This window comes from Clostridium sp. AF32-12BH, assembly GCF_003477935.1.
Taxonomy (GTDB): Bacteria; Bacillota; Clostridia; order Lachnospirales; family Lachnospiraceae; genus Brotaphodocola.
Map to the genome: position 1 here is coordinate 115,343 of NZ_QUEH01000004.1, position 57,671 is coordinate 173,013.

The window sequence follows — 57,671 nt, forward strand, 5'->3', positions numbered from 1 at the left end:
TAGCCATGGCAGGCGGTACCCCGATCGTATTCCCGGCCATTGCAGTCTGCGATGGTATTGCCATGGGACATGTCGGAATGAAATATTCCCTGGTAACCCGTGACCTGATCGCTGATTCCACCGAGTGTATGGCACTGGCACATCAGTTTGATGCACTGGTCATGGTACCGAACTGCGATAAGAACGTACCGGGACTTTTGATGGCAGCAGCCCGCTTAAACATCCCTACTGTGTTCGTCAGTGGCGGTCCGATGTTAGCCGGTCACGTAAAAGGCGAGAAACGCAGCCTCTCCAGCATGTTCGAGGCAGTCGGATCCTACGCAGCAGGTCTTATGACTGAGGACGATGTCAAAGAATTCGAGTGTAAGGTTTGTCCGACCTGTGGTTCCTGTTCCGGTATGTACACGGCAAACAGCATGAACTGCCTGACTGAGGTTCTTGGTATGGGCTTAAAGGGCAACGGCACCATTCCGGCTGTTTATTCCGAGCGTCTGGTCCTTGCAAAGCATGCAGGTATGGCTGTTATGGATATGTTAAAGAAGAATATCCGCCCGAGAGACATCATGACCGAGGCAGCTTTCCGCAATGCCCTGACCATGGATATGGCTCTGGGCTGCAGCACCAACAGCATGCTGCATCTGCCGGCGATTGCGCATGAGGCAGGCGTTGAATTAAACGTAGACATCGCAAATGAGATCAGCGCAAAGACCCCGAACCTGTGCCACCTGGCCCCGGCCGGACATACCTATATGGAAGACTTAAATGAGGCAGGCGGCATCTACGCCGTTATGAACGAGATCAGCAAGTTAGGACTCTTAAATCTGGACTGTATGACGGTAACCGGTAAGACGGTTGGCGAGAACATCAAAGACTGCGTCAACAAGAATCCGGAGATCATCCGTCCGGTAGACAACCCATATTCCAAGACCGGCGGTATCGCAGTGCTTCGCGGTAACCTGGCACCGGATTCCTGCGTGGTAAAACGTTCCGCAGTTGCACCGGAGATGCTGGTCCATGAGGGTCCTGCACGTGTATTTGACTGTGAGGACGATGCGATCGCAGCGATCAAAGGCGGCAAGATCGTGGCAGGCGATGTTGTTGTCATCCGTTATGAGGGACCGAAGGGCGGTCCGGGTATGAGAGAGATGTTAAACCCGACCTCCGCTATCGTTGGTATGGGCCTTGGCTCTACCGTAGCCCTGATCACGGACGGACGTTTCAGCGGTGCTTCCCGCGGCGCTTCTATCGGCCATGTAAGCCCGGAGGCAGCAGCAGGCGGCCCGATCGGTCTGGTAGAAGAGGGCGATATCATTTCCATCGATATCAATGCAAACACCATCAACATGAAGGTTTCCGATGAAGAACTGGCAAGACGCCGTGCAAACTGGACTCCGAAGACCAAAGAGGTGACCGGTTACTTAAAGCGTTATGCAGCACTGGTAACCAGCGCAGACAAGGGCGCTATCTTAAAAGGAAACTAATTCATGTAACCCGTACCAGAGACAGATAAGGAGTGTTTTCACATGGCGGAGACCAGAGTACTTAATGGATCAGAAATCCTGATCGAATGTTTAAAAGAACAGGGTGTAAAGACCGTGTTCGGTTATCCGGGAGGGGCCATTTTAAATATCTACGATGCGCTTTACAAGCATCAGGATGAGATTACCCACATCCTGACCTCCCACGAGCAGGGCGCATCCCATGCAGCAGACGGTTACGCGAGAGCCACCGGAAAAGTCGGCGTATGTCTGGCTACTTCCGGTCCAGGCGCGACCAACCTGGTAACCGGTATCGCGACCGCATTCATGGATTCCATCCCGATGGTTGCGATCACCTGTAACGTTGGCGTGAGCCTGCTTGGCCGCGACAGCTTCCAGGAGATCGACATCACCGGTGTGACCATGCCGATCACCAAATATAATTTCATTGTAAAAGATATCACGAAGCTGGCAGACACGGTCCGCCGTGCGTTTACCATTGCACAGAGCGGAAGACCAGGTCCGGTCCTCATCGATATCACAAAAGATGTGACTGCGGCAGAGTATGAGTATACGCCGCAGGAACCGGCACCGATCGAGCGTCAGACCGATACCATCCGTGAGGAAGACATCGAGACGGCGCTGGAGATGATCCGCAACAGCAAGAAGCCGTTTATCTTTGTAGGCGGCGGCGCCGTGCTTTCCGGTGCATCGGATGAGTTAAAGGTGCTGGCTCACAAGATCCAGGCACCGGTTGCTGATTCCCTGATGGGCAAGGGCGCATTTGACGGAACCGATGAGCTTTACACCGGCATGGTAGGTATGCATGGAACCAAGACTTCCAACTTCGGCATCAGCGAGTGCGATCTGCTGATCGTGGCAGGTGCCCGTTTCAGTGACCGTGTGACCGGAAATGCATCCAAGTTCGCGAAGAACGCGAAGATTCTCCAGATCGATATCGACCCGGCTGAGATCAACAAGAACATCCATACCAATGCCAGCATCATCGGCGATTTAAAGGTTGTCCTGCGTAAGCTGAATGCCCGTCTGGATCCGATGAACCATGAGGAGTGGATCCAGCACGTAGAGCGGATGAAAGACATGTATCCGCTGCGTTACGATAAGAACCAGCTTACCGGTCCGTTCATCATGGAGACCATTGATGAGCTGACCAAAGGCGATGCTATCATCTGTACCGAGGTTGGACAGCACCAGATGTGGGCTGCCCAGTACTACAAATACAGAAAGCCGAGAACCTTTCTCACATCCGGCGGTCTTGGCACCATGGGCTACGGCCTTGGCGCTTCCATCGGAGCGAAGATGGCGTGCGGCGACATGGGACATCCGGATACCCCGGTGTTCAACATTGCCGGAGACGGCTGCTTCCGCATGAACATGAATGAGATCGCAACAGCGACCCGCTACAACATCCCGGTTATCCAGGTTGTGGTAAACAACCATGTACTTGGAATGGTGCGTCAGTGGCAGAACCTGTTCTACGGAAAGCGCTATTCACATACCGTATTAAATGACGCAGTAGATTTTGTGAAGCTGGCTGAAGCCATGGGAGCAAAAGCATACCGTGTGACCAGACAGGAAGACTTAAAGCCGGTTCTGGAAGAGGCCATCGCATTCAATGCACCGGTTCTGATCGAGTGCCAGATCAACTGCGATGACAAGGTTTACCCGATGGTATCCCCGGGAGCCCCAATCCAGGATGCGTTCGATGATACCGACCTGAAAATCAAATAAGGGTCGTTATTATATAATTATGAAAAATCGAATTTATGAAGAAGGAGGAAGAAACAATGGGAAGAGTCTACAATTTCTCAGCAGGACCGGCCGTATTACCGGAGGAAGTTCTGAAGGAAGCCGCAGAAGAAATGCTTGATTACAGAGGCACCGGAATGTCAGTGATGGAGATGAGCCATCGATCTAAAGCCTTTGAGACCATCATCGAAGAAGCGGAACAGGACCTTCGGGATCTGATGAACATTCCGGATAACTACAAAGTACTGTTCTTGCAGGGAGGCGCCCATCTGCAGTTCTCCGCCATTCCGCAGAACCTGATGAAAAACGGCGTAGCCGATTATATCATCACCGGTCAGTGGGCGAAGAAGGCATTCAAGGAAGCGCAGAAATACGGAAAGGCAGTGGCTGTTGCATCAAGTGAAGACAAGACCTTCAGCTACATTCCGGACTGCTCTGACCTGCCGATCGACGACGATGCGGACTATGTTTATATCTGCGAGAACAACACGATCTATGGCACCAAATACAAAACCCTGCCGAACACAAAGGGAAAAACGCTGGTGGCTGATATCTCTTCCTGCTTCCTCTCTGAGCCGGTAGATGTGACAAAGTATGGCCTGCTTTACGGCGGTGCCCAGAAAAATGTCGGTCCGGCCGGCGTTGTGATCGTGATCATCCGCGAGGACCTGATCACGGAGGATGTCCTTCCGGGAACCCCGACCATCTGCCAGTACAAGGTGCAGGCAGACGCAAAATCCCTTTACAATACCCCGCCATGCTACGGCATCTACATCTGCGGAAAGGTATTTAAGTGGTTAAAGAAGCGCGGCGGCCTGGAAGCCATGAAAGAGTATAACGAGAAAAAGGCAAAGATCCTTTACGATTTCCTGGATCAGAGCAAGCTGTTCCATGGAACGGTTGCCAAAGAGGACCGTTCCTTAATGAACGTTCCGTTCGTGACCGGCGACAAGGACCTGGATGCAGAATTTGTAAAAGAAGCAACCGCAGCAGGGTTTGTAAATTTAAAGGGACACAGAACCGTAGGAGGCATGCGTGCCAGCATCTACAATGCCATGCCGATGGAAGGCGTGGAGAAGCTGGTAGAGTTCATGAAACAGTTTGAGGAGGCGCATCAGGCATGAGAAAGATCCATTGCATCAACGCCATTTCCAAATATGGCACAGACCAGTTCACTGAGGACTATCAGCTGACCGACGAGGTAAATGAGGCAGAGGGCATTCTGGTCCGCAGCGCATCCCTTCATGAAATGCAGTTTTCCAATTCCCTGCTTGCCATTGCACGTGCAGGCGCAGGCGTAAACAACATTCCGTTAGAGGCCTGTGCACAGGAGGGCATCGTGGTCTTTAATACCCCGGGTGCCAATGCAAACGGGGTAAAAGAACTGGTGCTGGCAGGACTGTTTTTAGCATCCCGTGATATCGTCGGCGGCATTGAGTGGTGCAAGGCCAACAAAGAAGATGCAAACATTGCCAAGTCTGCCGAGAAAGCAAAGAAGGCTTTTGCAGGCTGCGAGATCAAGGGCAAAAAGCTGGGTGTGGTCGGTCTTGGCGCGATTGGTGCCGAGGTTGCGAACACGGCGATCGCCCTGGGCATGGAAGTTTACGGCTATGATCCGTACATTTCCGTCAATGCGGCATGGCGCCTGTCCCGTGATGTAAAACACACCACCAGCCTCGATACCATCTGCCAGGAGTGTGATTACATCACCCTGCATGTTCCGGCTGTGGACTCCACAAAGGGCATGATCAATAAGGCAGCGTTTGAGCAGATGAAAGACGGCGTTGTGATCTTAAACTTCGCCCGCGACATCCTGGTCAATGAAGATGACATGGCTGAGGCATTAAAATCCGGCAAAGTGAAAAATTATGTGACGGATTTTGCAAATCCGAAGTCTGTAAACCTGGAGAATACCATTGTGATCCCGCATCTTGGCGCTTCCACTGAGGAGTCTGAGGATAACTGTGCGAAGATGGCCGTTCAGGAAATTATGGATTATCTGGAAAACGGCAACATTCGCAATTCCGTGAACTATCCGGCGTGTGATATGGGTGTGAAGAAGACGGCCTGCCGTCTGGCTGTGCTGCATTTAAACATTCCGAACATGATCGGCCAGATCACCGGGGTGCTGGCTGCCGGAAAGATCAACATTTCCGACATGACCAACAAGAGCCGAGATAAATTCGCTTATACGCTGATGGATCTGGAACATGTACCGGATGACATCATGGTCCAGAAGCTCAATGCCATTGAGGGTGTGTGCAGAGTCAGACTCATCTGATGAAGGAAAATACAAAAATTTCATAGAGACTGCCGGGACAGGGAGGACAGCGCATTTGCAATGCCTGCCTGTTTCCCGTCAGAAAATTAGCGAAGAAGGCTGGGGATATCAAGAAGTCCCCAGCCTTGCTGGTTTCTGGGAAGTCCCAGGTCGACTGCCCGGTCCCTGAGGAAAAGTTTTACGTCCCGGTTGGACATCTCCGGATGCTGCTCCAGGAGAAGGGCAATGGCACCGGAAACAAAAGGCGTAGCCATGCTGGTACCGCTTTTTATGGCATAACCGCCGCCGGGACTGCAGCTGGTGATGGCGGCACCTGGGGCGACAATATCCGGTTTGCAGATGCAGGCGCGGGTAGGTCCTCTCCCGGAATAGTCAGACATGCGGTTTCCCATAACGTTGACTTCCTGGTGATCGTCAGAACAGCCAACCGTGATGACCTTGCGGCTGATGCCGGGCGTGGTGATGGTGCCGCTTTTTGGTCCCATATTGCCGGCGGCGACCACCACGATAAAACCGGAGTCCCAGAGTTCCTCCACGCCGCGGACCAGGGCAGAGTTTTCGCTCATGCTCCTGCCGGAAAAGGAACCGACCGAAACGTTGACGATCCGGATGTTGTAGCGCTCCCGCTGCTGCATTACGGTATGAAGTCCGGCAAGCACGTCGGAAACATAGCCGCCGCCCCGTTTGTCCAGTACTTTCACCGGAATCAGGTGGCAGCCCGGGGCGATTCCGCAAAAACGCCCGGCGCTTTCTTTTCCGTTCCCGCCGATGATGCCGCAGACATGGGTGCCGTGCCCGTTATCGTCGTAAGGGAGTTTTCGCCGGCGTACGATATCGAAAAAGGCAGCAATGCGTGACTTAAGATCCTCGTGCGGGAAGCATCCGGTGTCCAGCACAGCCACGCCGATGCCGCGCCCGGTAAGGCCGTCCGGGATGTGTGCAGAGGAAAAAGGAGAGGCTGTACGCATGGAAAACCTCAGTGCTTTTTTACTGTTAGGATATTCTGGTGATAAGGCAGTGGTGCGGCTGTCGATTTAAGAATATCTTCATAATCTATTTAAACATTATACAAACATTTTCGTAAGGCATATGTTATACTAAAATCAGAAAAAAGATAAACATCTGAACTCCTTAAAACTTTTTTGAAACGGATATGTAAGAAAAACCTGTGCAACCATCACGGCACAGGCTTTTTTCTTCTCCTATCCGTTCCTTTTTATTTGACAAGGTTTTTCGGGCATGCTATAGTGAAAGTGCAGTCCAAATGGGCGGATTTGCCCGTATTTCTAAAACATGTAACTGCTCTGTATTCTGTATGTCTGCAGTTACCAGGATTCCATGATCCGGCTTTTGTCAGCAGTCCGGAAAAATCAGAATTTTTAGATTCCCAGATTTCAAAATTCCCAGATTTCAAAATTCCCCAATTCCTATCCCTGAACAGTTCCCACAATTGCCGATGCTTCGCATTCCAAATCGGCAAAATCTGCTGCCAGAACTGTATCATACGGGATTTTCAGTTCAGAAAATCCCTACCTGTGAATAGTAACCTAAATTCCCACATGAAAAGACAACAACTGGTTGACATTTGAGCCGGTTTATACTATGATTATAACATTGAAGAGAACATCTGTTCGCAACGGCAAAAAGCTTTGTGGATGCAGTGGTTCTATAGTTGGAGGATTATAACATGAATAAAGACGATAAATTAAAGGCACTGGATGCTGCCATTACCCAGATCGAGAAGTCTTACGGAAAAGGTTCTATCATGAAGCTGGGCGATTCCGGTGCCAACATGAACATTGAGACTGTCCCAACCGGTTCCATCAGTCTGGACATCGCACTGGGACTTGGCGGTGTACCGAAGGGCCGTGTCATCGAGATTTACGGACCAGAGTCCAGTGGTAAAACAACCGTAGCACTTCACATGGTGGCAGAAGTGCAGAAACGCGGCGGCATTGCCGGTTTCATCGATGCGGAGCATGCATTAGACCCGGTCTATGCAAAGAACATCGGCGTCGATATTGACAACCTTTACATTTCCCAGCCGGACAACGGCGAGCAGGCACTGGAGATCACCGAGACCATGGTGCGTTCCGGTGCAGTGGACATTGTCATTGTGGACTCTGTTGCAGCCCTGGTGCCGAAGGCCGAGATCGACGGCGAGATGGGTGACTCCCATGTGGGGCTGCAGGCACGTCTTATGTCCCAGGCCCTCAGAAAGCTGACCGGTATCATCAGCAAATCCAACTGCTGCGTTATTTTCATTAACCAGCTGCGTGAGAAGGTTGGTGTTATGTTCGGAAACCCGGAGACCACCACAGGCGGCCGTGCCCTGAAGTTCTATTCCTCTGTCCGCATGGATGTGCGCCGCGTAGAGTCCATCAAACAGGGCGGCGAGGTGATCGGCAACCATGTCCGTGTGAAGGTGGTTAAGAACAAGATCGCTCCGCCATTTAAAGAGGCAGAGTTTGATATCATGTTTGGTCAGGGCATCTCCAAGGAAGGCGACATTCTGGATCTTGCCGCGAAGGACGACATCATTGAAAAGAGCGGCGCATGGTATGCATATGACGGTGCCAAGATCGGTCAGGGACGTGAGAATGCCAAGACGTATCTGCGCAATCATCCGGCAGTCTGTGCTGAAGTAGAGAGCAAGGTCCGTGAGAAACACGGTCTTCCGGCAGATGAGACCGTAACTGCACTGGCTGCAAATGCGGCTGCAGAAGAAGCACAGGACGCACAGAATGCAGAAAATGATGGTGCTGGTCTAACCGACGCGGAGTAATTCCATGAAAGTCTGGAATTTACAGAATGGAATTGTGCAGGTGCAGGACCTGCATCCGGAAGAACTGCAGCATGGAAAAAAGGAGAAACCGGAGAAGAAAAGCAGAAACACAAACGGTTCCGGGAAAACAGTCCGGGAGTGCGCACTCGCACTCCTGGAATTTCGTGACCGCACAGAGAGGGAACTGCGCCAGAAGTTAAAAGAACGGGAATACAACCCGGAAGAAATCGAGGAGACGGTACTCTTTTTAAAAGAGTACCGTTATTTGGATGATGAGGCCTATGCCGGGCGTTACATCCGCTCCTGCGCATCCAGGAAAAGCCGCCGCCAGATCCGGGCTGATTTGGAGCGTAAGGGCGTATCCCGGGACATCATTGACCTCACCCTCCAGGAGGAAGAAGTAGACGAGGAAAGTCAGATCAGAAAGCTTCTTTTAAAGAAAGGTTATGAGCCAGGAAAGCGCATGGAGTTGGCGGATTACCGGAGACTTATGGGAGCTTTGGGACGCCGTGGATTCAGCAGCGAAGCCATCCGCAGGGTCACGGACCGTATGTCTGAAGAAGCAGAATAAGGAACAGGAACGACGCGAAGAACTTCCACAGAGTTATTGACATAATGCACAAAACAGTTTAAAATTGAAGTGTTGTATTGGTGTACAATGAAAACTAAATAAGGAGGTGCTCCTGTGTCAACAATAATAGCAGTTGTAATTACACTGTGTGTTGTGGCGCCTATTAGCTGGGCAGTTGCGACCGCGCACCGGAAAAGTGCTTACGAAAGCAAAATCGGAACCGCGGAAGAAAAAGCCAGGGAAATAATAGATGAAGCGTTAAAGACGGCAGAGACAAAGAAGCGAGAAGCTCTCCTGGAAGCGAAGGAAGAGTCCTTAAAGACTAAGAATGAGCTGGATAAAGAAACAAAGGAAAGAAGAGCTGAACTTCAGCGCTATGAACGACGTGTGCTGAGCAAAGAAGAGAACTTAGACAAAAAAGCAGAGAACATGGAACGGCGGGAAGCCGGACTTGCATCCCGTGAGGAAGCCTTAAACAAGCGTAACAGCGAAGTTGAGGCTCTGTACGAAAAAGGGATACAGGAACTGGAGCGAATTTCCGGTTTAACCTCCGAACAGGCAAAAGAGTATCTGCTCAGATCCGTTGAGGCAGAGGTCAAGCATGACACTGCCAAGATGATCAAAGATCTGGAGAACAAGGCAAAAGAAGAGGCTGACAAAAAGGCAAAGGAGTACGTGGTTACTGCAATTCAGAGATGTGCTGCAGACCATGTAGCGGAAACTACCGTGTCGGTAGTACAGCTTCCGAACGACGAAATGAAAGGCCGCATCATTGGCCGTGAGGGTCGCAATATCCGTACCCTTGAGACCATGACTGGTGTGGAACTTATCATCGACGATACCCCTGAGGCAGTCGTATTATCCGGATTTGATCCGGTACGGCGTGAAGTGGCAAGAATTGCCCTGGAACGTCTGATCGTGGATGGACGTATCCATCCGGCAAGAATCGAAGAGATGGTAGAAAAAGCGCAGCGTGAAGTAGAAGCGAACATGCGCGAGGATGGTGAGGCGGCAGCCCTTGAGGTTGGCATTCATGGAATCCATCCGGAACTGATCAAACTGCTTGGTAAGATGAAATTCAGAACCAGCTACGGTCAGAATGCATTGAAGCATTCCATCGAAGTTGCACAGCTGGCAGGTCTGCTTGCCGCAGAGGTTGGAGCAGATGTGCGTCTGGCAAAACGGGCTGGTTTATTACATGACATTGGAAAATCCATCGACCATGAGATGGAAGGCTCCCATGTACAGCTTGGTGCAGATCTTTGCAGAAAGTACAAAGAGTCTGCGACTGTCATCAATGCAGTAGAGTCCCATCATGGCGATGTTGAACCACAGGGTCTGATCCCTTGTCTGGTACAGGCTGCAGATACGATTTCCGCAGCAAGACCTGGCGCAAGAAGAGAGACTGTGGAGACATATACCAACAGATTAAAACAGCTTGAAGAAATTACCAACTCCTTCAAGGGAGTAGAAAAATCATTTGCAATCCAGGCTGGTCGTGAAGTTCGTATCATGGTTATCCCGGAGCAGGTAAGTGACGATGACATGGTTCTGATGGCACGTGAGATTTCCAAGCGCATCGAGGATGAGCTGGAATATCCGGGTCAGATCAAGGTTAATGTGATCCGCGAATCACGTGTAACAGATTACGCGAAGTAACAACAAACCAGCAATGGGCAGCAACACAAAGCTTTAGCAGAAAAGTAAGACCGGTATTGGAAAATGCCGGTCTTTTTTCTTACATTTTTATGAGAAAACTTACGAATCTGCCAGACAGCTTGACATTAGAAATAAGATGTAATAGAGTGAAACTGTAATAATCCATTTGTGTCTGGAAGAAAACAGTGACTCCCAAATACGATAGAAAACGCTCCAAAACAGTAAGGAAGCAAAGATGACGGACAGCAGGAAACAAGAGATAACTGTGAGTCTGCCAAAACAGTTGCAAACAAAGATAGAAAGAGAGTGGGGAATATGATGAATAAAAAGAAATGGCTCGGAATGCTTACGATGGCGGCATTGTTTACCGGTCTGATGGCTATGCCGGTTATGGCAGCCAGCAGAAAAAAAATCAAATCCGTAAGTTTGAAGGTGGAAGCATCCATTACACCGGAGACCCGGATCGGCTCGGAAGACATCGATGTTGATGTAAAAGACAGCAGTAAGTATTCCTATGATACGTACGAAGTCAATAACACCGGTTTTGAGTGGGTAGCAACCGATGTTCCGGAAATTACGATTTATCTGCGTGCAGAAGATGGATATTATTTTTCCGTTACCAAACTGAGTGATATCAAACTGGATGGTGCAACTCTGGTAAAAGCATCGAAAGCAGATTCATCGGAAACATTAAAGGTGGTTGTAAAGTTGCCTTCTCTGTCTGAGTATGTGGCAGATTTTTCAGAGGAAGAGACAGTAAATCTGACAAACAATGGTTTTGCAACCTGGAACCCGATTTCCGGTGCAGGCAGTTATGAAATTATGGTCTACCGTGATGGCAATGCAGTTGGCGTGACCGCGCGTACCAGCACAGAGCCGAACTACAATTTAAAGAACGAGATAACCAGACCGGCCAGCTACCAGGTAAAGGTTCGTCCGGTCAATGGAGAGAATGCTTCCAACAAAGGTAAGTGGGTAGAATCCAACGTGGTTTCCTACAATGCAGACCAGGTAAAGGCAATCCGCGCAGGTGAGGCTGGTGGACTTCCGGTTTCCGGTGAGTGGAAGAGTGACAACAATGGCTGGTGGTACCAGCACAGCGATGGAACCTACAGCAAAAATGCATGGGAAGAGATCGATGGCAAGTGGTATGTATTCGATGAAAACGGATACATGAGAACCGGCTGGATCGACTGGAATGGTGAGGCATATTATTGTGACAATTCCGGTGCCATGCTGACAAACACCACGACTCCGGATGGATATATTCTGGATTACGATGGACGGATCAAGAATCATTAAAAAATACGATAACAAAAACAGCCCAGACGTTAAGTCTACGGGCTGTTTTTGTTTGCCATTTTTTTACAGAACCCATTCCTCCAGAAAATGCGCTGCTCCATCTTCTTCATTATTTCCGGCTACAAATTTTGCTGCCTGTTTTACATCATCTTCCGCATTTTCCATTGCGGCAGAAATGCCTGCAGCCTGAAGCATGGAGATATCGTTTTCGTTATCCCCAATAGCCAGAACATTTTCCAATTGTATCCCCAGTTTTTTACAAAGTATATACAGTGCATTTCCTTTGGAAGCATTGGTGGAGTTTAGTTCTATAATGCCATCGCCGGTTCGCAGAAATATAATGCCTGGTATGGGGCTTCCTTTTTCCAGAAGTTTCTGTGCCAGTTCATCTGTTAAGATATAAGCCCCCATTTTCATCACGTTTACCCCGCTGGTCCTTAAAAACTCTCCCAGATTTTTCACAGTTCCTTCGCTGAATCTGATGTAAGGATATTTCTCCGAAAGCCCTGTTTTCTCCCAGCCTTCTGCCCGGAAAGTACCTTTGTCTGTATGGACATATACAGCCGCGGGAAATTGCTCCAGATAAGCAAGGGCTTGCAATGCTTTTTCTGTGGGAATACCTGTCTTGCTGATACTTTTTTCTTTTTGTACATCCATAAGCAAGGCACCATTGGAGCAGATGGCATATTTGATTCCTTCCACATTATTTAAGACAGCAGCTTTCATTCCATTTAAAGGTCTGCCAGATGCCGGCACCAGGAGTATGCCTTTTTCAACAATCTTTCTCAAAACATTTATTGTATAGTCTGATATGCTTTTGTCATTATGAAGAAGAGTTCCGTCCATGTCTACGGCCACCAGATAAATGGTTGGTTTCTTGTTGTGCATATTGATTTCCTCCGTTTGAATTTTTCTGTATGATTCATTAAGTATAGCATACTTAGCCTATATAACAGTGTCAATTCTAGTGTCGAAGCCATTCTCACCCATCAAACAATTCATCATTTTCCTCATCGATACTGACGAATCCCTTGTGAAACTGGCGAAATCGTTCAAAACATCTTCCTTTCAAAGCTATTTTTTGTATAATTGTATTTGCAGTCAGGTAGATATTAAAAACGCGTGAAAAGAATTCAAGTTAAATCAAGAAACAGGAGAATCATGTACATGCTCAGCACAAAAGAAGAACTTTATCTTTACCTGGAAAAAATAAGCAGGGGTTATGCTCTGAAGGATCTGAAATATTTTACGGCAAATCATATCAGCGAATCATTGAACATTTCCCGTAATCTGGCCAGTCAGTATCTGAACGAGTTAGTAAAAGAAGAGCGGGCCATTAAGGTCAACTCCCGCCCTGTTTATTTCTTTCATAAGAAAAATGTTGAACGCGAGGCCCAGGTCTCTCTGGAAACCTGCGTATTCTCCGGTATGGACGATTTTCAGCGGAAATGCCGAAGCGATGAAAAGAAAAGAGATTTTCAGAAAGCCATCGGTTATTACCTGAGTTTAAGTTCCTGCATCGAGCAGTGTAAAGCAGCTGTTAAATACCCGCCAAATGGTCTTCCGGCCTTGTTTAACGGAGCCGGCGGAACAGGAAAGGCTTTTCTTTCCAGTCTGATGTATGAATATGCTGTAAATGAACGGGTAATCGGAACTGCAGGCGCAGCTTCTCTCCCGCCTTACATCACAGTAGACTGCTCCGAATATGCCCAGAATGAAGAAAAATTTGCTCTTTCCCTTTGCGGCAGCGAAGATGGAAAAGGCTGGCTTGCAAAGGCAAACGGCGGCATCCTTTTCTTTGATGAAATTGACAGACTTCCATTTTCAGGACAGGAACTGATCTATTCCTACTTAATTTCGGGACAATATAAAGGATATCATGATGACGAACATGTTTTTGAGTCCAATGCAAGACTGGCATTTTCCACCACAAAAGCACCGGCGGAAGCACTTTATAAGCCACTTGCAAGGATGATTCCCATTGTGATCCCGGTCCCAACATTGCATGAACGCACAGCCGATGAAAAAGAGGAAATGTTAGTCTCCTTCTTAAAAGCAGAAGGGCGGCGCATGGGCGTAGATGTAAGCATCAGCCAGAACGCCTTCCACTGTATGCTGGAATTTTCCTACGAAAACAACATCGACGAATTAAAAACCTGCGTTACCAGCAGCTGTGCCGGAGCTTATCTGGAAAAAACCAGCGAAGGTATCGCTATCCACAGTTATCACCTTCCGGAATATATGCTCTCCTCCTTAAAACTGGAGGTTGAAGACAAAGACAAACGGATGATCCACTTAAACAGTTACAGCCGTGACACCTCTTTGGGGCAGACGGTACAGTATTTCCAGATCATGTTAGATGTCTTTGAAGATTACCGTCAGGATATGCTCAGTTTTGACGGCCTGATGATGGAATTCCGGAAACAATTAAATGATTATTACGACTATCTGATCTACGGACAGAAGCTTGTAAACATCAAGATCTCCACTTACGAACAGCTGATCAATCAGATTTTTGAAAATGTAGGTGAAATGTATGGCATCAGCCTTTCCAAAAAATACAGCCACTTACTTGCCCGCCGCTTATATATACAGCTTCAGGGCGACCATCTGATCGACAACTGGATGAAACAAAACCATGACGAGATTGAAGAAATGTTTCAGGCTGTAAGCGCTGTTCTTGAAAAAGAATCAGTCATCTGTTCCAGGATCGTAAACCTGATCAAACTGAATCTGGACATTGAAGCAGACAGTTTAAACCAGCTGTTTTTGCTTTTAGATATAAAAAACCAGAACCAGAAGATCCAGGGACTTTCCGCAGCCGGTATTATCTTAAGCCACGGCTATGCAACAGCTTCCAGTATTGCAGATGCCGCTAACCAGATCATCGGGCGAAAGGTATTCGATGCCATTGATATGCCTCTTGACATGCAGATGAGTAACATCACCGGGCTGCTGGAAAAACACATTGAACGATTTATCACCTGTCAGGACGTAGTACTTCTGGTGGATATGGGTTCTTTAGAGCAGATCCACAGCCAGATGGGCGGCCTGCGAAATTTAAACATCGGCATCATCAACAATATTTCCACTGCCTTAGCTGTTGACATCGGCCTTGGCATCTGTGGGAACCAGAAGCTGGAAGACATCCTGAAACGGGCCAGCGAAAGCAATGTCTGCACCTACCGTATCATTCACAATGTACAGAAGGAAGACGCCGTGATCTTCAGCGGAGAAAACGGCATTGACACAACGGAAAAGCTAAAAGAGCTGATCTTAAAAGCTTCCGCCACTTCCATTCCTGTAAAATTTGTGGCTTATGATTATTACCGGCTGATGAAAAACGGCAGCCATGATGAGATTTTCCAGCAATACCATGTAAAATGCATCATCGGGCTTTTTAATCCGGAAATCGAAGGAATTCCTTTTATTTCTTTAGAGGATATTATTTCCATGAATTCCGCAGAAAAACTGACAAACATTTTTTCAGAGTACCTGGATGAAGAACAAATGGAAGTATTTAACCAGAACCTGGTAAAGAATTTCTCTCTGCAGAATGTAGTTGAATCCATTACCATTTTAAATCCTGACAAGCTTTTAGATGAAGTGGAACAGGCAGTGGGACGGCTTCAGAAGATCACAGGAAGAAAGATCGCAGGACGTATCATGATCGGGCTTTATGTCCACCTTTGCTGTCTGGTGGAACGACTGGTCACAAAAACGACCATTGATAATTACCAGGATCTGGAAGAATTTGAACAAAAACACGCCGAATTTATCAGGCAGGTAAGGGACAGCTTTCAGGATATCTCCCGGCATTACCGGGTGGCTCTGCCTGTAAGTGAGATTGCTTACATTTATGATTACATGCATTTGAATTCAAAAAATAAGCTTTCCGGGCAGGCAGAAAGCCCGGCCGTCCGTGAGGACGAATAGGAGGTAAATATGGGTATTGTACTTGCAAGAATTGATAACCGTCTTCTTCATGGTATCGTGGCTACACAGTGGGCCGGACGTTCCGGTGCACAGCGTATCATGATCATTGATGACACGGTTGCCAATAATGAACTGACCAAAGCCAGCATGAAGCTTGCCAGACCTACCGGAATGGCTATTTCCATCATTACCGAGGAAACAGCTTTAAATAACTTCAAAGCCGGAAAATACAATGACCACACTGTATTTGTACTGGTTAAAAGGCCGGGAACATTGGTAAAGCTGTCTGAAATCGGTGTAAAGATCCCGGAACTGGTCATTGGCGGAACTGTAAAACCTGAGGAAGGCGAAGAAGCTGTGAAGTTTTCCAAGAGAGCTTACGCAAAGCCGGATGACCTTGAGGCTTATAAGAAATTAAAGGCTGCGGGGACCAAACTCTATGCACAGTATGTACCTGCAGACGCAGAAATTTCTGTTGATGAATTTCTGAAATAACAAAGGGGGAAAATGTTATGCAATTGAGCGTTTTACAAATTGTACTGCTTGTTCTGGTGGCTGCTGAGATCAACGTTGACCGCCGTGGATTATCACTGACCCATGCGAGACCTGTTATTGTAGGTTTTCTGTGCGGACTGATCTTAGGCGACATGAAAAGCGGTCTCTACATCGGTGGTACATTCACATTAATGGCTTTAGGTGTTGCTGCTGTTGGAGGTTCATCTATACCTGATTATGGTGTTGCAACCATTATTGCATGCGCATTTGCAAAGACAACCGGACAGGGTCCGGAAGTTGGTATGACGATCGGTCTTCCTGTTGGTATGCTGGGTGTACAGATGGATGTTTTATTCAAAATCTGCAACTCCTTCATTGCTCAGAAATCTCAGAAATATGCAAATGAAAAACAGTTCGGTAAAATGTATGCCATCCTTTACCTTTGCCCTGTTATGGTAGCTATATTTACCTCTCTTCCAACTGCTATAGCTTTAACAGCGGGAGCTCCTTTGGTTCAGGCTATCCTGGATGTGCTTCCTGCCTGGGTAACAGGTGGTCTGTCTGTGGCCGGAAAGCTGCTTCCAGGTCTTGGTATTGCCATGCTGCTCCATTTCATGCCGGCAAAGAAGTACTTCAACTACATTCTGATCGGTTTTGTGCTCAGCGCATACATGGGTGTACCGATCCTTGGTATCGCATTCCTTGGCGTAGCTTTAGCTTATAAGTTTTATATGGATGAAGAGGCAAGGGAAAATGTAGGATTTGCAGGAGGTCTTGAAGATGAATAATGAGAATGAAGTAATGGAAAAAGCTCCCGTTTTAACGAGAAAAGACTGTGTGAAAGGTGCCATCCGCTGGTCCTTAATAGCAACTACAACCTTTAACTACGATACGCAGCTTGCTCCGGCCGTTGTTTTCGGTATCGGACCTCTGCTGCGTAAAATCTACAAAGACGATGATGAATACGTTGAAGCATTAAACAACCATTACAAATACTTCAACACTATGCCATGGCTGGCAAATATCGTTCTTGGTGCTACTCTGGCGTTGGAAGACAAAGAGGGAATCTCTTCCCTGGATGCTGTACAGAATATCAAGGTCAGCTTAATGGGACCTTTAGCCGGTATCGGTGATACCTTATTCTGGACGCTGCTTCCTACTATCATGGGTTCCATTGCAGGATATATGGCTTTGGAAGGCAACCCCATCGGTGTTATCCTGTGGCTCATCATAAACCTTATCTTCATCGGCATCCGTACTCAGTTGATGTGGATCGGATACCGCGAAGGTACCAAACTGATCACAAAAGTAGGTGGAAAACTGGCTCGAATCACAGATGCTGCTTCTGTTCTGGGTCTTACAGTTGTAGGTGCGCTGTCCGCAACGGTTGTAACTGCAAAAACACCTCTGGCATTCCAGATGGGCGAAGTCAATTTAGCGGTTGCGGATCTGTTAGACAAGATCATGCCTTCCATGATCTCTGTAGCTACTGTCCTGGTACTGTATAAGCTTCTTGGAAAGAAGGGAATGAAGATCACTACTCTGATCCTGATCGTCATCATCTTCTCCATGCTCTGCTCTGCGCTGGGAATTCTGGCTTAATCATAACTTAAAAACATGCAACTGACGGTTCTGCCTCTCTTATTTGGCAGACAGAGCCGTCTTTCATTCAACTAAGGGGAGAATTATATGGTTGAAGTAAGTACAGCAAAACGTAATATTACACCTCTGTTTCCTATGTACATGCGCGGTTATTATATGAGAACGGGAAAATCTATTGGTGTTTTGGATGAACTTTACTGCAGGACCTTGGTCCTGCGCATTAACGGGGAGATTTTTATATGGTCCACCTGGGATCTGTGCCGGTTAGAAGAACCGATTTCAGATTATGCCCGTACGGTCCTTGCCGGAAAATACTCTGTTCCAAAGGAAAATATCATTATCGGAGTTATTCATACGCATTCCGGTCCTGATATTAGTTTTGAAGATGAAGGAGAAGACAGAAATCATCGCAAGGCCGTTTACAGAGAATATGTAATGAAACAGCTTTTTGACGCCGTAGATGAATGCTTTGAGCGTGGTTTCTTAGAGGTAACACCTTATATGGTAAAGGGAACGATAGAAGGTGTATACGGAAATCGAAACTATCGGGACAAACCAAGTGATAAAGATATCAACATAATCCTATTCCGCAATGAAAATCATGTAGTAGCAGGTATGTTCCAGTTTACCTGTCATCCAACGGTCCTTGGCATCCACAATATGAAGATCAGTTCTGATCTTTTGGGAAATATTGGAAAAGCACTGGATGAAAAATACAATAGTATTTTCATTACCATGCAGGGCGCCTGCGGTGATATGGGCAATCGCCAGTACCGTCAGGGAAATAATGAAAAAGAGCTGTGGCGTGTCCGCGATGAAATCATGGAGCAGATTGATATTTTTGCGGAAACAGAAACTCCTATGGAGTTAAAGGTTGACGCCGTAAAGACTGCCGAATATACCGTTCACCAAGCCTATGACATCGATGCCATGAAGGTTCAATTGGCGGAAGATGAAAAGAAACTGGCTGCTGCTGTCACAGAGGATGATAAGAAACTTCTCTGGTCCGGTGTGCGACATTTGAAAAGAAAGATTGCAGCAGGCGGTGTTAATGCAACACTTCGCTCCGTTATCTTCCATCTGGGTGATCTGGAGATCATCACGATCCCGGGAGAGTTGTTCTCTACCTTCGGAATGGAGATCAAAAAGCATTTTCATGCTCCTATGCGTATTGTTTGGGGTTATGCAAATTACAGTGCAGGTTATATTGTAGAGAAAGATGAATATGGAAAAGGCTATGAAAGCAGGTCGACTCCATTTCCGCAAGGAGAAGCAGAACTTTACGTAGATCATCTGATCAAATCTCTGTAGAATCTGATCCCTGTCACGCTATCGCAATTACAACTATGAAACTATAAGGAGAAGCGTTATGAGAAGATATATTATCGCCTCCCATCATTTACTGGCCCACGGCCTGAAAGACACATTAAATTTTCTTACTTCCATGGACGGCATCATTGATATCAGTGCCTATATGGATAACACCGATCTTCCTACCCAGATCAAAGAATTATTTGATTCCTTTGACCCGGAGGATGAAGTGGTTATGATGACAGACATGTTAGGAGGCAGCGTAAATCAGCAGTTCTGTCCATATGTAAACGAACATCGGCACCTGATTTGCGGTATCAATCTTCCATGTGCCTTAAGCCTGGTATTACAGCCTCAGGATATGCCTCTTACTGCTGAGACTGTCCGCACTATAGTAGAAGAATCAAGAAGTCATCTGATCTATGTAAATGAGTATCATGATGGGACAAATGAGGATGATGAGTAGGAAATAAAGTGAGAAGGTAAACACGACGACCTCCCGCATTGTGCGGGAGGCCATTTTTGTTAGAGCGCTATAATATCCCGATCTTCCGGTACATAGAGATTCCCATGATAGTAAGCCTTTCCTTCGGTCATGTAAAGCTCTTTCCGCTTTCCGACGGATTTGTCTTCGGTATGCCAGAGCACCAGATTCGGAATATGCAGGCTCTCAGCCAGTTCGGCGGCATCCTTAACAGTGCTGTGATGCTTTTCGTAAGGCTTGAAGCGGTCACGCTCTTCGTAGAGACAGAATGCCTCGTGAAGCAGCCAGTCGCTGCCTTTCACGTAAGGCTCGCAGTCCGGATTGTAAGGCTCATCACCGGCACAGGTCAGCTTTTTGCCGTTTTTCAGAATGGTGGTGAAGCCAAACTGCCGTGCCTTTGTGGAGTGGATATCGAAAAAGGTGACATCGTAATCCAGGATATGCAGGGTTTCACCGTCATGGACCGGGATCAGATGAATGCGGTCACCGATGAGACGGTAGAATTTGTCCTGCAGGGTCAGCTTACAGAAGGTGTCAATGGTGGATACCAGACCATCGTGGCAGTAAATCTGGAAATCTCCGTCATATTTGTCGTTTTTCATGCGGGTAGCAATGAAACGGACCAGCCAGATCACACCGAGGATGTGGTCGGTATGCTCATGGGTCACGAACAGATGATGGATCTGCGGATATTCGATCTTCATATCCTCCAGAATCCGCAGAATGCCGTTGCCGCCTCCGGCATCGACCATGAAATACTGGTCACCGTCACGCAGGGCAAAGCAGGTATTGTAATAATGAGTGGCATTGGCGTTGCCGGTGCCGAATACGTAAAGCTCTTCCATAGCAGGTACACTCCTTGTTTGTGGTAAATGGTTACTGTACACGGGCAGGTATTTTCTGAACTGAAAATGCCGTATAATACAGTAACAAAGGGATTTTAAACAGCAACAATATCTTTGCAATTTGTCGTATTTATGGTACTATACTTCTAGAAAAAAAGCAACCTGAGAGGAGGCATACCGAGTTGAACAAAGAAGAATTTCTGCGGGGACTGGAGAATGCGCTTTCCGGCAATGTTCCGCCGTCTGTGGTGCGGGACAATCTCCGTTATTACGATGATTATATTCGTTCTGAGCGTCAGAAGGGACGTTCGGAATCTGACATTATGGATGAACTGGGAGATCCGCGTCTGATTGCCCGTACCATTCTGGATACAACGCCGGGAGCGGCAGAGGGTGAGTATGAGGAGTATCATCCGTTCGGCAGTTTTGCCGGAAACAGCGGCAGAACCAGTCAGCAGGAGGAGCCGCAGCAGGCCCAGTATGGGAATTACGGCGGAACCGGAAATATCCACTACTACAACCTGAACAAGTGGTACTGGAAGCTTCTGGCTGTTGTGGTCGTGATCTTGTTTTTTACACTGATGCTGACCATTATAGGCGGAATTCTGACACTGGTTATTCCGCTGCTGCCGGTGATCGGCATTGTGATCCTGGTCATGTGGCTGGTTCGCGGTCCGCGAGGCTGAGATATCTGAATAAAAATGCAGTCTGCACTCTGCTAAGGAATTGCAGGGTCACGCATTTCAAGAACCCGGGAATATTCTTTTGTTTCCGGGTCTTTTTTTGTCTCGGAGCGGTTCAGCTGCAGAAACCGGACAAGCTGGTAACAGTCGATCCAGATTTCGTTATTTCCATCCTTCTGGGATTCATCAAAGATGAGCTGAAGCCCAAAATGCAGATGCGGCTCATCGATATTATTCGTGTTTTCCGTTCGGCTGTAGCCGGTGCGGCCCAGATAACCGATCACATCCCCGGCCTGGACGATGCTGCCCTCCTTTAAGGCTTTGTGATAGGGATAGTTTTTTCGCAGATGTGCATAGTAATAGTAGCGTTTTTTGTCAAAGCTGCGGATCCCAAGCCGCCAGCCGCCGTATTGGTTCCAGCCGATAGCCTCCACATAGCCGGATTCCACGGCAATGACAGGGGTTCCTACCTGGCCCATCATATCATGTCCGAGATGCCGGCGCTTGAAGCCATAGCTGCGGGAAACACCAAAATCGTCATAATCCTGATAGGGAAAATGCTTGGCAATGGGAGAGAAGGCTTTTAATCCGTATTTGGTAACCCAGGACACGCTGCCGTCTTCTGCCGGCTCCTGAATTTCATAAGTGCCGACCATGCCGCCAAGAACTGCAGTGTAGGCCTCCAGATAATAGGCATAGTATTTCATATTTTCTGTCAGGGACTGCATGGATTCGCCACCTTTTATACGTTCTGCCAGTGCATCCATGTCGGTAGTGCGGAAGCGGGAAAAATCACCTCCGCAGCGGGCGGCAAGGTAAGCGAGAAGCTCGATCCAGCTTAGGTGGCAGTCAGATGTAAAGCTGTCTACATCCAGACGGAGAGCCTGACGCAGCGCTTCATCCGGAACAGAAAAATCGACCCACTTAATATACTTTTTTTCTTTTGTTTGAGCGGAGTCTGACGGAGTGGCATTTGGGGTATTGGAAAAGATGGCTCCGGAAGATGTCTTTCGGGAGAAAACAGAAAGGCACAGGGCCGTCAGGATCAGGATTTCTGCGGTAACTACAAAACGGAGAAAGCGTGAAAGGGCATATTGAAACAGGAGAGAAGATTTCATGGTTCTGCTCCCTCGGCTTTTTACCATTTTATGGGTTGAATTATACAGATAGCACAGAAAACGAAAGGAAATTATTAAGAAAAAGTAAATTCTGCCCAGATTGCTTGACTGGAAAGTGTCATACGTGTATAATCAGTTTGTAACATAGTTAACAATTAAGTAATATTTAGAAATAAATAGTTCACGATTGGAGAGCGGTTCATGAAGAAAACGGTATTATACATAGCAGCAGTGCTGGCAGTATCAAGCGGTTTGATGTGGCAGAAACCTATGGTTGCACACGCAGAGCCGGAGGTCATCCAGGAAGCTCCGGTTTCTACGGTACTTGAAGTGGCAACGGAAGAAGATTCCGACGAAGACAATGGACCGGCTCCGGAGATCCAGGCAGCAAAGAAGCTGGAAGAAGAGCTTGCCGCAGCAGAAGAAGCTGCAGCCCAGGAAGCAGCCCAGACAGCCAGTGCCCGTCAGAATCTTGTGGATTACGCACTCCAGTTTGTAGGCGGTTCCTACCGCGCAGGCGGCAATGATCCTCACACCGGTGTGGACTGTTCCGGTTTTGTGCGTTATGTCATGCAGCATGGTGCAGGAATCAGCATGAACCGTTCCTCCAGTTCTCAGGCAACTCAGGGAAAGGCAATCAGTTCCAGCCAGATGCAGCCGGGCGATCTGTTATTCTATTCCGGTGGTTCCGGAATCAATCATGTAGCTATGTATATTGGAGATGGAAAGATTGTCCATGCCTCCACCTATGCAACCGGCATTAAGATTTCCAACTGGAATTACCGCAATCCGGTCAAGATCATAAGCATGTTCTAAAGGATAGAGCCGGAAACAATCGGACATTGCTTTTTCCATTGTTTTCCATTATAATGAGGTTGAAGAATGCTGTTCCCCTTAAATTAGCTTCTTCAACCTTATTAATTATTTATACTCCCTAAGAAAAGTCAGACAGCTCCCCTGTCTGGCTTTTCGCGTTGTGTGCAATCCGGTCAGATCCAGACCTGTGTATTTGACTTGAAAATTTGGTAAAACAGTTTTGTTGTGCTAAAAATTGGGAAAAAACGACAGCTGCGTTATGGTATATTCTGCGTTCGAATTCGCATACTAATCCCGTAACAAATTCACAGAGCCAAACAGGAGGGATGCATGATGAAAAATCATTACAGCGATATGGACAACAGCAGAGACTGCCACACTTCCAATTCCATGGATTCTGAGCGTAACAGCAGCCGGAATTCGAACCAGAATAAGACTCAGAACAGCAGCCGGAATTCGAACCAGAACAGTACCCAGAACAGCAGTCGCAATTCCAGCCAGAATGATACCCAGAACAGCAGTCGGAATAGCAGCCGGAATACTACGCAGAACAGCAGCCGCAATTCCAGTCAAAACACCACACAGAACAGCAGCAGAAACAACATGGATCATTCCACAAGAAACTAAAAAATCAAAAATACGATCGAACAACGACTCAGCAAAAAAGGCCGCCTTCTTCGCGAAGACGGTCTTCTTCGCTTTATAGGAAATATGCATAAAAATTTGATAAAAACTTGTCAAGTATGCCGAAAGTGAGAACGTCAATGGAAAAAATGGGGATAGTGGATTGACGTTAAAAATATAACGTGTTATATTTTGTGAAAACATAATGCGTTATATTTTTTGAGCAGGAATAAAGTGATTGATTTCTGTTTATGGAGTTTACCAAAGCTGACAAGGAGAAGAATATGGAAAGAAAAAAGAATAAGGCAGTCTCGTTTTTTGCTGTCTGTATGGCGATTCTGGTTGTATGCTCGGTCTTGATCTGGGGATTTCAGAGCGGTTGGGGGAATGTGAGGATTAAACGGTTGAATCTCACAAGTCAGGATGGAACTACAGTGAGTTCTCTTATCTACATACCGAAAAACGCAACCAATGACACACCGGCTCCATTGGCTGTCATTTACCATGGACGTTCCAATCACGCGCATTCCAATGATACCTGGAGTATGGAATTGGCGCGTCGTGGTTATGTTGTTTTATCACCGGATCTGCAGGGCGGTGGTGAGTCAGACCCGCCTGTGGATCGCAGTATTCAGGCAATTAGTGTTGCAGAATATGCCAACAGTCTTCCTTATGTAGAGAAGAATGCCATTAACCTGATCGGTTATTCGGCAGGAACCCATACCGTGCTTCAGACCTATCATGCAATGCCTGAGCGGGTCAAGAGTATCTGTGAAGTGTTTGGACCGTTTATGATGCAGATGGCGGGCGGTATTGATGATGTTGACACCAATTTCTGTCTGATTAAATCCGATGCAGACCAGTACGATTATTTCTTCGTTGGTGATCCGCAGGCCTGTACAGAGTATGTGACAAAAGCGGCTGGTCTTCCAGAGGTTGTTTCTGGAGAAGATTATGACCGGAATGGAAAACTGTTTCGCTATTCTGAGATTAGTGGAACGTTACATCAGACAGGAAATATCAGTGGTGAGACGATTGAGGCAATCCTGTCCTTTGAGTCGGCAGTCAATGAAGAGCCGATCAGCCGTCCTTCAACTGATACAGCGTGGTTTCCACAGCAGATCTTTTCTGGAATTGCCTGTGTAACTATGATGTTTTTACTTGCGGCGCTGGTAAATCTGCTGATGCAGAATCCATTTTTTGCGTCTGCAGCAAACCCGGTACCGGTAAAAGCACCGAGAAGCGGAGCCAAAGCCTGGATTTTAGATATTTTGTTTGCAGTAATTATCCCAATGATCATCTTTGTGCCGGTATCTGCGTATGTCATGGTTTGGACCGGAGCCGGAACGGTCTGGTCTAAGTTCCTGACATCCGCAAACTTAAATGGTATCATGGGATGGCTTCTGGTACTGGCAGCAATCGGCATTGTGAGAATGCTTTTGACTGCTTCCAAACGGAAAAAAGAGGGAAAGCCGATGCACCTGTCTGAGTTTGCTCTGGGCGGTGCAGACGAAAGCAAGATTGACTGGACCAAACCGGCAAAAGGTTTTCTTATGGGACTGATCTGCGTAACCTTTGTGTTTGTATGGTTGGGACTGTTGGAGGGATTTCTCGGCATTAACTATCAGGTATGGAAGCTTTCTACCTATTTAAAAATCTGTCCGATGAGAATTCTTCGTGCAATTCCATATGTGCTGATTATTTTCTTTGTTATGTTTACCGGAAATATGAGTCATCGGGTGCTGCCGTCTACCGGAAATGCAAAAAAAGATATGTGGATTGCGGTTGCCGTGAATACGGTGCTGACTGCACTGGCATTGTTCCTGCTTCTTCTGATCCAGTACGGTGGAAGCATGCTCCTTGGAACCGGACAGACTCTGATTCCGCAGATTGATGTATACGGAACTGGAAGAAATACCAGCTGCGGAGCGCTCGATTTTGCATTTGGCTACTGCTATATGATGGGAGGAACCACTGGTGTTGTAACTTATCTGTATCGTAAATTTGGCAATATCTGGGTCGGTGTGATCCCGGCTGCCATGTTTGCTGGCATGGTAACTTTATCCGGCTTTACGCTGATTGGCTGATTTTTCTGTATTTCTTTCCTTTTCAAATCTAGGAAAATGGACTATAATGATCTGGTTACGATCTTATTTCGTTTTCATCAGGAGATATGTAAATGAGCAGGGACAGGCAGCAGGAAAAAGCCAGACGATCCAGGGAAAGACTTTTAGAAGCAGCAGGAAAATTATTGTCTGAAAAAAATATAGCCGATGTCGGCGTTCGGGAAATCGCATCGGAAGCTGGCTGTACAACCGGAACGTTTTATCATTATTTTACGGGAAAAGATGATATCATACACCATTTGTATGAGGGACATGATGCAGAAATGGGAGATATTCTGCGTCAGATGGTACAGACTCCCGGGATGTACTGTAGGAAAATCCAGACATTTTTTGCGCAGAATCTGTCTGGTGCAGTCTTAATGGATGGATGGGAATTTACCTGTCACCGGGTTTTCCAGGTGCGAAGACACAGCGGGGATGAAAATCAGCCCTATGTGGGCATGCAGGAACTGATCCAGAAGGCAATCGAGGCTGGAGAACTGCAAAACAAAGTTCCGGCAAAAGAAATCAATGAATATCTGTTTGTGGTGTTCCGCGGAATCCTGTATGAATGGTGTATTTGTTCTCCGGAAGATTTGTTTCCGCTTTCCGAGCGCCTGGAGAAGATGATCGGATATGCGTTGCGGTCCTTTCAAAATGAATAAGAACAGGAATAAGAAGGAAGTCTCGAAAGGGACTTCCTTTTTCGCTGCATGTTATCTTCGCCTGCATAGAGCACATGCAGATTGTCCAAAGCTGCATTGCCTGCATAAAATACAGTAAGAAGCAGGGACAGGCGGGATTCTATGTGGTATCTGATCAGTGGAAAAGAACTGGATGAATATCTGGATCAGGGAATGGAATTGTTTCTGGTAGATATGCGGAAACCGGATGCGTATCACAGAGGACATATCCGGGGAGCGGTAAATATTCCGGCAGAAGAATTGAAACAGCGTGTCGGTGAGCTGCCGGTGAACTGCCTGATCGTTTTGTACTGTTATCATGGACCAAACAGCATGCGGGCGGCAAGGTGGCTGGCTTCGCTGGGATACGAGGCAGCCGATGTGTATGGTGGAATCCAGGCTTACCGCGGGAAATACCTGGAGTAGGCATAGTAAGATTTTGCGTTGCCGGGCAAACCTGCGTAACACAGGAATAAGAAACGTTGGGTAATTCGTTGACAACTTTATAGGTGGGTAATAAAATAACAGTATTAATGCTGTAACTGCGAAGCAGCGCAGCTGCTTTATATTTATTAAGGAAAGATGAGGGAAAACCAATGAAATACATGTTTGCATCCGATATTCATGGCTCTGCACATTACTGCAGAAAACTTCTGGAGGTTTACCGCGAGTCTGGTGCCGAGCGCCTGATCCTGCTTGGTGACCTTTTATATCACGGACCGCGTAATGACCTCCCGCAGGAGTATGCGCCAAAGCAGGTGATCACTATGTTAAATGAGTACAAAAACGAGATCATTGCCGTGCGCGGAAACTGCGAGGCTGAGGTAGACCAGATGGTTTTAGAGTTCCCGGTTATGGCGGATTATGCGATTCTGGTGCTGAATGGTCTGACTTTCTTTGCGACCCATGGACATCTGTTCAACCAGGATCAGATGCCTCCGTTAAAGGCTGGCGATATTCTGGTACATGGACATACCCATTTGCTGAAAGCAGAAAAGGTGAATGGACATTATATTTTAAATCCGGGTTCCACTTCGATTCCAAAGGGCGGAAATCCGGCAACTTATGCAATTCTGGAAGATCAGAACTTTCAGATCTTTGACTTTGATGGAAATGTAGTCAAAGAGGCAAAACTGGGTTAATTAGGAAAGGAACGGTATGGCGACAAAAGTATACGAACTGATTGCACCTTGCCATTTTGGGCTGGAAGCAGTATTGAAAAAAGAAATCCTGGATCTCGGTTACGAGATTTCCCAGGTGGAGGATGGAAAAGTAACCTTTTTGGGCGATGCAGAGGCCATCTGCCGTGCGAATATTTTTCTGCGCACGACAGAGCGCATCCTTATGAAAGTGGGAAGCTTCAAGGCGACAACCTTTGAGGAACTGTTCCAGGGAACGAAAGCGCTGCCGTGGGAGGAGTACATCCCGCAGGACGGTCGTTTCTGGGTCAAGAAAGCCAATTCCATCAAGAGTAAGCTCTTTAGCCCGTCGGATATCCAGTCTATCATGAAAAAAGCGATGGTAGACCGCATGAAGCAGGCCTATGAGGTTTCCGTGATCTCGGAAACCGGGGCAGATTATCCGGTCCGGGTGTCTTTGTATAAAGATATCGTGACGGTTGCACTGGACACCACCGGGGAGTCCCTGCACAAGCGCGGCTACCGCAAGATGACCAGTAAGGCCCCGATCGAGGAGACGCTGGCAGCAGCCCTTATTATGCTGACTCCGTGGAACAAAGACCGCATTCTGGTCGACCCGTTCTGCGGAAGCGGAACTTTCCCAATCGAGGCAGCTATGATGGCAGCCAATATGGCGCCTGGTATGAACCGTTCTTTCCTGTCGGAAAACTGGAAGCAGATTATTCCGCGCAAGTGCTGGTATGAAGCTATGGACGAGGCGCATGAGATGGTGGACGATACTGTGACTGTGGATATCCAGGGATATGACCTGGATCCAGAGGTCATCAAGGCAGCCAGAGCCAATGCGGAGCTTGCCGGTGTGGCACACATGATCCACTTCCAGCAGCGCCCGGTGGCTGAACTGAGCCACCCGAAAAAATATGGTTTCCTGATCACCAATCCGCCGTACGGCGAGCGAATTGAAGATAAGAAAAATCTTCCGGCGCTGTATACCCAGATCGGTGACCGCTTCAAGGCATTGGACAGCTGGTCTGCGTTCATCATCACTTCCTATGAAGATGTGGAAAAATATATGGGTCGCAAGGCAGATAAAAACCGCAAGATCTACAATGGTATGATGAAGACCTATTTTTACCAGTTTCTGGGACCGAAGCCGCCGAGAAGAAAGCCGGATGGCGAATTTCACAAGTAGTGTGGAGAAATATCAAGTTGAAACGATGTTTTAGAAAAACCTGCGTGATGCTCGCCGCATTCTTATTCATTGCTTCCATAAGCGGATGCCAGGCATTGCCAAAGCCTGAACCGGGAAGTGTTTTTGAGTCGAGGCAGGCGCAGTGGAAAAATCGGGGAAAGCCTGATAAGCAGGAAGGCGGATCAAAGACAAGTAAACAGGAAAGCGAATCAAAGGCAGGCAAACAGGGAATCGAACCAAAGGCAGAGAAAAAAGCGGAAGATAAAACGGAGAAAGAATTATCGGATCAGAGTGCATTGGAAAACGGGCATAAGGTGGAAAAAGGCGATCTCCTTTCCCGTTACGATGCGCGTACTGACGGCCGCACGGCCCCGGTAAAAAATCAGGGTGACCTGGGCACCTGCTGGGCATTTGCATCGCTTTTGGCACTTGAAAGCAGCCTGTTGCCGGGCGAATCATACGATTTTTCTGAGGACCATATGTCCCACGATCCGTATTTCCTTCTGGATCAGAAGAGCGGCGGAGATTACATTATGTCTATGGCTTATCTGCTTTCCTGGCGTGGACCGGTCCTGGAGGAGGAGGATCCTTACGGGGACGGTAGTTCACCGGAAGGCTTAAAGGCGGCCTTGCATGTGCAGGAAATCCGGATTCTGCCGGAATACGACCGGGAGGTCATCAAAGCCGCGGTATACCGGATCGGAGGCGTGCAGAGTGTCCTTTACACAACGCTGCAGGGGCAGACGCAGGACAGCCGTTATTATAATAAGGAAACAGGGGCTTACTATTATTCCGGGACGCAGCAGCCGAATCATGACGTCGTGATCGTTGGCTGGGACGATGATTATCCGGCTGAAAATTTCACGACCCCGCCGCCGGAAAATGGCGCATTTCTCTGTGAAAACAGCTGGGGAACCGGATTCGGAAAAGACGGATTTTTCTATGTCTCCTATTATGATGCCAATCTGGGAGCAACCAGTCTGGTATATTCCGGTGTAGAATCCGCAGATAATTATGATGCGATTTATCAGAGCGATCTCTGCGGCTGGCTGGGGCAGATTGGCTATGGCAGCGAGAGAATCTGGGCGACGAATGTGTACCAGGCGACTGGAACAGCACAGAAGGTCCAGGCGGTCGGATTTTATGCCGTAGACCAGAATACAGAGTATGAAATCAGCATTCTAAAGAATGTGCCGGAGCATCCGTCTGATGCGGACTGGAAAAATCTGAAACGGCAAAAGCTTGGAACGACAAACGGAAGTGTTTCCTATGCGGGGTATTACACAATCCCGCTCGCAGAGCCGGTGGGGGTTGCGCCGGGAGAGCGTTTTGCGGTACGGATCGAAGTCAAAACACCGGGTGCAGTTCATCCTATGGCGATCGAGTACGATGCGCAGGATGGGCGATGCCAGGTCGATCTCACCGATGGGGAAGGCTATATCAGCGCAGATGGGGATCTGTGGGAATCTGCGGAGACACAGCAGGCCTGCAATCTTTGTCTGAAAGCATACACGGCATGGGAGTAATCGGAAAGCATGCGCAGTGTTGGAGAAATCCTGAAAGCATACATTGAGCTGGAACATTTCCCGACGCGTGAATGGGAATGACTGGAGAAATAAGGAGAATATCATGAAAAAACACAGAATCGTATTTGCGACCGGCAATGCCGGAAAGATGAAAGAAATCCGCCAGATCATGGCAGATCTTGGTTGTGAAGTGGTATCCATGAAGGAAGCCGGAGCAAATCCGGAAATTGTGGAAAATGGAACTTCCTTTGCGGAAAATGCCGAGATCAAAGCTCGTGCAGTCTGGAACTGTACCGGCGACATTGTGCTGGCCGATGACTCTGGACTTGTGGTAGATTACATTGGTGGTGAGCCGGGAATTTATTCCGCCCGCTATATGGGAGAAGATACTTCCTATGAGATCAAGAACCAGAATATCATTGACCGTCTTGCAGATGCGAAGGGAGACGAGCGCAGTGCCCGCTTTGTCTGCAACATTGCAGCGGTGCTTCCGGACGGACGTGTGCTTCATACTGAGGCGGCGATGGAAGGACAGATTGCTGAAAAGCCGGCCGGATGCGGCGGCTTTGGTTACGATCCGATCCTGTATCTGCCGGAATTTGGCATGACCTCTGCGGAGCTTACCATGGAGCAGAAAAATGCGATCAGCCACCGCGGGAAAGCGTTAGAGGCAATGAAACGGGAGTTAGCGCATTACTTTGAGGAGGAATCCTGATGAAGATACTGATCGTGAGTGATACTCACAGAAAAGACGGAAATTTGTACGATGTGATCGAGAAGGAGAAGCCGCTCGACATGCTCATTCATCTGGGTGATGCAGAGGGAAGCGAGTACGTGATTGCGGACTGGCTGAACGAGGGCTGTGAGCTTGTGATGGTTCAGGGCAACAATGACTTCTTTTCCAAGCTGGACCGCGAGATTGAGCTGGATCTGGGACCACACCGCGCTTTTCTGACCCACGGTCATTACTATAACGTATCGCTGGATGTGGACCGGCTGTGGGAGGAAGCATCCGACCGGGGCTGCGACATCGCCATGTTCGGCCACACGCACCGTCCGTATCTGGAAGAGCGGGAAGGAATCACGCTCTTAAATCCTGGAAGCCTGTCTTATCCGCGCCAGGAGGGCAGAATGCCTTCTTATATTGTCATGGATCTGGAAGACGATGGAACCGCGAAATATCATTTGATGTTTCTTGGGGATTAGGAAATGAAAAAAATTATGAAAAAAATTGTAAAAAAAGTTTTCAAAAACTGTTGACAAAATAAGACCTGTATTATATAATTACTCTCGCGTTGTTCGATGGCACTCGGTTGAGCGCGAGAGAACATACGGGTTTTCAGTAATCCGGGGTGTGGCTCAGCTTGGCTAGAGCACCTGGTTTGGGACCAGGGGGTCGCAGGTTCGAATCCTGTCACCCCGATTGCAATTGAATATGCGGGTGTAGTTCAATGGTAGAACACCAGCCTTCCAAGCTGGATACGTGGGTTCGATTCCCATCACCCGCTTTTGAAAAGCAAGTCTTTTCAAAAGTGAGTCTGTAGCTCAGCTGGATAGAGCAACGGCCTTCTAAGCCGTGGGTCGGGGGTTCGAATCCCTTCAGGCTCGTTTCTTTCACGAAAGTGGAAGATGAATTTCATAATGGTGGGTATAGCGCAGCTGGTTAGCGCGCCAGATTGTGGCTCTGGAGGCCGAGGGTTCGAATCCCTCTATCCACCCTGATTGTTAAGTCCTTATGCAGAGATTGTGCGTAAGGATTTTTTACAATCTGATACTTGCTCAAAGTGCGGTGAAGAAGTCCTGAAAGAGTGGGTTATATCAGGAAGACTGCAGCGGTTTGAAGCAGATAATTTCATATGCGCGGGCATGGCGGAATTGGCAGACGCGCCAGATTTAGGTTCTGGTGTCACCGACGTGCAGGTTCAAGTCCTGTTGCCCGCACTCGCATAAGCTCTGGTTTTTCCAGGGCTTATATTTATACATCATGTATCGAACATTAACGATGTATTCACTGCTTTTCACCGGCAGCATGGCAAAGGTCAGGTTGACAGTGCCCCACTGAAAGAATTATAATAGAGAAATCAGCGGCAGATCCGCGCAAAACAAAGGAGTCCAAATATTTATGAAACAGATCATTTTAACGGGCGACCGCCCTACCGGTCGTCTTCATGTTGGCCACTATGTTGGCTCATTAAAAGAACGTGTCAGACTGCAGAATTCCGGCAAATTCGATGAAATCTATATCATGATCGCCGATGCACAGGCTTTGACAGACAACGCAGAGCATCCGGAAAAGGTTCGCGACAACATCATCCAGGTTGCACTCGATTATCTTGCCTGTGGTCTGGACCCGGAAAAGTCTACCATCTTTATTCAGTCCATGGTTCCGCAGCTTACCGAACTTAGCTTCTATTACATGAATCTGGTTACGGTCTCCCGTCTGCAGAGAAACCCAACGGTAAAATCCGAGATCAAGATGCGTAACTTTGAGGCAAGTATCCCGGTCGGCTTCTTTACCTACCCGATCAGCCAGGCAGCTGACATCACTGCGTTTAAGGCAACCTCCGTACCGGCTGGCGAAGATCAGATGCCGATGATCGAGCAGTGCCGCGAGATTGTGCACAAATTCAATTCGGTATACGGTGAGACCCTGGTTGAGCCGCAGATCATCCTTCCGCAGAATCAGGCATGCCTGCGTCTGCCTGGTATCGATGGCAAGGCAAAAATGAGTAAGTCTCTTGGAAACTGTATCTACTTATCCGATGAACCGGAAGATATCCGCAAGAAGATCATGTCCATGTTCACCGACCCGAACCACCTTCGCGTGGAGGATCCGGGACAGGTTGAGGGCAATCCGGTATTTATCTACCTCGATGCATTCTGCCGTCCGGAACATTTCGCAGAGTTCCTGCCGGATTACAACAATCTGGACGAGCTGAAAGACCATTACAGACGCGGAGGTCTTGGGGACGTTAAGGTCAAGAAGTTCTTAAACAATGTGATCCAGGCTGAGCTGGCTCCGATCCGTGAGCGCAGAAAAGACTGGGAGCAGCGTCTTCCGGATGTTTACGACATCCTTGCAGAGGGCAGCAAACGCGCGGAAGCTACCGCAGCAAAAACTCTGGCAGATGTACGCCATTCCATGAAAATTGATTACTTTGAGAATGGTACGTTAAGCAAATAAAAGATTTTTATACATGAAAAAAGCAGGTGCTTTCCAGATTGGAAAACATCTGCTTTTTTCGTGAATCTCAGAGAGCGTAAGCGGCACATTTATTGCTTACGTTTCCACGGAGTGGATCCATTTGCCGCTTAAAAGGCGGGAAACACACCAGAAGGATTTGATGATATAGTCGATGCGGAGACACAACAATGTGAGCCATGCAGGCCAGTGAAGCAGCAGACCGCCCACAGCTCCGAGCGGAATGGAGACCAGCCACATGAAAAGGATATCTGCTTTCAAAAGGAAACGTGTATCGCCGCCGCCGCGCAGCACCCCTTTGGTCATAACGCACTGGATTGCCTCGAAAAAGATAATGACAACGTAGGCATTCATGAGCTGTCTGGTCATGGTTACGGTTTCTGGAGCCAGGGAGTACATGGAAATGGTCATCGGGCCAAGGATAAATACCATGATGGAGGCAATGGCGCCGAAGATCATGCTGAGCAGGTAAAACGTTTCGCCCTGTTTCATGGCTAGGTCCCGGTTCCCGGAGCCGATGGTATTGCCGGTGATGATGCCGGAGGCATTGGAAACGCCCTGAATGACAACGGTACAAAGCCGGTCGATCACCTGACAGATGGAGTTTGCAGCTACCACGGCCGCACCCATATGGCCGAGAACCACGGAAAGCAGATTCAGTCCCAGACCTAACAGGGCATCACTCAAAAGCACTGGTGCGCCGAGCCGCAGATAGTTTTTGTAAAACTGGATGGAAGGTGCTTTTAAGAGGTGTTTCAGTCGGAATCCGAGTTTTTTATCCATGACAAGGATATAGATGAAGGTTGCCAGAAATTCGGTCAGGCGGGCAATCAGGGTGCCCAGGGCAGCACCGGCAATCTCCATGCGCGGCATACCGCATTTTCCGAAGATGAAAATGTAGTTGGCGGCCAGGTTTATGGCAAAGGACAAAATCGAGACGTAGAGCCCAAGTTTCGCCTGCCCAACGGTGCGCATCAGCTGTGCAGCTACCAGACCGGTTCCATGGATGGCAAAGATCAGTACCGTGATCTTTAAGTATTTTACGCCGTAATTGATCACATCTTCTTCGGAAGTATAGATTTTCATGATGGGACGTGTAAAGAACAATGTCAGGGCTGCAAATACCAGCGCCACCCCAAGTGCGATACGCAGTGCCATGCTGAACGTTTCCCGTACATGGTCTTTGTCACGGGCGCCCCAGTACTGGGAAGCCAGTACACTGGAACCACCGATGATCCCGTAGCAGAAGATCAGAAAAAAGCTGTAAAACTGATTGGCGAGGCTGGAAGCAGAAAGCTGTGCTTCGCCAAACGAACCAAGCATCATGGTGTCAAGCATATTGACGCCCATATTGATGGCTGCCTGCAGTGCAACCGGAAGCATAATGGACAGGACATTTCTGTAAAAGCTCCTGTCTTTGATTAAAGTAACCCGCATAATGCAACTCCCCCCCTTTGTATACTTGTTATTATATAGAACAAGTTGAGAAAGTGCAATTTGAATTTCCGCGCGGAATTCAGATTTGAAATTCAGCCGGAGTTCGGATTGAAATTCGATTTGAAATTCTGCTCTCTGTCTTGCTTTTTTGCTGAAAATCAGATATAATAGACAGGCATTTATCTTTTGAGGTAATGATGGGCCATCGCCAAGCGGTAAGGCACAGGACTTTGACTCCTGCACTCGAGGGTTCGAATCCCGCTGGCCCAGCTGAAAAAGACGAGAAAACCTTTTTCTATACATGGAAGGTTTTCTCGTCTTTTTGTTTATTTTTTGGAGAAAGGGATTTGGATTTCCTGAAAATTTACAACAAAAAACACCAGAGCAAATGCTCTGGTGTTTTTTCGCTTTGATTCTTGATTCTATGACCTCATCGGGAATCGAACCCGAGTTTACGCCGTGAGAGGGCGTCGTCTTAACCGCTTGACCATGAGGCCAGAATCGAGGCGACAAGATTCGAACTTGCGACCTCTGCGTCCCGAACGCAGCGCTCTACCAAACTGAGCCACGCCTCGAAGCGACTCCAATAATATAGCACCTTTTGGAAAAGAATGCAAGCACTTTTTGAAAAAAGTTTAAAAAAGTTTTTTGCTACTTTTTTGCCTTTTTTTGGAAGCAGATTTTGCCGTCGAAAACCGTAAAACAGGCAGGGGAAAAGAGGAAAAGGGGAATCCAGGTTATGTATGGAAGAAAAAACACGGTTTTCCCCATTTTATGCAATTTGCTAATTGATAAAAATGTATCAATATGAGAAAATGAACCTATAGTATGCGCAGAAAACAGGAATGTGATGCGTATTTGTGTCAGCTATAGGTTTCAACGGGTTTGCGGACCAGAACCAGTGGGTCATATGAACAAAATTTGGAGGATTGAGTTATGAGAGTTACGATCTGTATTGGAAGTGCATGTCACTTAAAGGGATCCAGAGAGATCATCCAGCGTCTTCAGGAGCTGGTAAAAGAGCACGGAGTTTCCGATAAGGTAGATTTAAACGGAGCATTCTGCAGCGGAAACTGTGTAAATGGTGTCTGTGTAACGGTAGACGGAGAATTGTTCTCCTTAAAACCGGAAACAACCGATGACTTCTTTGCAAAGGAAATTTTAGGGAGGCTGTAAGCATGGCGATCATTGACTTTAAAGCTACAAAGTGCCGTCACTGTTACAAGTGTGTGCGAAACTGCGAAGTCAAAGCCATCATGGTAAAGGACGGTCGTGCGGAGATCATGCCGGACAACTGTATCTTATGTGGGCGCTGCCTGCAGATCTGCCCCCAGTCGGCCAAGACACTGGTGAGTGATCTTGGTATGGTAAAGGCTATGATCGAGGCGGGGGAGAAGGTCGTTGTTTCCATCGCGCCATCTTATATGGGCCTTTTAAAATATCACACCATTGGGCAGGTGCGCTGCGCACTCATGCGTCTGGGTTTTAACGATGTGCGTGAGACAGCGGAAGGCGCTGCGCTGGTAACAGCGGAGTATACAAGGCTGCTTGTGGAAGGTACCATGGAAAATATTATCAGTACCTGCTGTCCAAGTGTGAATGCGCTGATCGAGAAATATTACCCGCAGCTGATTCCGTATCTGGCCCCGGTGGTTTCTCCCATGATCGCGCATGGACGCATGATCAAGCAGGAGATGGGAGCGGATACCAAAGTGGTATTTTTAGGCCCCTGCATTGCGAAAAAGCAGGAAGCCCTGGATCCGCGCCATGCAGACTGCATTGATGCCGTCTTAAATTTCAACGATATCAACCGCTGGCTGAATGAGGAAGATATTGTCATTGAAGACTGTGAGGATATGCCGTTTGAGCAGCTGGATCCGCGGGTGAACCGTCTCTATCCGGTTACTAACGGGGTGATCAGTTCTGTTATGGTCACAGAGGCGAAGCAGGACAGATACCGGAAGTTCTATGTGCATGGAGAGAGCAACTGCATCGATCTGTGTCAGAGCATGATGCGGGGCGAGATCACAGGCTGCTTTATCGAGATGAATATGTGTTCCGGCGGCTGTATCAAGGGACCGACGGTAAACGATAAGTCCATTTCCCGGTTCAAAGTGAAGCTGGATATGGAAGAGCGGATTTCCCGGGATCCGGTACCAGAAGAGGAAACAAAGCCGCTGCTTAAAGAGGCAGCGTTGCATAAGGTATTTTTGGACCGCACACCGAAAGATCCGGTTCCTTCCGAGGAAGAAATCCGTAAAATTCTTGCAAAGACCGGAAAAATCCGCCCGGATGATGAATTAAACTGTGGTGCCTGCGGGTATCCGACCTGCCGTGAAAAGGCGATTGCCGTGTATCAGAAGAAGGCAGAGCTCGACATGTGCATTCCGTTCATGTATGAGAAGTCCAAGTCTTTTGCGAATCTGGTTATGGAGACATCACCGAACGTGGTCATAATCGTTGATGCGGACATGAAAATTATGGAATATTCTGCCGTGGGTGAAAAGTATTTTGGAAAGACCCGTGCAGAAGCGTTGCAGATGTATCTTTATGAGTTCATCGACCCGTCGGATTTCCAGTGGGTGTTCGATACCCACCAGAATATCCATGGCAAAAAGGTGCATTATCCGGAATTTAAACTGGATACACTTCAGAATATTGTATACATACCGGAACAGAATGTGGTACTTGCCACCTTCATCGACATTACGAAAGAGGAAGAACAGGCCAGACTGGAGTATGAGCGCAAGTTAGACACCATCGACTTAGCTCAGAAAGTCATCCACAAGCAGATGATGGTAGCCCAGGAGATTGCAGGACTTCTTGGCGAGACAACAGCAGAGACCAAGACGACGCTGACAAAGCTTTGCAAATCCCTTCTGGAGGACGGAAGCGACAACGGAGGTAAGTAGAATGGCAATTACCGTAGATGTTGCTTATAAAAGCCTGAATAAATTTTCAGAGGTTCTCTGCGGAGATAAGGTCGAGCTGTTAAAAACGGATGATTCCAATATTATGATCCTGGCAGATGGCATGGGAAGCGGTGTAAAGGCGAATATCCTTGCCACGCTGACCTCCAAGATCCTGGGAACGATGTTTTTAAACGGAGCAACCCTGGAAGAGTGTGTGGAGACGATCGTGGAGACGCTTCCCATCTGCAAGGTGCGGCAGGTTGCATATTCCACGTTCAGCATTTTGCAGGTCTTTCACAGCGGAGACGCGTATTTGGTCGAATTTGATAATCCAAGCTGTATTTTTATCCGGAATGGTCAGTTGGTGCCGATTCCGCAGAACATCCGGGAAGTGCAGGGCAAAAAAATCAATGAATTCCGTTTTCGGGTCCAGCGCGGCGACGCACTGATCCTGATGAGCGATGGAACCGTTCATGCGGGTGTGGGGCAGCTCTTAAACTTTGGCTGGCTCTGGGAAGACATTGCCAAATATGCGCTGAAGCAGTATGCGCTGACCATATCAGCCATGCGACTGGCGTCATCCATCTGCCAGGCGTGCGACGAACTTTACCAGTACCGCCCGGGTGATGACACCACGGTGGCGTGCATGCGCATCATCAACGCGAAACCGGTGCATTTGATGACGGGTCCTGCAAAGGATCCTTCCATGGACGAAGAGATGGTGAAGAGCTTTATGTCCGGCGACGATTCCACCAAGCGGATCGTCTGCGGCGGAACCAGTGCCACCATTGTGTCCAGAGTGTTAAAGAAACGTCTGGACGTATCGATGCAATATGCCGATCCGGATATTCCGCCCATTGCCTATATGGACGGGATTGAACTGGTAACGGAAGGCGTTCTGACGCTGAACCGTGTGGTGCAGCTGTTAAGACGATATGTCAAGAATGAAACCGTATCCGAGCAGTTTTTCCTGGAACTGGATAAGCCAAATGGTGCGTCCATGGTAGCCAAGATGCTGATTGAAGACTGCACAGAACTGCATTTATATGTCGGAAAAGCCATCAACAGCGCTTATCAGAATCCGGGCCTACCGTTTGACTTAGGCATCCGCCAGAACCTGGTAGAGCAGCTGAAGACGGTTGTGGAAGATATGGGAAAACAGGTAACCGTAACCTACTATTAAATGATACCAGGGTACAAAAAGCTTTTACCCCTAACATCATGAAGCAGGTTTATAAATAAATGAATGGTAGCGGCCGGAAATTCTGGCAGTTACAAGATGAAAGAAAACAGAGAGTTGAGCAGGATGTCACATGGCTGTGAGCAGACTTGGCTGTTGCCAGGTATGCGAAAGAAGCTGCAGTCCGCAGGTTTGCGGCTGCGGTGAACAGCCAAATTTTGCGGAGCGGACATCCGGAAATGAGGAGGAAAATTATGGTAACAAATGACGCAACAATCTTACGCATCAAACACGACGTACTGTACGAGGTAGCAAAGCTGGCATGGGCTGGTGAGCTGGATGAGGAACATAAGGAGCAGGTTCCGTACACCATCATCCCGGGACCGCAGGCACAGTTCCGCTGCTGTATCTACAAAGAGCGCGAGATCATTCGTCAGCGTGTCCGCCTGGCAGAGGGCAAGTGCCCGACCAGCGGCAAAGATACCAGAAACGTGGTTCAGGTCATCGGTGCAGCCTGCGAGGAGTGTCCGATCGCATCTTATACCGTAACCGATAACTGCCGGAAATGTATGGGAAAGGCATGCCAGAATTCCTGTAATTTTGGTGCGATCAGCATGGGAGATACCCGCGCACACATCGATCCAAACAAGTGTAAAGAGTGCGGAAAGTGCGCAAATGCCTGCCCGTACAACGCAATCGCACATCTGGAGCGCCCGTGTAAGAAAGCCTGCCCAGTAGATGCCATCACCTACGACGAGTACGGCGTATGCGAGATCGATGAGAACAAGTGCATCCAGTGCGGCGCCTGCATCCACAGCTGTCCGTTCGGTGCGGTTGGTTCCAAGACTTTTATGGTTGATGTCATCAACATGATCAACGCAGGCAAGAAAGTAGTTGCCATGGTAGCACCGGCAACTGAGGGTCAGTTCGGACCGGAGATCACCATGGCCAGCTGGAAAACCGCATTAAAGAAAGTCGGCTTTGCAGATATGGTAGAGGTTGCCTTAGGCGGCGATATGACCGCTGCAGCAGAGGCTGCTGAGTGGGCAGAGGCTTACAAAGAAGGCAAGAAGATGACCACCTCCTGCTGCCCGGCATTCGTAAACATGATCAAGCAGCATTTCCCGCAGCTGTTAGACAATATGTCCACCACCGTGTCCCCGATGTGCGCCGTTTCCAGAATGCTGAAAGAGAAAGATCCGGAGATCATCACCGTATTCATCGGACCGTGCATCGCGAAGAAGAGCGAGACCCTGGACTTAAATATCAAAGACAATGCCGACTACGCTATGACTTTCGGTGAGATCCGTGCCATGATGCGTGCGAAGGGCGTAGAGCTTGAGCCGGAAGAGAACACCTATCAGGAAGGTTCCGTATTCGGTAAACGCTTCGGTAACGCAGGCGGCGTAACTGCAGCAGTGGTAGAGTGCTTCAAGGAGATGAACGAGGATATCGCTCCGAACGTCATGAAGTGCAACGGCGCTGCAGAGTGTAAGAAAGCTCTGCTTCTCATGAAGGTCGGCAAGCTTCCGGCAGACTTCGTAGAGGGTATGGTCTGCGTGGGCGGCTGTGTCGGCGGTCCGAGCAAGCACAAGACCGAGCTTGAGGCAAAGAAGGCAAGAGATCTTCTCATTGGTCAGGCAGACGACCGCGAAGTGCATGCAAACTTAAAGAATCTGGGTGTAGACCAGGTGGCAATGCATAGACACTAAATAACAATATTAACATATAACAAGGGCCGTGTGAGTTGCCGAAAGGCAACTCACACGGCCCTATTAAAGTGAATCAAATTGTTACTGTGCATCCGGCACATCTTCCGGCATGCCCCGGAAGAACCGCACAACCATAGGAATGGTGATGGCGGCTGCGATGAAATCCGCGATCGTCTGTGCCATCTGGATGCCGAGGAGTCCCAGGGTGTGGCTTAGGATCCACAAAACCGGGATAAAGACCAGACCGCTTCGGATCATGGAAAGGAAGGTTGCTTTTCCGCTGAATCCGATACTCTGGAACATCATGTTTCCGCACAGGGAAAATGGCATGCAGAAGAGGGCGAGGCACTGGATGCGCAGTGCCGTGGTACCGATCGAGATAACGGACGGGTCGTCACGGAACAATTTGACAATAAAGCTGGAAAAGCCGATCCCGATCAGGGCAGAAATGCTCATGACGATCAGGCTGCTTCGGATGCTGAACCAGAATGCCTCCCGTACGCGGCTGTATTTTTTTGCCCCGTAGTTGAATGCGCTGACCGGCTGGAAGCCCTGGCCAATACCGAGTGCGATGCAGAACAGGAACATGATGATTCTTGTCACGATACTCATCGCGGCAATCGCGGCATCGCCGTATGGTGCGGAGCATAAGTTTAAGATCATCACGGAAATGCTGTTGAGTCCCTGGCGCATCAGGCTCGGAAAACCGGTCGTAAGGATATTGGTCACATCCGCGAATCTGTGTGTGATATACCGGATATGAATGCGGCTCTGGACTTTTCTGCGTAAGAATGGAGTGATCAGGATCATCATGCTGATGTACTGGGAGACTGCGGTGGAAATACCGGCTCCGCGCACACCCAGATTCAGTCCGAAGATCAGAAACATGTCTCCGAAAATGTTGAGAATGCCGCCGGAAGCCAGACCGAGCATGGCGAAAAATGCTTTTCCTTCATAACGGAGAATGTTGTTCATGACACAGCTGGAAGCCATGGCCGGGGCGGCGATGAGAATCCAGGTGCTGTACTCGATGGCGTGGGGAAGAATGGAATCGGTGCTTCCTAAAAGCCGCATAAACGGTGCATGGAACAGAAAGCCGAATACACAGATGCAGCCTCCGGCAAGCAGCGACAAAAAGAAGCTGGTGGAGGCAAATATGCGTGCGCTCTCTACGTCGTGTCCGCCCAGCTTCCGGCTGATGTTGCTTCCGGCACCATGTCCGAACATAAATCCAAACGCGTTGATGATGGCCATCAGCGCGAATACCACGCCGGTGGCACCGCTGACGCTGGTTCCGAGCTGGCTGACAAAGAAGGTGTCTGCCATGTTGTAGATGCTGGTCACCAGCATGCTGACGGTGGTGGGAAGTCCTAACCGCAGTACCAGCTGGTGAACCGGCGTTTTTGTCATTTTGTCATATTGTTCCTGTGCACTGTCTCGTTCCATATGTCTTTTACTCCTGTCTTTTTATATTGCAGCGTTTCGTTTGTGCTGCGGTGAATGCCTGGTGGATATCGTGAAGGTGGAAATGGGGGGGCCGTATTTTTGTCGTATCGTTCTCAGCGGAATTTGAAGTTTTTTAGAATATTATCCATGCTCCGCTCGATGTGATGTTCCATTTCCTTTCTGGCATGTTTGGCATCGTTCTCTTTGATATAGGTCAGAATATCGATGTGTTCCTGTGTGGATTTGATGTAATGATCCAGTTTGGGAGAAGTAAAGCCGATACTGGGACCGTTCCACAAACTGGAAAGAATTTTGTAAAGCCGCCGGTTATCTGCAGCTGTCCAGATTGCGGTGTGTACCTCAAAGTTCAGATCTTCATATTCGCTGCCGGATAAGGATTCCATGCGTTTCTGGGCATCCACAAGCTTTTCAATCAGCTTGTCAGCGTCTGGCATGCCGTTTTTTGCAGCACGTCCTGCGGCTTCTGATTCCAGAAGCATGCGCATCTCGTAGTGATCGGTGATGTATTTTTCATCGATCGGTTTTACGATCGCACCCTTGTTCATGCGCAGTTCGATCAGTCCTTCTGCTTCCAGAGCCTGAAATGCTTCCCGGACCGGAGTGCGGCTGACACCGAGTTTTCCTGCGATATCGGTGAGACTCAGTTCATCACCGCTTTTATATTCCCCTGAAAAGAGTGCTTTTTTTAAGATTGCCGTGATCCGGACACGTGCCGGTAACAGTTCCATACTTTCCATAATTCTGATGATCCTTTCTATTTTATATGAAATCTGTTTTTCTGCCCCTTTTTGGGGTCCCCATAACAGTTTTCTGCCTTGCGGTTGCAGAAATGAATTCGTTACTTTGATGATATCATTTTGAAAAATCGGTGTCAACAAATCGTATACGATATTCAGTTGCTTTCCATAAAAAAGGTATTTGAAAAATGTGAATAAGTGCCAAAGATTTGAAAAATGAGGAAAAAGGCTTGAAAAGCTATTTGGAAGGTGATAATCTTTGAATTACAAATCGTATATCGTATACGATATTCAAAATATGAAATGCGAAATACGACATGCAAAATGAAAACAAGAGCCGTGATGATCAGGCAGATCTGTGAAGTTGCGGAAAATAAATCAATCCACAGGAGGAGTAAAGATGCACGCAATTGAAAAAATTCTTGCGAAAAACAGTGGGCGTGAACAGGTGAGCGCGGGGGAAATTGTAACAGCAAAGGTTGATTTTGCGGAGATCAATGATCTGTATCTGCAGACCGTGTATTCTTTTTATGAAATGGGTGGCGAGAAAGTCTGGGACAGCGAGCGCGCAGCGTTTGTGTTCGATCACTACGCACCGGCACCGGACATGAAGAGTGCTGCAAACCATGTTGAGATGAGAGAATTTGCAAAGAAGAACAACCTGAAATTCCATTTTGATACCAACTGTGGCGTGTGCCATCAGGTAATGCCGGAAGCCGGTGTCATTTATCCGGGCATGATCGTGGTAGCAACCGACAGCCACACCACGACACATGGAGCATTTGGTGCCATGGGAACTGGCTGCGGTGCAACGGACATGGCAACGATTCTGATGACAGGTGAGCTGTGGTTCCGTGTTCCGGAGATCATCGAAGTGCGTCTGGAAGGGGAGCCGAAAAAGGGCGTTTATCCGAAAGATGTCATTTTAAGCGTTCTTGGCAAGATCAAGGCAGACGGAGCTGTATACAAAGCAATTGATTTTACCGGCAGCTACGTAGAGAATCTTGGCGTTTCCGGCCGTATGGTCATCTGCAACATGGCAGTGGAGATGGGCGCAAAGACTGCCTACATGCAGCCGAACCAGGCAGTTCTGGACTATGTTTCCAAGCGTGAAGTCAGACCGTTTGAGGTACAGTATACAGATCCGGACTTCCAGTATGAAGAAAGCTATGTATTTGACGTGTCAGAGCTGGAGCCGCAGCTGGCATGTCCGCACAGCGTCGATAACGTTGCTCCGCTTACGGAAGTGATCAAAGATGAGACGATCACCTTAAATCAGGGCTATATCGGGAGCTGTACCGGCGGAAGAGAAGAAGACATTGCCGAAGCAGCGAAAATTCTGGCAGGAAAACACATTCCGCAGTACACAAGACTGGTGGTGGTTCCGGCTTCTGCGGAAGTCATGCAGACATGCATGCAAAAAGGCTATATCCAGAGTCTGATGGCAGCAGGTGCGACCATTACGACACCAGGCTGCGGCGCATGTCTGGGTGCGCATGAGGGAATTCTGGCAGCAGGCGAGACCTGCATTACGACGACTAACCGGAACTTCCCGGGACGTATGGGTTCCACGGAAGCAAAAATCTATCTGGCAAGCCCGGCAACGGTTGCGGCAAGCATTTTAAATGGCTGCATTACTGATCCGAGAAAGTATTTATAAGGGGGATATCCGTCATGAAAACACAGATTACAGGAAATATCATTGTAGTAGGCAATAACATCGATACCGATCAGATCTATCCGGGCCGTTTTCTTGCGATCACCGATCCGAAAGAGATTGGAAGTCATTGTCTGTGCGGCGTGGATGAAACCATTGCTGCGAATTTCCCGCAGGGCGGCATAGTTGTAGCCGGAACCAATTTTGGATGTGGTTCCAGCCGTGAGCATGCACCGATCGCGCTGATCAATATGGGGGCAAGTGCCGTGATCGCAGATTCCTTCGCGCGCATTTTCTTCCGGAATTCCATTAACTTAGGGTTGCCGCTCATTGTGTGCAAGGGCATCAGCAAAGAAGTGGCGGATGGTCAGGAGCTTACCCTGGACATCGAGAAAGGCACTGTTACCGTGAAGAAGACCGGAAAAGTATATCCTTGTGACCAACTTGGCGACCAGGCTATGAAAATTCTGGAAGCTGGCGGCATCAAACCGCTGATGCGCGCACGGATGGAAAAAGAGAAAGCTACGCGTTAAAAAGCAGCACATGAAACAAGAAAGGACCGAAAATCTGGTTCCGCCATGTATGGTGGGGCAGATTTTCAGTCCTTTGTCAGTTTTTTGAGATGTGTTATTGACCCAGTTTCCAGTCTTCGAGAAGCTTTAATTCAATCCGGGTTCCGTTCGAAAGAGAAAACCAGTGATCGTTGATGGCAGTTGTAGGATAAGCTTTGATCTTTTCCATGGTTTCCGGGATGGAATCGACGGCGATGGAAATGTGATCGTAACCATTCTGGCCGTCGGCGCAGATTTCTTTTGTCTCACAGAGCTGAATGCCTTCCTGATACCAGCATTTTCTGGCTGGTTTTTCTCCAATTTCCCGCCACATGTGCATGTCAAATACATCTTCAAAAAATTTCTGTGTTTCTTCATAAGAAGTGGTGCGGATTGCTGCATGATCGAGTTTTGCCATTGTATCTTCTCCTGTTTTGGTTGTGGTTCGCACAAGCGTGCCCGGGAATGTTTTTCACTTCATGTCGGGAGACGCCAGTCGACGCTATTTTGATTCTTACAATACGATAACGCATTTGGAAGTAAATAGCAAATAGAAAATAGATATGCGGCGCATACAAAATTTGATATAATGATGCTGTGATCAAAGGGCTTTTGCTTCTGTGATCCCGGAGCGTTTGCGATGGGGAATGGGATGCGCGTGAACAGTATTGAAAATGGTAAGCGGGAGTGAAAAACGGAAGTGAAAACCGGAAGAGGAAAAGGAACGGATTACAATGGAGCAGGAACTCTGGAATTGGACAGAATCAGCGGTGGAAATGATCCCGTTTGCGCTGCTGGCTGGTTTTTATAAAGAAAAAGAAATCCGCATTACAAAGCTCTCGGAGGAAGGATTTTGTTTTCGGACTGTACAAAAGATTGAAAAAATCGATACAGATTTTTTGCTTTCTTTTTATGATATGGAATGGAACCAGTACGAGGAGAGAACAGTCCGGGCAACGTGTTGGAAGCTGGAATGCCAGACGGAGTTCTTCTATATTTATGCGGTGACTGTAACGCAGGAGGATTATCGCCAGGCAGTGCGGAAGCTGTTTGGGCAGTATGATCGCTATATCCGGCTGAAGCTGGAGGAGGACGATGGACTTCTGGCGGAAACACTGACGGGGTATCCGGCAAAAAAAGATGAAGAGTTTGCAGATTCTTTTGCGGAGCAGATGCAGAACTGGTATGAAGCGACCGGGTTAAACAAAGAATGGGAAGCAGAAACGAACAAGAAATGTGCGGAAACAGGAGATGTGATGGAGTGCTCCGGGGTGGAGGAAAAGGCAAAAACGAAGCCGGAACAGGAATGCCAACGAAACTTGGAACAGGAGCAGAAGCGAAAAAGCAGCCCGGAAAATGAGCCGGAACTTGCCCTGGAACTGGACCATCCAGCGCAGTATACGGCATTTCTGGAGCAGGACTTTGCTGAATTTTTGCGTCATTACAAAACGAAAAATCCGATCATAAAACGCTGCTTTTCTCATAAAAATCCAGACCGCATTTACATCGGAAATGCATTTTGTCCGTTGTTATTTCCGGAGGAAACGGTTCTGTTTGCGATGTTAAAAAGGGCAGAAGAACAGAAGCTTGCAGTTACGCTTACGTTCTCGTATGTAAGAGAAGAACAGCTGGAATCTACGGAACTGCTCTTGCAGAAACTGGAAACATGGTGTGCTTCACAGAGGACAGAATTGGAAATTGCAGTGAATGACTGGGCCATGGCTGACATGTTAAAAGAGCGGACCAGATACTTAAAACCATGCCTTGGCACGCTGCTGAATAAGCGGAAAAAAGATCCGCGTATGGCATACAAAATGGGAGATCACAGGCTGTTGGAAGAAAACAGCCTGAATGCAGAGTTCTACCGGGATAGTCTGGAACAGCGTTTTGGAATCACACGTTTTGAATGGGAAAGCTGTGGCTATGACCAAAAGCTTCCAAATACCCGGAATCATCTGCATCTGCCCTTTTACCAGACCAATACGTCACAGTATTGTACGCTGTATGCCGGAGTCCGGCAGCGGGACAGGGGAAAACAGCAGCTGGTGACAGCGTGCGGCGGACTTTGTGAGACAGCAGGCTATCTGTATCCGGAACATTTGCATATGGTGGGGCGTGGAAACTCGTTGTTTGGAATGGATACGGATATTTTGAAACAAACCGGCATTGCAGACCAGGACTGGGAGCAGACGGTGGCATATTGCAGGAGTCATCGGATCAGCCGCCTGGTGGTGGCCTGCTGGTGGTAAGGCAGCCGGATATGGAAAACGGATTTTATGGCATCAGAGATGGATGGCTGGAATCCGATGAAAGCCTGCTTGCAAGAGGCGGAAAGAGAACAAAGCAGTGGCGAAATGAAGGATCATAGAAAAGAAAATCAGGAGACAGAAAACAGAATGAAAATCGTAGCGGGACTTGGCTCGATCGAAGAATATATCCGGTTTTGTGAGGCGGGTGCCGATGAGTTTTTTGCCGGTTATGTGCCGTATGAATGGAACCGGAAGTATGGAACGCTGATGTCGTTAAACCGCAGGGAAGTGTTCTGCAGCAATGTGCAGCTTGGCGCCTTTTCGGAACTGGAAATTTTGGCAGCCATGGTCCAGAAATACAAAAGACCCGTTCATCTGACCTTTAATGCGCTGTATTATCTGCCGGAACAATATCCGGAGATTGCGCGGATCATAAAGAACTGTATGAGACTCGGATACCGGACGTTTATTGTGGCAGATCCGGCATTGATCCTGTATCTGCGGGAGCATCAGATCGATTGTCAGATTCATTTAAGCGGCGAGACCGGGGAAGTAAACAGCCGTATGCTTTCTGCCTTTCAGGAATATCAGATACAGCGGTTGATTTTTCATAGAAAGAACAGTTTTTCGGATATGGAATCCGTAATTCAGCATGGAAAACAGGATGGAAAAACACTGGAATATGAGGCGTTTGTGTTAAATGAACTGTGCCAGTTCAGCGGGGCATTCTGCAATTCTTTGCACTGTGATGAGATGGGCTATCTGTGCCGGGTTCCGTACCGTCTGGGACCGATTCGGCCGGGAAACATGTCCATAAATACCGTGGAAACAGAAAAGCGGGATGGAATGGAGCGTTGCGACAGCGAAGAAGCATACGGAGAAGATGGTTATCTCTGTGGTGCTACTGGCTGCGGTCTTTGTGCATTAGATCAGCTTCAAAAAGCCGGAATCACGCATCTGAAACTGGTCGGACGGGGGAATTATGTGGATTTTATGGAGCGGGATATCCGGAATCTGAAGAGAGTGCTGGATATTTTGCAGGAATCGGCTGGTTCTGCCTGCAAAACAAACATGAAAACGGAATTATTTCCTCATGGCTGCAGCGGAAACTGTTATTACCGGGAAAGTGCCACATAAAAAGCCGCAGTTTGTTCCGGGTGACGGAACGAACTGCGGCTTTTCGCATTCCTGCCAGGAAAGCACCAGCGGCATATCTGCTGATCCTGGCGCGAAAGGATGAAAGAAAGGCTGTATCAGTTTCCCATACTTTCGTGGATCAGTTTCAGGACACCGGCCAGATCGTTGGCATTTACCTGTCCTGGTGCGGAAGCTTTTCCAACGGAGCCGAAGGTCAGGGCAGAGCCGAAGACTTCTCCGCAAAGGCGGCTGATCATGCCGACTGGTCCCATGGACATGGTGATGAGCGGGCGTGTGGTACGGCGGTCCATTTCTTCGGTAGCGGAAAGAAGGGTCAGTACATCTTTCCGGGACTGCGGCATAACAGCAATCTTTAAAACATCTGCCCCCATCTGGTCCATTTTACCAAGAATCGAGAGAATTTCTTCCTGTGCCGGGGTGGACTGGAAGTTGTGGCTGGAAGCGACAACCGGGACTCCAGCGCTGTGGGCGGTGTCCAGGATGGTGCGGACCACATCATCGCCGGTAAAAATCTCAACATCGACCAGATCTGCAAGACCGCTTTGGGCTACCTGGCAGTTCAAATGCTGGTAGGATGCCGGGGAGATCTCTTTTTCGCCGCCTTCTTTTTTGGAGCGGAACGTAAAGAGTACCGGGATGCTGCCAAGGACTTCATGAAGTCCCTGAAGAACGTGCTTTGCAGCTTCCGGGTCTTCTGCCTGGTCAAAATGGTCGCAGCGCCATTCTATAATGTCCGGGTAGGACGCCAGGGCATTTTTGGCTGCAGCAAGAATGGAATCATAGGTATGTTCTACAATGGGAACACAAATTTTCGGAATACCATCGCCAAGCTGGATGGTTCCGACGGTAACTGGTTGTTTCATAGGAATCCCTCCTGAACTGTAAATTGAATTTTTGTAAATCTGCTTCGTCTATTATAGCAATGATGGAATGTATTTGCAAACAGGAATGTTTGTTGCTGTTCACGCGTTGCGCAAACAGCAACGGATTTTGCCGATGCTTCGCATTCCGAATCGGCAAAATCTGCTGCCATAGCGGTATCGTACGGAATTTTCAGTTCAGAAAATTCCTACCCATGTACAGTAACGAATGTTTCGAAAGCACATTGTGAAACAGATGTCAAGTCTTGAATGAGAATATTCCCTGCTATATAATGGGAATCCATAGAAAACAAAATATTACGGTTTGCGCAGCGCGTGAACCGTAATATCAAATTTTACAGACAGGTGAGGGATATGAATAAAAAGAATTTTGAAACAGTATTGGAACAGTACATGGGTCGTCTGGCAGGACTTGAAGCGGCAGATGACAGCGATCAGGTTTATAAATGGCGCGCTGTGGGGTGTTTTAAGCGGTTTTGGAATTTGAATGCGGCTGATTTTGCCGGAATGTTTGAAAAAGCGATGCAGGAAGCGGGAAATCTTCTGGACGATGCAGCCATGCAGCCGGTAGCGGGACTCCGGATGCTGCTTGCCAGAGAACCGGAAGTGGAGTACGTGCGGGAATGCTTCCGCTTTTTATTCAGTGATGACGGCGGGGATCTGCAGAAACGTCAGGACCGCGCAGATTTCTTTGCAGATAAGATCAATGAGCGCATCCGTTATTATGAGCGCGGCACGAAGAAGTATCTCCAGAACCGGGATCATGTTATTTATTACCTGAATCTCTGGAAACCGGAGGAAAACTATATGTTTGACGCAGCCTCCGCTCCCGGATGGGCAGCATGCACGGAGTTTGACGGGGATTTTGGCAGCAAGAATTTTTCTCTGGAGAGCTACTACCGGATGTGCGATGAGGTTCTGGAAGAAATCCGTGAAAATGAGGAGCTGACAGGTCTTTACAGCAATCTGTTTGAAGAAGAGCTGGACGGTTACGATGACCAGCTTCATATTCTGGTATACGATCTCATGGATTGCGCAAGTCTGTACCGTTATTATGCCGGTATGGAGATTCGCAAGGTGCCGGGAAAAGAACGCACGAAAGCGGCGGAGGCCAAGGCGGCACAGGAAAAGTTGAAGCAGGAGATCGCATTAAAGGAAGCACGCTTAAAGGAACTGCAGGAAAAGCCGGTGAATCTGCCGGATGTAGTTGGAAAGCCGGTAAGCCATAAGACTTATGGAACGGGTATTGTCCAGTCCAATGACAATGGAACGCTTCTGGTTCATTTCGAGAAGGCAGATAAAAAGTTCAAGTACCCGTCCGTGTTTACCCAGGGCTTTTTAAGCTTTGCAGGGGAAGAAACACAGACCGGGGAAATGGCAGAGTTTGAGGCAGACCAGAAGAAGAAAGCTGCGTTGGAGAAAGAACTCGCGCAGTTGAAGAAAACACTGGGAAGCATTACTTTATAAAATCCTACAAAAAACAGGCATTCGCATGATTAGCGGTGCCTGTTTTTTGGGCTTTTAACGTGTTTTGTTATGTACCTTTCTTTTCCAATAGTCCCACGGCCATCCAATGAGGCAGATAAGTGCAAAGGTGGCGACTGCCAGGGCAAACGTAGAAAGCCTTGTCGGCATCCATTCCATCGGTTTTAATTCCACGCCGGTCGTGCGCAGAATGACTTCCACAAAGAAGTATAAAGCGAAACTCTGAATGGAAAACAGCAACATGGAACGGCGGCCGCAAAACTGCCAGAATCTGGAAAATACACTGCCCGAAAGAGCCGGACGGGCAGCCATGCGGGCGGCAAGAAGCAGTGCGGCAATGCCGGAAAACGCAGCTGCAAAGTAGTATGGCGGAGCGGTGTAGCGGCAGTCGCAAAGATTCACATAGTCGCTGAGCTTTGGACCGAAAAAGAAGCTTAAGACCAGAAAAAACGGAATCAGAAAACCGGCATAAGGTTCCATTTTTTCGAGAAGCTTTTCGCGGTTTGCGTAGTATCCGGCAATCAAAAATACGGCTGCGCAGAGCGCGGAATCCAGTTTCCAGGGAAGCCGGTTCATGACTGGAATGAGCGGATCAGCAAGGCGGATGTAAGTTCCTGCAAGAACCAGAACCACCAGGGCGTAACAGCGCACGGTCAGGGAGCGCCGGTCAAAAATCTTCAGCCAGATGAGGGCATACAATCCGGCAAAAAACAGTGCCGGGAGGAACCATAACTGTCCCACATAGATCTGCTGGGGCTGTCCATAGTAGAAGATCCAGGTCAGGATGTGCTTCCAGCCGTATTCGTTGAGTACAAGATGATAATACGGGCGGATAGTGCAGATGGCCAGGGCGGTCAGCGTGATCGCAAAATAAGGAAGGATGAGAGTCCTTCCTCTTTTTTTGATGTAATCCATGCAGGTGTTATATTTTTCCGGACGGAAGGTCATGCCGGAGAGAAAGAAAAAGGCCGGCATGTGGAACGCGTAGATCCACCGGAATATGGTGTGGTGCATGGTCACGACATGACCCAGTACCACCAGAAACAGCGCAAAGCCCTTGGCAATATCAATATCACTTCTTCGTGTTGTACTCATTTGTAATGTTTCCCCCAGTAACAGAAAAATATCTGCCAAAGAAACAGCGCTTTGGCGTAAGCATGTGCAGGGCACCTGTGTTGCTGCTTTTTAGTCTATGGAAGGGCATGCGCAGCTGTCCCGTTCGATCAGCTGGTGCGGTACCAGAATCTTGGTGGCTGGAAGCCCCGGGCGCTCGATATGGCTGATCATCTGTCCGGCGGCTTCTATGCCGAGCTGACAGGAATTGATATCGATCGAGGTCAGCTGCGGTGAGGTGAGACGCGCAAACAGGGAATTATTAAAGGAAAGAATGGAAAGGTCCTCTGGAATGGACAGTCCGGTTTCCGTACAGATGCGTTCCAGCGTCAGTGCAAGGATATCATCGCTGACCACGATCGCGGTGGGACGGTCGGCTGACTCTAATAATGCGTGGACCGGAGTGTAGCCTTCTGCCGTGATGGAGGGCAGTTCCAGACAGTATTCCGGTTTTGGTAAAATTCCATGGCGTGCAAGGGCAAGCTGATACCCATTTTTTCGGTCAGCGGAGAAAATCAGGCTGTTGTCCACACCGAGGTAGGCAATCTTACGGTGTCCAAGCTGGTACAGGTATTCGGTTGCCTCGTCTCCGGCGAGCAGATTGTCGTTGTCGATGTAAATGGTCTGGTTTGCATATTGGCAGGCTTTTCCGATGAGCACGTAGGGAAGCTTTTCCCGGTGGAGAAATTCGATAACCGGGTCATTCTGTCTGGAGTAAAGCAGGATAAAGCCGTCTGCCTGACCGATGCGTGTCATGGAGCGGACCGCTTCCAGCACTTCGTCCTCGTCCTGACCGGTCACAATGGTGTTGATATATTGCTGCTGGTTGCAGACCTGGCTGATACCGCGGATCGCTTCCAGGTAAAAGGAGTTTTCGTAAACCTCACGTGCGGAGACGGGTAAGATGATTCCGATGGTGCGCGTGTTGCGGGATGCAAGGTTGCTGGCCTGAAAATTGGGTTCATAGCCCAGCTCTTTCATGGCACTGCGCACTTTTTGCTTGGTTTCTTCGCTGATGGAAGGACTGTCTTTGCAGGTGCGGGAAACCGTAGAAGCGGATACCCCGGCCAGTGCAGCTACATCTTTGATGGTTACGGACATCGGTGCTGCTTCCTTTCTATATAGATGTGTTTCTCTTTCAAGTGTTTGTTATGTCAGTTTTGGGTTCGGCTGTTTTGCCGCAGTTCACGTATGTGGGCATAGCTGCTGAACCGTTATGCTGCTTCTTATTTTACGGGATTGCAGAAAAAAAGTCAACGATACTATGCAAATACATGCAAAAGTTGCATAAAAAATAGAAACAAAAATTTCTGGACATTCCGCACAAAACAAAAGCATAAAAGTTGTGAAAATCAGAGAATCCACGCGAAATAAAAGAATGTTATTGCATTCTTTGTGCAAACCGGATATAGTTAATGCAAACGGTTGCATAGATTGCGCAAATAATAACGCATGGCAGAAAAAGCGCAGGAAGAATCGGACAGCAAGTGCCAGGGCGTACGCAAACGCGATCAGGAATGCAGCCAGAGAAGATGAGGGGGATTTTTTATGAAGTGCAGTAAGATTTTCTCTCCGATGACGGGAGAAGCCGTTGGGCTGGAACAGGTTCCGGATCCGGTGTTTGCCCAGAAAATCGTTGGGGATGGCATGGCGGTGATCCCGTCTGAGGGAAATATTGTAAGCCCGGTAGAAGGAGAAGTAATCTCCGTGGCAGATACCAGACATGCATTTGGACTGCGCACGGCAGAGGGACTGGAGCTTTTGATCCATGTGGGTCTTGAGACGGTTCATTTAAACGGTGCCTGCTTCCAGGTGTTTGTGAAACCGGGAGACCAGGTAAAAGCAGGAGATCGCCTGGCAGCAGTTGACCTGAAGTATTTAAAACAGCACAACATCAACCCGGTGACGCCGGTTCTGGTGTGCGGCGGCATGGAAGGCAAGAAACTTTGTCCGACAGAGGGTGCTGTGAAAGCGGGGGAGACTGTGCTGATGCAGGTGGAAGCAGGAAACGGGGAAAATGCAGATGCAGCAACTGGGAAAACCGCAGGCGCAGAAGCAGTGAACGCAAACCAGACAACAGCTTCAGCAGACCACAAAACAACAGACAAAAAAGCGGCGAATGAAAACAATGCAAAGGAAGCAGCAGACCAGGCAGAAATCACAGCTGGCAGCAGCCAGAACCCGAAAAAGAAACCGGCCTTAAGCTTTAACTTCGATTTCCTTCAGAAGCTCGGCAAGGTTTTGATGACAGTTATCGCGGTGATGCCGGCAGCCGGTTTCATGATCAGCCTTGGTAAGCTGGTTCAGATGGGTGGGGCAGATCTGTCCGTCCTGATGACGATCGGAAGCACGATGGAAAATATCGGCTGGGCTGTGATCAACAATCTGCATATTTTGTTTGCGATCGCAATCGGCGGTTCCTGGGCGAAGGAGCGTGCAGGCGGTGCATTTGCGGCGATCATTACTTTTATTTTGATCAACCAGATCACGGGTTCCATTTTTGGTGTAACCTCCGCGATGTTAAATGACCCGGATGCAGTGACCCATACGCTGTTTGGACAGGAAATCCTGGTAAATGGTTATTTCACTTCCGTTCTTGGCGCACCGGCTCTGAATATGGGTGTGTTTGTCGGAATCATTTCCGGTTTTGCAGGTGGTGTGATCTACAACCGTTATTACAATTTCCGCAAATTGCCGGATGCGCTGGCATTCTTTAACGGAAAACGGTTTGTTCCGATGGTCTGCATTGCCTGGTCTGTGATCATTTCCCTGGTCCTGGCCGTGATCTGGCCGGTGGTACAGTCTGGCATTAACGCGTTTGGTGTGTGGATCGCGAATTCTTCTTCCACATCCCCAATCCTGGCCCCGTTTATCTACGGAACCCTGGAGCGTCTGCTGCTGCCGTTTGGCCTGCACCATATGCTGACGATTCCGATGAACTATACTTCCTTTGGCGGAACCTATACCATTGCAACCGGTATCAATGCCGGAACCCAGGTGTTTGGCCAGGATCCGCTGTGGCTGGCATGGGCAACCGACCTGATTAACTACAAGAATTCCGGTGATATGGCAGCGTACCAGAACCTGCTTACCACCGTGACCCCGGCCCGCTTCAAGGTCGGCCAGATGATCGGTGCGACCGGTCTGCTTCTTGGAATCGCCCTGGCGATGTACCGCAGAGTCGATGCGGATAAGCGTCAGAATTACCGTTCCATGTTTGTTTCCACGATTTTAGCAGTATTCCTGACTGGCGTTACCGAGCCGCTGGAATTTATGTTTATGTTCTGCGCACTGCCGCTGTATGTGGTTTACGCAGTACTGCAGGGATGCGCTTTCGCTATGGCCGGTGTGATCCACCTGCGTCTCCATTCTTTTGGAAACCTGGAATTTTTTACCCGTATCCCGATGTCCATCAAGGCTGGTTTGGGCGGTGACCTGATCAACTTTGTGATTTGCGTTGTGGTATTTTTCGTGATCGGCTACTTTGTGGCATACTTTATGATCGGAAAATTCCAGTTCGCAACCCCGGGACGCCTCGGCAATTATACCGATGAAGGTGCAGCTGACGATGGCGCAAAGTCTGTGGGCGGCAGCGGAAATAAGCCGGAGAATGGAAATACAGCCGGAATGTTGCCGGAAAATGGAAACGGAGCTGGAAGTAACAGCGGTGCCGATAGCAGCAATGGCAAAAACGGCGGAAATGGCACCGGGGCAGCAGGCAGCAGTCAGGCCGAGCGCATCATTGCACTTCTCGGTGGGAGAGAGAACATTGTTCTGGTCGATGCCTGCATGACCCGCCTGAGAGTCACGGTAAATGATCTGGACAAGGTTGCCGAACTGCCGGAGTGGAAAAAAGAAGGCGCACTGGGACTGATCAAAAAAGACCAGGGAATCCAGGCTGTTTACGGACCGAAGGCCGATGTCTTAAAGTCGGATATCAACGATATTCTGTGATACCAGGGTCGAAAGGTCAAAAATCCGATGCAAGAGGATTTTTGAACCAAATTCTGTAGGAAAAAGAGGAAACATTCATGAAACTGATCACACTCAATACGCACAGTCTGATCGAGGAGCACTATGAGGAAAAATTATGTGCCTTCGCAGACCTGATCTGCAAAGAAAAACCGGATATCCTGGCCATGCAGGAGGTCAACCAGCTGGCCAGCGAAAAAATCCTGCCGGATGAGATGTTCCCGGGATTTGTGCGCTGCAGCGGTTTTTCCCTTCCACTTCGGCAGGGAAACCATGCGGCGCGGCTGGCAAAGCTGCTTTCGGCGCGCGGTCTTTCATATTCCTGGACCTGGATCTCGGCAAAGCTTGGCTATGATCGTTATGATGAAGGGATGGCATTGTTTAGCTTAAGAGCGATCGCGGATACCGATCAGTTTCAGATCAGCCGGTCTTCGGATTACCATTACTGGAAGACCCGCCGGGTGCTTGGCATCCGCACGAAAGAGAATCCGGATACCTGGTTTTACACCGTCCATATGGGCTGGTGGGAAGATGAGGAAGATCCGTTTGCCGGACAGTGGGAAACCTTAAACCGGAAACTCCGGGAACAGGGAAGACTGTCTGGAACCGGAAGGGTCTGGCTTCTTGGCGATTTTAACAGTCCGTCCGCGGTTCATGGTGAGGGCTATAGCCTGATCCGGCAGAGCGGCTGGCTGGATAGTTATTGTCTGGCACAGAAGAAAGACGATGGCGCAACCGTGGATCATGTGATCGATGGCTGGAGGGAACGGATGGCAGAAGGGGAGAGCTGCCGTCTGGATTATATGTTCAGCAGCCGCCCGGAAATGGTCGTGCAGAGCCGTGTGATCTGCAATGGAACGTTTTATCCGGTGGTATCCGATCATTTCGGCGTGATGATTGAGACAAAATAATAAGGGAGTATTTTAAATATGAACAGATCAGCAGGAATTTTACTGCCGCTTAGCAGTCTGCCGTCCAAGTACGGCATTGGATGTTTTTCAAAAAGCGCCTATGAATTTGTGGACTGGTTAAAGGAAGCCGGGCAGAGCTACTGGCAGATCCTTCCGCTCGGACCGACCAGCTACGGGGATTCGCCGTATCAGTCCTTTTCCACATTTGCGGGAAATCCGTATTTTATCAGTCTGGAGGCCCTGATTGAGGAAGGGGTTCTCACAAAAGAGGAATGCGATGCCGTCGATTTTGGAAAGAAGGAGCGGGATATTGACTATGAAAAACTGTATCTGGGCCGTTACCCGCTGCTTCGGAAAGCGTATGAGCGCAGTCACATCCACGAAAATTCAGATTACCAGAAATTTGTGGCAGAAAACAGCTGGTGGCTTTCCGACTATGCGCTTTTCATGGCAGTGAAAGACCGGTTTGATGGCGTGGAATGGACCAAATGGGCAGAAGATATCCGCCTGCGCTGGGGCAATGCGATGGACTATTACCGCCGGGAACTGTATTTCGACATTGAGTTCCAGCAGTATCTGCAGTACCAGTTTTACCGCCAGTGGAATCAGTTAAAGACTTATGCCAATGAACGTGGTATCCAA

The 57,671-nt window shown here is 48.4% G+C and carries 49 protein-coding genes and 8 tRNA genes (2 of these 57 running past the window's edge); 43 read left to right on the forward strand and 14 right to left on the reverse strand.

The window, feature by feature from the left end; translation table 11 throughout:
• The 4 genes in view from ilvD to DWZ40_RS05200 are tightly spaced (at most 56 nt apart) and all read left to right on the forward strand, a layout consistent with a single transcriptional unit that may run on beyond the window.
• Positions 1 to 1,481, forward strand: the 3' portion of a protein-coding gene (ilvD, locus tag DWZ40_RS05185) for a dihydroxy-acid dehydratase (protein ID WP_118541413.1). It extends 181 nt beyond the left edge of the window; the window shows 1,481 of its 1,662 coding nt (coding positions 182-1,662); its start codon lies beyond the left edge, outside the window; its stop codon occupies positions 1,479 to 1,481.
• Between the two features lie 42 nt (positions 1,482 to 1,523).
• Positions 1,524 to 3,230, forward strand: coding sequence for a biosynthetic-type acetolactate synthase large subunit (ilvB, locus tag DWZ40_RS05190; RefSeq protein ID WP_118541415.1), 1,707 nt, complete (start codon positions 1,524 to 1,526; stop codon positions 3,228 to 3,230).
• A gap of 56 nt (positions 3,231 to 3,286) precedes the next feature.
• The gene (serC, locus tag DWZ40_RS05195; protein ID WP_118541417.1) at positions 3,287 to 4,372 is read left to right on the forward strand and encodes a 3-phosphoserine/phosphohydroxythreonine transaminase; all 1,086 of its coding nucleotides are present in this window, start codon (positions 3,287 to 3,289) and stop codon (positions 4,370 to 4,372) included.
• Positions 4,369 to 5,529, forward strand: a complete 1,161-nt coding sequence (locus DWZ40_RS05200) for a phosphoglycerate dehydrogenase (RefSeq protein WP_118541419.1) — start codon at positions 4,369 to 4,371, stop codon at positions 5,527 to 5,529. Before serC ends, DWZ40_RS05200 begins: the two co-directional genes overlap by 4 nt.
• Positions 5,530 to 5,615: 86 nt before the next feature.
• On the opposite strand, the gene DWZ40_RS05205 is transcribed toward DWZ40_RS05200, so the two are convergent.
• Positions 5,616 to 6,497 (reverse strand): S8 family peptidase, encoded by an 882-nt coding sequence (locus DWZ40_RS05205; RefSeq protein WP_118541421.1) that lies wholly within the window; start codon positions 6,495 to 6,497, stop codon positions 5,616 to 5,618.
• Between the two features lie 719 nt (positions 6,498 to 7,216).
• On the opposite strand from DWZ40_RS05205, the gene recA reads away from it, so the two are divergent.
• From recA to DWZ40_RS05225, 4 genes are all read left to right on the forward strand, one after another.
• Positions 7,217 to 8,314 (forward strand): recombinase RecA, encoded by a 1,098-nt coding sequence (gene recA, locus DWZ40_RS05210; protein ID WP_118541423.1) that lies wholly within the window; start codon positions 7,217 to 7,219, stop codon positions 8,312 to 8,314.
• A gap of 4 nt (positions 8,315 to 8,318) precedes the next feature.
• Positions 8,319 to 8,885, forward strand: coding sequence for a regulatory protein RecX (locus DWZ40_RS05215; RefSeq protein WP_118541425.1), 567 nt, complete (start codon positions 8,319 to 8,321; stop codon positions 8,883 to 8,885).
• A 114-nt stretch (positions 8,886 to 8,999) separates the two neighbouring features.
• Positions 9,000 to 10,544, forward strand: a complete 1,545-nt coding sequence (gene rny / locus DWZ40_RS05220) for a ribonuclease Y (protein WP_118541427.1) — start codon at positions 9,000 to 9,002, stop codon at positions 10,542 to 10,544.
• A 315-nt stretch (positions 10,545 to 10,859) separates the two neighbouring features.
• Positions 10,860 to 11,846: a hypothetical protein gene (locus DWZ40_RS05225; protein WP_118541429.1), complete on the forward strand. Its 987-nt coding sequence runs from the start codon at positions 10,860 to 10,862 to the stop codon at positions 11,844 to 11,846.
• A 63-nt stretch (positions 11,847 to 11,909) separates the two neighbouring features.
• Here the strand turns inward: DWZ40_RS05225 and DWZ40_RS05230 are convergent, their stop codons facing one another.
• Positions 11,910 to 12,734, reverse strand: a complete 825-nt coding sequence (locus DWZ40_RS05230) for a Cof-type HAD-IIB family hydrolase (RefSeq protein WP_118541431.1) — start codon at positions 12,732 to 12,734, stop codon at positions 11,910 to 11,912.
• A 279-nt stretch (positions 12,735 to 13,013) separates the two neighbouring features.
• On the opposite strand from DWZ40_RS05230, the gene DWZ40_RS05235 reads away from it, so the two are divergent.
• From DWZ40_RS05235 to DWZ40_RS05260, 6 genes are all read left to right on the forward strand, one after another.
• Positions 13,014 to 15,782, forward strand: coding sequence for a PRD domain-containing protein (locus DWZ40_RS05235; protein ID WP_182431625.1), 2,769 nt, complete (start codon positions 13,014 to 13,016; stop codon positions 15,780 to 15,782).
• Between the two features lie 9 nt (positions 15,783 to 15,791).
• Positions 15,792 to 16,277, forward strand: coding sequence for a PTS sugar transporter subunit IIB (locus DWZ40_RS05240; RefSeq protein ID WP_118541435.1), 486 nt, complete (start codon positions 15,792 to 15,794; stop codon positions 16,275 to 16,277).
• Between the two features lie 17 nt (positions 16,278 to 16,294).
• Positions 16,295 to 17,065 carry a PTS sugar transporter subunit IIC gene (locus DWZ40_RS05245; protein WP_118541437.1) on the forward strand — a complete coding sequence of 257 codons (771 nt, stop codon included), beginning with the start codon at positions 16,295 to 16,297 and terminating at the stop codon, positions 17,063 to 17,065.
• Positions 17,058 to 17,879: a PTS system mannose/fructose/sorbose family transporter subunit IID gene (locus DWZ40_RS05250; RefSeq protein ID WP_243035209.1), complete on the forward strand. Its 822-nt coding sequence runs from the start codon at positions 17,058 to 17,060 to the stop codon at positions 17,877 to 17,879. Before DWZ40_RS05245 ends, DWZ40_RS05250 begins: the two co-directional genes overlap by 8 nt.
• 87 nt (positions 17,880 to 17,966) lie before the next feature.
• Positions 17,967 to 19,190 (forward strand): hypothetical protein, encoded by a 1,224-nt coding sequence (locus DWZ40_RS05255; RefSeq protein ID WP_118541439.1) that lies wholly within the window; start codon positions 17,967 to 17,969, stop codon positions 19,188 to 19,190.
• 58 nt (positions 19,191 to 19,248) lie between these two features.
• Complete coding sequence (locus DWZ40_RS05260; protein WP_118541441.1) at positions 19,249 to 19,656, forward strand: PTS sorbitol transporter subunit IIB; 408 nt, start codon at positions 19,249 to 19,251, stop codon at positions 19,654 to 19,656.
• 59 nt (positions 19,657 to 19,715) lie between these two features.
• Here DWZ40_RS05260 and DWZ40_RS05265 read toward each other — a convergent pair whose 3' ends face one another.
• On the reverse strand, positions 19,716 to 20,519 hold the full coding sequence (locus DWZ40_RS05265) for an MBL fold metallo-hydrolase (RefSeq protein WP_118541443.1): 804 nt from the start codon (positions 20,517 to 20,519) through the stop codon (positions 19,716 to 19,718).
• A 182-nt stretch (positions 20,520 to 20,701) separates the two neighbouring features.
• On the opposite strand from DWZ40_RS05265, the gene DWZ40_RS05270 reads away from it, so the two are divergent.
• Positions 20,702 to 21,205, forward strand: a complete 504-nt coding sequence (locus tag DWZ40_RS05270; RefSeq protein WP_182431626.1) for a DUF1700 domain-containing protein — start codon at positions 20,702 to 20,704, stop codon at positions 21,203 to 21,205.
• A gap of 32 nt (positions 21,206 to 21,237) precedes the next feature.
• Here DWZ40_RS05270 and DWZ40_RS05275 read toward each other — a convergent pair whose 3' ends face one another.
• On the reverse strand, positions 21,238 to 22,320 hold the full coding sequence (locus DWZ40_RS05275) for a M23 family metallopeptidase (protein WP_118541447.1): 1,083 nt from the start codon (positions 22,318 to 22,320) through the stop codon (positions 21,238 to 21,240).
• Between the two features lie 201 nt (positions 22,321 to 22,521).
• On the opposite strand from DWZ40_RS05275, the gene DWZ40_RS05280 reads away from it, so the two are divergent.
• Entirely contained in the window at positions 22,522 to 23,136 is a 615-nt protein-coding gene (locus DWZ40_RS05280) for a C40 family peptidase (protein WP_118541449.1), read from the forward strand.
• Positions 23,137 to 23,424: 288 nt separating this feature from the next.
• Here the strand turns inward: DWZ40_RS05280 and DWZ40_RS19755 are convergent, their stop codons facing one another.
• Positions 23,425 to 23,853 carry a hypothetical protein gene (locus tag DWZ40_RS19755; RefSeq protein WP_207664489.1) on the reverse strand — a complete coding sequence of 143 codons (429 nt, stop codon included), beginning with the start codon at positions 23,851 to 23,853 and terminating at the stop codon, positions 23,425 to 23,427.
• Between the two features lie 191 nt (positions 23,854 to 24,044).
• On the opposite strand from DWZ40_RS19755, the gene DWZ40_RS05290 reads away from it, so the two are divergent.
• The 14 genes from DWZ40_RS05290 (at position 24,045) to trpS (ending at position 33,589) form a co-directional block, all read left to right on the forward strand.
• Positions 24,045 to 25,847 carry an alpha/beta fold hydrolase gene (locus DWZ40_RS05290; protein WP_147354137.1) on the forward strand — a complete coding sequence of 601 codons (1,803 nt, stop codon included), beginning with the start codon at positions 24,045 to 24,047 and terminating at the stop codon, positions 25,845 to 25,847.
• 92 nt (positions 25,848 to 25,939) lie between these two features.
• Positions 25,940 to 26,530, forward strand: a complete 591-nt coding sequence (locus DWZ40_RS05295; RefSeq protein WP_118541453.1) for a TetR/AcrR family transcriptional regulator — start codon at positions 25,940 to 25,942, stop codon at positions 26,528 to 26,530.
• Positions 26,531 to 26,671: 141 nt separating this feature from the next.
• Positions 26,672 to 26,974, forward strand: coding sequence for a rhodanese-like domain-containing protein (locus DWZ40_RS05300; RefSeq protein ID WP_118541455.1), 303 nt, complete (start codon positions 26,672 to 26,674; stop codon positions 26,972 to 26,974).
• A gap of 170 nt (positions 26,975 to 27,144) precedes the next feature.
• Positions 27,145 to 27,690 carry a phosphodiesterase gene (gene yfcE / locus DWZ40_RS05305; protein ID WP_118541457.1) on the forward strand — a complete coding sequence of 182 codons (546 nt, stop codon included), beginning with the start codon at positions 27,145 to 27,147 and terminating at the stop codon, positions 27,688 to 27,690.
• Positions 27,691 to 27,706: 16 nt separating this feature from the next.
• Positions 27,707 to 28,879 (forward strand): class I SAM-dependent RNA methyltransferase, encoded by a 1,173-nt coding sequence (locus tag DWZ40_RS05310; RefSeq protein WP_118541459.1) that lies wholly within the window; start codon positions 27,707 to 27,709, stop codon positions 28,877 to 28,879.
• 17 nt (positions 28,880 to 28,896) lie between these two features.
• Positions 28,897 to 30,405 (forward strand): lectin like domain-containing protein, encoded by a 1,509-nt coding sequence (locus DWZ40_RS05315; protein ID WP_147354138.1) that lies wholly within the window; start codon positions 28,897 to 28,899, stop codon positions 30,403 to 30,405.
• A 103-nt stretch (positions 30,406 to 30,508) separates the two neighbouring features.
• Positions 30,509 to 31,120, forward strand: a complete 612-nt coding sequence (gene rdgB / locus DWZ40_RS05320; RefSeq protein ID WP_118541463.1) for an RdgB/HAM1 family non-canonical purine NTP pyrophosphatase — start codon at positions 30,509 to 30,511, stop codon at positions 31,118 to 31,120.
• Positions 31,120 to 31,611, forward strand: a complete 492-nt coding sequence (locus DWZ40_RS05325) for a metallophosphoesterase (protein ID WP_118541465.1) — start codon at positions 31,120 to 31,122, stop codon at positions 31,609 to 31,611. The genes rdgB and DWZ40_RS05325 overlap by 1 nt, the downstream gene beginning before the upstream one ends.
• A gap of 142 nt (positions 31,612 to 31,753) precedes the next feature.
• Positions 31,754 to 31,828 (forward strand) — tRNA-Pro (locus tag DWZ40_RS05330).
• Positions 31,829 to 31,842: 14 nt separating this feature from the next.
• Positions 31,843 to 31,913: transfer RNA gene (locus DWZ40_RS05335), tRNA-Gly, on the forward strand.
• Positions 31,914 to 31,939: 26 nt separating this feature from the next.
• A tRNA-Arg gene (locus tag DWZ40_RS05340) sits at positions 31,940 to 32,013 on the forward strand.
• Positions 32,014 to 32,049: 36 nt separating this feature from the next.
• Positions 32,050 to 32,123, forward strand: a tRNA-His gene (locus tag DWZ40_RS05345).
• Between the two features lie 142 nt (positions 32,124 to 32,265).
• Positions 32,266 to 32,346 (forward strand) — tRNA-Leu (locus DWZ40_RS05350).
• Between the two features lie 181 nt (positions 32,347 to 32,527).
• Entirely contained in the window at positions 32,528 to 33,589 is a 1,062-nt protein-coding gene (gene trpS, locus DWZ40_RS05355) for a tryptophan--tRNA ligase (RefSeq protein WP_118541467.1), read from the forward strand.
• Between the two features lie 96 nt (positions 33,590 to 33,685).
• On the opposite strand, the gene DWZ40_RS05360 is transcribed toward trpS, so the two are convergent.
• Positions 33,686 to 35,044, reverse strand: a complete 1,359-nt coding sequence (locus DWZ40_RS05360; protein ID WP_118541469.1) for an MATE family efflux transporter — start codon at positions 35,042 to 35,044, stop codon at positions 33,686 to 33,688.
• Between the two features lie 198 nt (positions 35,045 to 35,242).
• On the opposite strand from DWZ40_RS05360, the gene DWZ40_RS05365 reads away from it, so the two are divergent.
• Positions 35,243 to 35,314: transfer RNA gene (locus DWZ40_RS05365), tRNA-Gln, on the forward strand.
• A 155-nt stretch (positions 35,315 to 35,469) separates the two neighbouring features.
• Here the strand turns inward: DWZ40_RS05365 and DWZ40_RS05370 are convergent.
• Both DWZ40_RS05370 and DWZ40_RS05375 read right to left on the reverse strand, forming a co-directional pair.
• Positions 35,470 to 35,541: transfer RNA gene (locus DWZ40_RS05370), tRNA-Glu, on the reverse strand.
• Positions 35,542 to 35,545: 4 nt separating this feature from the next.
• A tRNA-Pro gene (locus DWZ40_RS05375) sits at positions 35,546 to 35,619 on the reverse strand.
• Positions 35,620 to 35,980: 361 nt separating this feature from the next.
• Between DWZ40_RS05375 and DWZ40_RS05380 the strand changes: the two genes are divergently transcribed.
• From DWZ40_RS05380 to DWZ40_RS05395, 4 genes are all read left to right on the forward strand, one after another.
• Positions 35,981 to 36,220 (forward strand): NAD(P)H-dependent oxidoreductase subunit E, encoded by a 240-nt coding sequence (locus DWZ40_RS05380; RefSeq protein WP_118541471.1) that lies wholly within the window; start codon positions 35,981 to 35,983, stop codon positions 36,218 to 36,220.
• Positions 36,221 to 36,222: 2 nt separating this feature from the next.
• The gene (locus DWZ40_RS05385; RefSeq protein ID WP_118541473.1) at positions 36,223 to 37,956 is read left to right on the forward strand and encodes a [Fe-Fe] hydrogenase large subunit C-terminal domain-containing protein; all 1,734 of its coding nucleotides are present in this window, start codon (positions 36,223 to 36,225) and stop codon (positions 37,954 to 37,956) included.
• Position 37,957: 1 nt separating this feature from the next.
• A complete protein-coding gene (locus DWZ40_RS05390; protein WP_118541475.1) occupies positions 37,958 to 39,139 on the forward strand; it encodes a SpoIIE family protein phosphatase in 1,182 nt (393 codons plus the stop codon).
• Between the two features lie 251 nt (positions 39,140 to 39,390).
• Positions 39,391 to 40,848, forward strand: coding sequence for a 4Fe-4S dicluster domain-containing protein (locus tag DWZ40_RS05395; protein WP_118541477.1), 1,458 nt, complete (start codon positions 39,391 to 39,393; stop codon positions 40,846 to 40,848).
• 81 nt (positions 40,849 to 40,929) lie between these two features.
• On the opposite strand, the gene DWZ40_RS05400 is transcribed toward DWZ40_RS05395, so the two are convergent.
• Together DWZ40_RS05400 and DWZ40_RS05405 are read right to left on the reverse strand one after the other, a co-directional pair.
• Positions 40,930 to 42,294: an MATE family efflux transporter gene (locus DWZ40_RS05400; protein WP_118541479.1), complete on the reverse strand. Its 1,365-nt coding sequence runs from the start codon at positions 42,292 to 42,294 to the stop codon at positions 40,930 to 40,932.
• A 113-nt stretch (positions 42,295 to 42,407) separates the two neighbouring features.
• The gene (locus tag DWZ40_RS05405) at positions 42,408 to 43,052 is read right to left on the reverse strand and encodes a GntR family transcriptional regulator (RefSeq protein ID WP_243035211.1); all 645 of its coding nucleotides are present in this window, start codon (positions 43,050 to 43,052) and stop codon (positions 42,408 to 42,410) included.
• Between the two features lie 400 nt (positions 43,053 to 43,452).
• Here DWZ40_RS05405 and DWZ40_RS05410 point away from each other — a divergent pair, with 400 nt between their 5' ends.
• Positions 43,453 to 44,712 carry a 3-isopropylmalate dehydratase large subunit gene (locus DWZ40_RS05410; RefSeq protein WP_118541481.1) on the forward strand — a complete coding sequence of 420 codons (1,260 nt, stop codon included), beginning with the start codon at positions 43,453 to 43,455 and terminating at the stop codon, positions 44,710 to 44,712.
• A gap of 14 nt (positions 44,713 to 44,726) precedes the next feature.
• The gene (locus tag DWZ40_RS05415) at positions 44,727 to 45,242 is read left to right on the forward strand and encodes a 3-isopropylmalate dehydratase small subunit (protein ID WP_118541483.1); all 516 of its coding nucleotides are present in this window, start codon (positions 44,727 to 44,729) and stop codon (positions 45,240 to 45,242) included.
• A gap of 94 nt (positions 45,243 to 45,336) precedes the next feature.
• Here the strand turns inward: DWZ40_RS05415 and DWZ40_RS05420 are convergent, their stop codons facing one another.
• Complete coding sequence (locus DWZ40_RS05420) at positions 45,337 to 45,678, reverse strand: VOC family protein (protein ID WP_118541485.1); 342 nt, start codon at positions 45,676 to 45,678, stop codon at positions 45,337 to 45,339.
• A gap of 316 nt (positions 45,679 to 45,994) precedes the next feature.
• Here DWZ40_RS05420 and DWZ40_RS05425 point away from each other — a divergent pair, with 316 nt between their 5' ends.
• Together DWZ40_RS05425 and DWZ40_RS05430 are read left to right on the forward strand one after the other, a co-directional pair.
• Positions 45,995 to 47,509 carry a hypothetical protein gene (locus DWZ40_RS05425; RefSeq protein WP_118541487.1) on the forward strand — a complete coding sequence of 505 codons (1,515 nt, stop codon included), beginning with the start codon at positions 45,995 to 45,997 and terminating at the stop codon, positions 47,507 to 47,509.
• Between the two features lie 27 nt (positions 47,510 to 47,536).
• Complete coding sequence (locus DWZ40_RS05430) at positions 47,537 to 48,646, forward strand: U32 family peptidase (protein WP_347560050.1); 1,110 nt, start codon at positions 47,537 to 47,539, stop codon at positions 48,644 to 48,646.
• A 116-nt stretch (positions 48,647 to 48,762) separates the two neighbouring features.
• On the opposite strand, the gene aroD is transcribed toward DWZ40_RS05430, so the two are convergent.
• A complete protein-coding gene (aroD, locus tag DWZ40_RS05435; RefSeq protein WP_118541489.1) occupies positions 48,763 to 49,530 on the reverse strand; it encodes a type I 3-dehydroquinate dehydratase in 768 nt (255 codons plus the stop codon).
• A gap of 372 nt (positions 49,531 to 49,902) precedes the next feature.
• On the opposite strand from aroD, the gene DWZ40_RS05440 reads away from it, so the two are divergent.
• Entirely contained in the window at positions 49,903 to 51,015 is a 1,113-nt protein-coding gene (locus tag DWZ40_RS05440; RefSeq protein ID WP_118541491.1) for a hypothetical protein, read from the forward strand.
• Positions 51,016 to 51,069: 54 nt separating this feature from the next.
• Here DWZ40_RS05440 and DWZ40_RS05445 read toward each other — a convergent pair whose 3' ends face one another.
• Positions 51,070 to 52,128, reverse strand: coding sequence for an acyltransferase family protein (locus tag DWZ40_RS05445; RefSeq protein ID WP_118541492.1), 1,059 nt, complete (start codon positions 52,126 to 52,128; stop codon positions 51,070 to 51,072).
• 90 nt (positions 52,129 to 52,218) lie between these two features.
• A complete protein-coding gene (locus DWZ40_RS05450) occupies positions 52,219 to 53,247 on the reverse strand; it encodes a LacI family DNA-binding transcriptional regulator (protein WP_118541494.1) in 1,029 nt (342 codons plus the stop codon).
• Between the two features lie 447 nt (positions 53,248 to 53,694).
• On the opposite strand from DWZ40_RS05450, the gene DWZ40_RS05455 reads away from it, so the two are divergent.
• The 3 genes from DWZ40_RS05455 to malQ form a co-directional block, all read left to right on the forward strand.
• Positions 53,695 to 56,100 (forward strand): PTS transporter subunit IIBC, encoded by a 2,406-nt coding sequence (locus DWZ40_RS05455; RefSeq protein WP_118541496.1) that lies wholly within the window; start codon positions 53,695 to 53,697, stop codon positions 56,098 to 56,100.
• Positions 56,101 to 56,177: 77 nt separating this feature from the next.
• A complete protein-coding gene (locus DWZ40_RS05460; RefSeq protein WP_118541498.1) occupies positions 56,178 to 57,029 on the forward strand; it encodes an endonuclease/exonuclease/phosphatase family protein in 852 nt (283 codons plus the stop codon).
• Between the two features lie 18 nt (positions 57,030 to 57,047).
• Positions 57,048 to 57,671, forward strand: partial view of a 4-alpha-glucanotransferase gene (gene malQ, locus DWZ40_RS05465; protein WP_118541500.1) — the 5' end (the start) only. It continues 879 nt past the right edge of the window; 624 of the gene's 1,503 nt are visible here — the first part of the coding sequence; its start codon is at positions 57,048 to 57,050; its stop codon lies beyond the right edge, outside the window.

Coding starts and splice junctions, on each gene's coding strand:
- ilvB (WP_118541415.1), top strand. CDS start 1,524: ATGGCGGAGACCAGAGTACTTAATGGATCAGAAATCCTGATCGAATGT.
- serC (WP_118541417.1), top strand. CDS start 3,287: ATGGGAAGAGTCTACAATTTCTCAGCAGGACCGGCCGTATTACCGGAG.
- DWZ40_RS05200 (WP_118541419.1), top strand. CDS start 4,369: ATGAGAAAGATCCATTGCATCAACGCCATTTCCAAATATGGCACAGAC.
- DWZ40_RS05205 (WP_118541421.1), bottom strand. CDS start 6,497: ATGCGTACAGCCTCTCCTTTTTCCTCTGCACACATCCCGGACGGCCTT.
- recA (WP_118541423.1), top strand. CDS start 7,217: ATGAATAAAGACGATAAATTAAAGGCACTGGATGCTGCCATTACCCAG.
- DWZ40_RS05215 (WP_118541425.1), top strand. CDS start 8,319: ATGAAAGTCTGGAATTTACAGAATGGAATTGTGCAGGTGCAGGACCTG.
- DWZ40_RS05225 (WP_118541429.1), top strand. CDS start 10,860: ATGATGAATAAAAAGAAATGGCTCGGAATGCTTACGATGGCGGCATTG.
- DWZ40_RS05230 (WP_118541431.1), bottom strand. CDS start 12,734: ATGCACAACAAGAAACCAACCATTTATCTGGTGGCCGTAGACATGGAC.
- DWZ40_RS05235 (WP_182431625.1), top strand. CDS start 13,014: ATGCTCAGCACAAAAGAAGAACTTTATCTTTACCTGGAAAAAATAAGC.
- DWZ40_RS05240 (WP_118541435.1), top strand. CDS start 15,792: ATGGGTATTGTACTTGCAAGAATTGATAACCGTCTTCTTCATGGTATC.
- DWZ40_RS05245 (WP_118541437.1), top strand. CDS start 16,295: ATGCAATTGAGCGTTTTACAAATTGTACTGCTTGTTCTGGTGGCTGCT.
- DWZ40_RS05250 (WP_243035209.1), top strand. CDS start 17,058: ATGAATAATGAGAATGAAGTAATGGAAAAAGCTCCCGTTTTAACGAGA.
- DWZ40_RS05255 (WP_118541439.1), top strand. CDS start 17,967: ATGGTTGAAGTAAGTACAGCAAAACGTAATATTACACCTCTGTTTCCT.
- DWZ40_RS05260 (WP_118541441.1), top strand. CDS start 19,249: ATGAGAAGATATATTATCGCCTCCCATCATTTACTGGCCCACGGCCTG.
- DWZ40_RS05265 (WP_118541443.1), bottom strand. CDS start 20,519: ATGGAAGAGCTTTACGTATTCGGCACCGGCAACGCCAATGCCACTCAT.
- DWZ40_RS05275 (WP_118541447.1), bottom strand. CDS start 22,320: ATGAAATCTTCTCTCCTGTTTCAATATGCCCTTTCACGCTTTCTCCGT.
- DWZ40_RS05280 (WP_118541449.1), top strand. CDS start 22,522: ATGAAGAAAACGGTATTATACATAGCAGCAGTGCTGGCAGTATCAAGC.
- DWZ40_RS19755 (WP_207664489.1), bottom strand. CDS start 23,853: ATGCATATTTCCTATAAAGCGAAGAAGACCGTCTTCGCGAAGAAGGCG.
- DWZ40_RS05290 (WP_147354137.1), top strand. CDS start 24,045: ATGGAAAGAAAAAAGAATAAGGCAGTCTCGTTTTTTGCTGTCTGTATG.
- DWZ40_RS05295 (WP_118541453.1), top strand. CDS start 25,940: ATGAGCAGGGACAGGCAGCAGGAAAAAGCCAGACGATCCAGGGAAAGA.
- DWZ40_RS05300 (WP_118541455.1), top strand. CDS start 26,672: ATGTGGTATCTGATCAGTGGAAAAGAACTGGATGAATATCTGGATCAG.
- yfcE (WP_118541457.1), top strand. CDS start 27,145: ATGAAATACATGTTTGCATCCGATATTCATGGCTCTGCACATTACTGC.
- DWZ40_RS05310 (WP_118541459.1), top strand. CDS start 27,707: ATGGCGACAAAAGTATACGAACTGATTGCACCTTGCCATTTTGGGCTG.
- rdgB (WP_118541463.1), top strand. CDS start 30,509: ATGAAAAAACACAGAATCGTATTTGCGACCGGCAATGCCGGAAAGATG.
- DWZ40_RS05325 (WP_118541465.1), top strand. CDS start 31,120: ATGAAGATACTGATCGTGAGTGATACTCACAGAAAAGACGGAAATTTG.
- trpS (WP_118541467.1), top strand. CDS start 32,528: ATGAAACAGATCATTTTAACGGGCGACCGCCCTACCGGTCGTCTTCAT.
- DWZ40_RS05360 (WP_118541469.1), bottom strand. CDS start 35,044: ATGCGGGTTACTTTAATCAAAGACAGGAGCTTTTACAGAAATGTCCTG.
- DWZ40_RS05380 (WP_118541471.1), top strand. CDS start 35,981: ATGAGAGTTACGATCTGTATTGGAAGTGCATGTCACTTAAAGGGATCC.
- DWZ40_RS05385 (WP_118541473.1), top strand. CDS start 36,223: ATGGCGATCATTGACTTTAAAGCTACAAAGTGCCGTCACTGTTACAAG.
- DWZ40_RS05390 (WP_118541475.1), top strand. CDS start 37,958: ATGGCAATTACCGTAGATGTTGCTTATAAAAGCCTGAATAAATTTTCA.
- DWZ40_RS05395 (WP_118541477.1), top strand. CDS start 39,391: ATGGTAACAAATGACGCAACAATCTTACGCATCAAACACGACGTACTG.
- DWZ40_RS05400 (WP_118541479.1), bottom strand. CDS start 42,294: ATGGAACGAGACAGTGCACAGGAACAATATGACAAAATGACAAAAACG.
- DWZ40_RS05405 (WP_243035211.1), bottom strand. CDS start 43,052: ATGGAAAGTATGGAACTGTTACCGGCACGTGTCCGGATCACGGCAATC.
- DWZ40_RS05410 (WP_118541481.1), top strand. CDS start 43,453: ATGCACGCAATTGAAAAAATTCTTGCGAAAAACAGTGGGCGTGAACAG.
- DWZ40_RS05415 (WP_118541483.1), top strand. CDS start 44,727: ATGAAAACACAGATTACAGGAAATATCATTGTAGTAGGCAATAACATC.
- DWZ40_RS05420 (WP_118541485.1), bottom strand. CDS start 45,678: ATGGCAAAACTCGATCATGCAGCAATCCGCACCACTTCTTATGAAGAA.
- DWZ40_RS05425 (WP_118541487.1), top strand. CDS start 45,995: ATGGAGCAGGAACTCTGGAATTGGACAGAATCAGCGGTGGAAATGATC.
- DWZ40_RS05430 (WP_347560050.1), top strand. CDS start 47,537: ATGGCATCAGAGATGGATGGCTGGAATCCGATGAAAGCCTGCTTGCAA.
- aroD (WP_118541489.1), bottom strand. CDS start 49,530: ATGAAACAACCAGTTACCGTCGGAACCATCCAGCTTGGCGATGGTATT.
- DWZ40_RS05440 (WP_118541491.1), top strand. CDS start 49,903: ATGAATAAAAAGAATTTTGAAACAGTATTGGAACAGTACATGGGTCGT.
- DWZ40_RS05445 (WP_118541492.1), bottom strand. CDS start 52,128: ATGAGTACAACACGAAGAAGTGATATTGATATTGCCAAGGGCTTTGCG.
- DWZ40_RS05450 (WP_118541494.1), bottom strand. CDS start 53,247: ATGTCCGTAACCATCAAAGATGTAGCTGCACTGGCCGGGGTATCCGCT.
- DWZ40_RS05455 (WP_118541496.1), top strand. CDS start 53,695: ATGAAGTGCAGTAAGATTTTCTCTCCGATGACGGGAGAAGCCGTTGGG.
- DWZ40_RS05460 (WP_118541498.1), top strand. CDS start 56,178: ATGAAACTGATCACACTCAATACGCACAGTCTGATCGAGGAGCACTAT.